General features: G+C 58.9%; 60 protein-coding genes (2 of these 60 running past the window's edge). 26 read left to right on the top strand and 34 right to left on the bottom strand.

Annotated elements, in window-relative coordinates; all coding sequences use genetic code 11:
- Positions 1-106: the 3' portion of a carbon-nitrogen hydrolase family protein gene (locus DES49_RS05245; protein ID WP_133735330.1), read on the top strand. It extends 734 nt beyond the left edge of the window; the window shows 106 of its 840 coding nt (coding positions 735-840); the start codon falls outside the window, past its left edge; it ends in the stop codon at positions 104-106.
- Here the strand turns inward: DES49_RS05245 and DES49_RS05240 are convergent.
- The 13 genes from DES49_RS05240 to DES49_RS05180 form a co-directional block, all read right to left on the bottom strand.
- On the bottom strand, positions 103-369 hold the full coding sequence (locus DES49_RS05240) for a ComEA family DNA-binding protein (RefSeq protein WP_243864900.1): 267 nt from the start codon (positions 367-369) through the stop codon (positions 103-105). The two genes, DES49_RS05245 and DES49_RS05240, sit on opposite strands and share 4 nt — an antisense overlap.
- Before the next feature lie 269 nt (positions 370-638).
- A complete protein-coding gene (gene yjgA, locus DES49_RS05235; protein ID WP_133735329.1) occupies positions 639-1,175 on the bottom strand; it encodes a ribosome biogenesis factor YjgA in 537 nt (178 codons plus the stop codon).
- 2 nt (positions 1,176-1,177) lie between these two features.
- On the bottom strand, positions 1,178-1,447 hold the full coding sequence (locus DES49_RS05230; protein WP_133735328.1) for an HPr family phosphocarrier protein: 270 nt from the start codon (positions 1,445-1,447) through the stop codon (positions 1,178-1,180).
- The gene (gene rapZ / locus DES49_RS05225) at positions 1,444-2,340 is read right to left on the bottom strand and encodes an RNase adapter RapZ (protein WP_133735327.1); all 897 of its coding nucleotides are present in this window, start codon (positions 2,338-2,340) and stop codon (positions 1,444-1,446) included. The genes DES49_RS05230 and rapZ overlap by 4 nt, the downstream gene beginning before the upstream one ends.
- Before the next feature lie 34 nt (positions 2,341-2,374).
- On the bottom strand, positions 2,375-2,854 hold the full coding sequence (gene ptsN, locus DES49_RS05220) for a PTS IIA-like nitrogen regulatory protein PtsN (protein WP_133735326.1): 480 nt from the start codon (positions 2,852-2,854) through the stop codon (positions 2,375-2,377).
- A 17-nt stretch (positions 2,855-2,871) separates the two neighbouring features.
- The gene (hpf, locus tag DES49_RS05215; protein WP_133735325.1) at positions 2,872-3,180 is read right to left on the bottom strand and encodes a ribosome hibernation-promoting factor, HPF/YfiA family; all 309 of its coding nucleotides are present in this window, start codon (positions 3,178-3,180) and stop codon (positions 2,872-2,874) included.
- Positions 3,181-3,246: 66 nt separating this feature from the next.
- Positions 3,247-4,764, bottom strand: coding sequence for an RNA polymerase factor sigma-54 (locus DES49_RS05210; RefSeq protein ID WP_133735689.1), 1,518 nt, complete (start codon positions 4,762-4,764; stop codon positions 3,247-3,249).
- A 147-nt stretch (positions 4,765-4,911) separates the two neighbouring features.
- Entirely contained in the window at positions 4,912-5,637 is a 726-nt protein-coding gene (gene lptB / locus DES49_RS05205; RefSeq protein ID WP_133735324.1) for an LPS export ABC transporter ATP-binding protein, read from the bottom strand.
- 13 nt (positions 5,638-5,650) lie between these two features.
- Positions 5,651-6,193, bottom strand: a complete 543-nt coding sequence (gene lptA, locus DES49_RS05200) for a lipopolysaccharide transport periplasmic protein LptA (protein ID WP_243864898.1) — start codon at positions 6,191-6,193, stop codon at positions 5,651-5,653.
- Between the two features lie 21 nt (positions 6,194-6,214).
- On the bottom strand, positions 6,215-6,820 hold the full coding sequence (gene lptC, locus DES49_RS05195; RefSeq protein ID WP_166645994.1) for an LPS export ABC transporter periplasmic protein LptC: 606 nt from the start codon (positions 6,818-6,820) through the stop codon (positions 6,215-6,217).
- Positions 6,820-7,350 (bottom strand): KdsC family phosphatase, encoded by a 531-nt coding sequence (locus DES49_RS05190; RefSeq protein ID WP_133735322.1) that lies wholly within the window; start codon positions 7,348-7,350, stop codon positions 6,820-6,822. Before DES49_RS05190 ends, lptC begins: the two co-directional genes overlap by 1 nt.
- Positions 7,351-7,360: 10 nt before the next feature.
- Positions 7,361-8,335: a KpsF/GutQ family sugar-phosphate isomerase gene (locus DES49_RS05185; protein ID WP_133735321.1), complete on the bottom strand. Its 975-nt coding sequence runs from the start codon at positions 8,333-8,335 to the stop codon at positions 7,361-7,363.
- Positions 8,336-8,343: 8 nt separating this feature from the next.
- Complete coding sequence (locus tag DES49_RS05180; RefSeq protein ID WP_133735320.1) at positions 8,344-9,312, bottom strand: calcium/sodium antiporter; 969 nt, start codon at positions 9,310-9,312, stop codon at positions 8,344-8,346.
- Positions 9,313-9,443: 131 nt separating this feature from the next.
- Between DES49_RS05180 and mlaD the strand changes: the two genes are divergently transcribed.
- The 8 genes from mlaD (at position 9,444) to DES49_RS05140 (ending at position 16,071) form a co-directional block, all read left to right on the top strand.
- Entirely contained in the window at positions 9,444-9,884 is a 441-nt protein-coding gene (mlaD, locus tag DES49_RS05175) for an outer membrane lipid asymmetry maintenance protein MlaD (protein ID WP_166645993.1), read from the top strand.
- A gap of 34 nt (positions 9,885-9,918) precedes the next feature.
- Positions 9,919-10,611, top strand: coding sequence for an MlaC/ttg2D family ABC transporter substrate-binding protein (locus DES49_RS05170; protein ID WP_133735318.1), 693 nt, complete (start codon positions 9,919-9,921; stop codon positions 10,609-10,611).
- Between the two features lie 87 nt (positions 10,612-10,698).
- Positions 10,699-10,941 carry a BolA family protein gene (locus tag DES49_RS05165; RefSeq protein WP_133735317.1) on the top strand — a complete coding sequence of 81 codons (243 nt, stop codon included), beginning with the start codon at positions 10,699-10,701 and terminating at the stop codon, positions 10,939-10,941.
- A 30-nt stretch (positions 10,942-10,971) separates the two neighbouring features.
- Complete coding sequence (gene murA, locus DES49_RS05160) at positions 10,972-12,234, top strand: UDP-N-acetylglucosamine 1-carboxyvinyltransferase (protein WP_133735316.1); 1,263 nt, start codon at positions 10,972-10,974, stop codon at positions 12,232-12,234.
- A gap of 25 nt (positions 12,235-12,259) precedes the next feature.
- Positions 12,260-12,907: an ATP phosphoribosyltransferase gene (gene hisG, locus DES49_RS05155; RefSeq protein WP_133735687.1), complete on the top strand. Its 648-nt coding sequence runs from the start codon at positions 12,260-12,262 to the stop codon at positions 12,905-12,907.
- A 4-nt stretch (positions 12,908-12,911) separates the two neighbouring features.
- Positions 12,912-14,219, top strand: a complete 1,308-nt coding sequence (gene hisD, locus DES49_RS05150; protein ID WP_133735315.1) for a histidinol dehydrogenase — start codon at positions 12,912-12,914, stop codon at positions 14,217-14,219.
- Positions 14,220-14,226: 7 nt separating this feature from the next.
- Positions 14,227-15,294 (top strand): histidinol-phosphate transaminase, encoded by a 1,068-nt coding sequence (gene hisC / locus DES49_RS05145; RefSeq protein ID WP_133735314.1) that lies wholly within the window; start codon positions 14,227-14,229, stop codon positions 15,292-15,294.
- 18 nt (positions 15,295-15,312) lie between these two features.
- A complete protein-coding gene (locus DES49_RS05140; protein ID WP_133735313.1) occupies positions 15,313-16,071 on the top strand; it encodes a Nif3-like dinuclear metal center hexameric protein in 759 nt (252 codons plus the stop codon).
- Between the two features lie 8 nt (positions 16,072-16,079).
- Here DES49_RS05140 and DES49_RS05135 read toward each other — a convergent pair whose 3' ends face one another.
- Entirely contained in the window at positions 16,080-16,538 is a 459-nt protein-coding gene (locus DES49_RS05135) for a Z-ring associated ZapG family protein (RefSeq protein ID WP_133735312.1), read from the bottom strand.
- Positions 16,539-16,704: 166 nt separating this feature from the next.
- Between DES49_RS05135 and zapE the strand changes: the two genes are divergently transcribed.
- Positions 16,705-17,838, top strand: a complete 1,134-nt coding sequence (gene zapE, locus DES49_RS05130; RefSeq protein ID WP_133735311.1) for a cell division protein ZapE — start codon at positions 16,705-16,707, stop codon at positions 17,836-17,838.
- Positions 17,839-17,861: 23 nt separating this feature from the next.
- On the opposite strand, the gene DES49_RS05125 is transcribed toward zapE, so the two are convergent.
- Positions 17,862-19,046, bottom strand: coding sequence for an acetyl-CoA C-acyltransferase (locus DES49_RS05125; RefSeq protein ID WP_133735310.1), 1,185 nt, complete (start codon positions 19,044-19,046; stop codon positions 17,862-17,864).
- Positions 19,047-19,200: 154 nt separating this feature from the next.
- Between DES49_RS05125 and DES49_RS05120 the strand changes: the two genes are divergently transcribed.
- Positions 19,201-21,024, top strand: a complete 1,824-nt coding sequence (locus DES49_RS05120) for a DUF1302 domain-containing protein (protein ID WP_133735309.1) — start codon at positions 19,201-19,203, stop codon at positions 21,022-21,024.
- Positions 21,025-21,094: 70 nt separating this feature from the next.
- Positions 21,095-22,456, top strand: a complete 1,362-nt coding sequence (locus DES49_RS05115) for a DUF1329 domain-containing protein (RefSeq protein ID WP_133735308.1) — start codon at positions 21,095-21,097, stop codon at positions 22,454-22,456.
- A 47-nt stretch (positions 22,457-22,503) separates the two neighbouring features.
- Here the strand turns inward: DES49_RS05115 and DES49_RS05110 are convergent, their stop codons facing one another.
- The 4 genes from DES49_RS05110 to DES49_RS05095 all read right to left on the bottom strand — a co-directional run bounded on the left by DES49_RS05110 (position 22,504) and on the right by DES49_RS05095 (position 27,404).
- Positions 22,504-23,403, bottom strand: coding sequence for an acyltransferase (locus DES49_RS05110; RefSeq protein WP_133735307.1), 900 nt, complete (start codon positions 23,401-23,403; stop codon positions 22,504-22,506).
- A gap of 101 nt (positions 23,404-23,504) precedes the next feature.
- Positions 23,505-24,386, bottom strand: coding sequence for a glucosaminidase domain-containing protein (locus tag DES49_RS05105; RefSeq protein WP_133735306.1), 882 nt, complete (start codon positions 24,384-24,386; stop codon positions 23,505-23,507).
- Positions 24,387-24,436: 50 nt separating this feature from the next.
- Positions 24,437-26,656, bottom strand: coding sequence for a hypothetical protein (locus DES49_RS05100; RefSeq protein ID WP_133735305.1), 2,220 nt, complete (start codon positions 26,654-26,656; stop codon positions 24,437-24,439).
- A 157-nt stretch (positions 26,657-26,813) separates the two neighbouring features.
- A complete protein-coding gene (locus DES49_RS05095) occupies positions 26,814-27,404 on the bottom strand; it encodes a YfaZ family outer membrane protein (RefSeq protein WP_208297018.1) in 591 nt (196 codons plus the stop codon).
- Positions 27,405-27,506: 102 nt separating this feature from the next.
- Between DES49_RS05095 and DES49_RS05090 the strand changes: the two genes are divergently transcribed.
- The gene (locus tag DES49_RS05090; protein ID WP_133735304.1) at positions 27,507-27,800 is read left to right on the top strand and encodes a YkgJ family cysteine cluster protein; all 294 of its coding nucleotides are present in this window, start codon (positions 27,507-27,509) and stop codon (positions 27,798-27,800) included.
- Here the strand turns inward: DES49_RS05090 and tsaA are convergent.
- Genes tsaA through pilB form a run of 10 tightly spaced genes read right to left on the bottom strand, consistent with a single transcriptional unit; the run spans position 27,791 to position 35,777 of the window.
- The gene (tsaA, locus tag DES49_RS05085; RefSeq protein WP_133735303.1) at positions 27,791-28,516 is read right to left on the bottom strand and encodes a tRNA (N6-threonylcarbamoyladenosine(37)-N6)-methyltransferase TrmO; all 726 of its coding nucleotides are present in this window, start codon (positions 28,514-28,516) and stop codon (positions 27,791-27,793) included. The genes DES49_RS05090 and tsaA overlap by 10 nt on opposite strands.
- A 27-nt stretch (positions 28,517-28,543) precedes the next feature.
- Entirely contained in the window at positions 28,544-29,623 is a 1,080-nt protein-coding gene (locus DES49_RS05080) for a hypothetical protein (protein ID WP_133735302.1), read from the bottom strand.
- A 17-nt stretch (positions 29,624-29,640) separates the two neighbouring features.
- Complete coding sequence (locus tag DES49_RS05075; RefSeq protein WP_166645992.1) at positions 29,641-30,327, bottom strand: LrgB family protein; 687 nt, start codon at positions 30,325-30,327, stop codon at positions 29,641-29,643.
- Positions 30,324-30,656, bottom strand: a complete 333-nt coding sequence (locus tag DES49_RS05070; RefSeq protein ID WP_133735300.1) for a CidA/LrgA family protein — start codon at positions 30,654-30,656, stop codon at positions 30,324-30,326. The genes DES49_RS05075 and DES49_RS05070 overlap by 4 nt, the downstream gene beginning before the upstream one ends.
- On the bottom strand, positions 30,641-31,108 hold the full coding sequence (locus tag DES49_RS05065; RefSeq protein ID WP_133735299.1) for an HIT family protein: 468 nt from the start codon (positions 31,106-31,108) through the stop codon (positions 30,641-30,643). Before DES49_RS05065 ends, DES49_RS05070 begins: the two co-directional genes overlap by 16 nt.
- 6 nt (positions 31,109-31,114) lie before the next feature.
- Positions 31,115-31,339: a DNA gyrase inhibitor YacG gene (locus tag DES49_RS05060; protein WP_133735298.1), complete on the bottom strand. Its 225-nt coding sequence runs from the start codon at positions 31,337-31,339 to the stop codon at positions 31,115-31,117.
- Positions 31,336-31,953, bottom strand: a complete 618-nt coding sequence (coaE, locus tag DES49_RS05055) for a dephospho-CoA kinase (protein WP_133735297.1) — start codon at positions 31,951-31,953, stop codon at positions 31,336-31,338. The genes DES49_RS05060 and coaE overlap by 4 nt, the downstream gene beginning before the upstream one ends.
- A gap of 1 nt (position 31,954) precedes the next feature.
- Positions 31,955-32,773 (bottom strand): prepilin peptidase, encoded by an 819-nt coding sequence (locus DES49_RS05050; RefSeq protein ID WP_133735685.1) that lies wholly within the window; start codon positions 32,771-32,773, stop codon positions 31,955-31,957.
- Positions 32,774-32,828: 55 nt separating this feature from the next.
- Positions 32,829-34,049 (bottom strand): type II secretion system F family protein, encoded by a 1,221-nt coding sequence (locus DES49_RS05045; protein WP_133735296.1) that lies wholly within the window; start codon positions 34,047-34,049, stop codon positions 32,829-32,831.
- A gap of 3 nt (positions 34,050-34,052) precedes the next feature.
- Complete coding sequence (gene pilB / locus DES49_RS05040) at positions 34,053-35,777, bottom strand: type IV-A pilus assembly ATPase PilB (protein ID WP_133735295.1); 1,725 nt, start codon at positions 35,775-35,777, stop codon at positions 34,053-34,055.
- A gap of 340 nt (positions 35,778-36,117) precedes the next feature.
- Between pilB and DES49_RS15710 the strand changes: the two genes are divergently transcribed.
- The 6 genes from DES49_RS15710 (at position 36,118) to DES49_RS15705 (ending at position 42,501) form a co-directional block, all read left to right on the top strand.
- Entirely contained in the window at positions 36,118-36,603 is a 486-nt protein-coding gene (locus DES49_RS15710) for a pilin (RefSeq protein ID WP_133735294.1), read from the top strand.
- A 438-nt stretch (positions 36,604-37,041) separates the two neighbouring features.
- Positions 37,042-38,520 (top strand): O-antigen ligase family protein, encoded by a 1,479-nt coding sequence (locus DES49_RS05030; RefSeq protein WP_166645991.1) that lies wholly within the window; start codon positions 37,042-37,044, stop codon positions 38,518-38,520.
- A gap of 95 nt (positions 38,521-38,615) precedes the next feature.
- Entirely contained in the window at positions 38,616-38,996 is a 381-nt protein-coding gene (locus tag DES49_RS05025; RefSeq protein ID WP_133735292.1) for a histone-like nucleoid-structuring protein, MvaT/MvaU family, read from the top strand.
- 91 nt (positions 38,997-39,087) lie between these two features.
- Positions 39,088-40,506, top strand: coding sequence for a mannose-1-phosphate guanylyltransferase/mannose-6-phosphate isomerase (locus DES49_RS05020; protein ID WP_133735291.1), 1,419 nt, complete (start codon positions 39,088-39,090; stop codon positions 40,504-40,506).
- Between the two features lie 50 nt (positions 40,507-40,556).
- Positions 40,557-42,026, top strand: coding sequence for a hypothetical protein (locus tag DES49_RS05015; protein WP_133735290.1), 1,470 nt, complete (start codon positions 40,557-40,559; stop codon positions 42,024-42,026).
- Positions 42,027-42,033: 7 nt separating this feature from the next.
- Positions 42,034-42,501, top strand: coding sequence for a cold-shock protein (locus DES49_RS15705; RefSeq protein WP_166645990.1), 468 nt, complete (start codon positions 42,034-42,036; stop codon positions 42,499-42,501).
- A 35-nt stretch (positions 42,502-42,536) separates the two neighbouring features.
- Here DES49_RS15705 and dapE read toward each other — a convergent pair whose 3' ends face one another.
- The 5 genes from dapE to map all read right to left on the bottom strand — a co-directional run bounded on the left by dapE (position 42,537) and on the right by map (position 49,529).
- Complete coding sequence (gene dapE / locus DES49_RS05005; RefSeq protein ID WP_133735289.1) at positions 42,537-43,676, bottom strand: succinyl-diaminopimelate desuccinylase; 1,140 nt, start codon at positions 43,674-43,676, stop codon at positions 42,537-42,539.
- Positions 43,677-43,682: 6 nt separating this feature from the next.
- The gene (dapD, locus tag DES49_RS05000) at positions 43,683-44,711 is read right to left on the bottom strand and encodes a 2,3,4,5-tetrahydropyridine-2,6-dicarboxylate N-succinyltransferase (protein ID WP_133735288.1); all 1,029 of its coding nucleotides are present in this window, start codon (positions 44,709-44,711) and stop codon (positions 43,683-43,685) included.
- Positions 44,712-44,761: 50 nt separating this feature from the next.
- A complete protein-coding gene (gene dapC / locus DES49_RS04995; protein ID WP_133735287.1) occupies positions 44,762-45,970 on the bottom strand; it encodes a succinyldiaminopimelate transaminase in 1,209 nt (402 codons plus the stop codon).
- On the bottom strand, positions 45,967-48,687 hold the full coding sequence (locus DES49_RS04990; RefSeq protein ID WP_133735286.1) for a [protein-PII] uridylyltransferase: 2,721 nt from the start codon (positions 48,685-48,687) through the stop codon (positions 45,967-45,969). Before DES49_RS04990 ends, dapC begins: the two co-directional genes overlap by 4 nt.
- A gap of 71 nt (positions 48,688-48,758) precedes the next feature.
- Positions 48,759-49,529: a type I methionyl aminopeptidase gene (map, locus tag DES49_RS04985; RefSeq protein ID WP_133735285.1), complete on the bottom strand. Its 771-nt coding sequence runs from the start codon at positions 49,527-49,529 to the stop codon at positions 48,759-48,761.
- 279 nt (positions 49,530-49,808) lie between these two features.
- Here map and rpsB point away from each other — a divergent pair, with 279 nt between their 5' ends.
- From rpsB to ispC, 7 genes are all read left to right on the top strand, one after another.
- Positions 49,809-50,561: a 30S ribosomal protein S2 gene (gene rpsB, locus DES49_RS04980; protein WP_133735284.1), complete on the top strand. Its 753-nt coding sequence runs from the start codon at positions 49,809-49,811 to the stop codon at positions 50,559-50,561.
- A 52-nt stretch (positions 50,562-50,613) separates the two neighbouring features.
- Positions 50,614-51,474 (top strand): translation elongation factor Ts, encoded by an 861-nt coding sequence (gene tsf, locus DES49_RS04975; protein ID WP_133735283.1) that lies wholly within the window; start codon positions 50,614-50,616, stop codon positions 51,472-51,474.
- A gap of 180 nt (positions 51,475-51,654) precedes the next feature.
- A complete protein-coding gene (gene pyrH, locus DES49_RS04970; RefSeq protein WP_133735282.1) occupies positions 51,655-52,395 on the top strand; it encodes a UMP kinase in 741 nt (246 codons plus the stop codon).
- A gap of 59 nt (positions 52,396-52,454) precedes the next feature.
- Positions 52,455-53,012, top strand: coding sequence for a ribosome recycling factor (frr, locus tag DES49_RS04965; RefSeq protein WP_133735281.1), 558 nt, complete (start codon positions 52,455-52,457; stop codon positions 53,010-53,012).
- Between the two features lie 43 nt (positions 53,013-53,055).
- A complete protein-coding gene (gene uppS / locus DES49_RS04960; RefSeq protein WP_133735280.1) occupies positions 53,056-53,835 on the top strand; it encodes a polyprenyl diphosphate synthase in 780 nt (259 codons plus the stop codon).
- 12 nt (positions 53,836-53,847) lie between these two features.
- Positions 53,848-54,675, top strand: coding sequence for a phosphatidate cytidylyltransferase (locus DES49_RS04955; protein WP_133735279.1), 828 nt, complete (start codon positions 53,848-53,850; stop codon positions 54,673-54,675).
- On the top strand, positions 54,672-55,851 hold the 5' portion of the coding sequence (gene ispC, locus DES49_RS04950; RefSeq protein WP_133735278.1) for a 1-deoxy-D-xylulose-5-phosphate reductoisomerase. Its footprint extends 26 nt past the window's final position; the window shows 1,180 of its 1,206 coding nt (coding positions 1-1,180); the start codon lies at positions 54,672-54,674; its stop codon lies off the right edge, out of view. Before DES49_RS04955 ends, ispC begins: the two co-directional genes overlap by 4 nt.

Genomic DNA, 55,851 nt, shown 5'->3' with positions numbered 1-55,851 from the left:
CACAGAGCTGGAAGAAGGTCCGGGCGTGGCCGAAGCGCAACTGGATGCGCAGATGCTCGCCAACACCCGGAGTGCGATCCCTGTTTGGGATCATCGGCGACTCTAGTCGACCCGGATACGCTCGCGGTTGCTGTCAAGTGTTGCCGTGCCGATGCCATTAACCTCTTCCAGGTGCTCGGGCGTTACGAATTCGCCCTCTTTTTTACGAAACTCGACGATCGCCTCGGCTTTAACCGGACCAACACCGTCCAGTTCGGCGGCCAGGGTCTGGCTGTCTGCTTCGTTGATGTTGACGGCTTCGGGCGCCTCTTCCGCCTGGGCGATGCCTGTCGCCAGCAGGAGAGCGAGTGCTGCGGATTTCATTTTCATGGTTCTGAATCCTCCTTGGGTCAATCAATGATCCAGGGATGCGTTGATGACCAGGAGAGGGGGCCGTGGTAGGAAAAGAAGAACAGACCGGTTGCGCGTCCATGCGCAGCCCGCCTGCTCTGTGCTCTGCCTGTTCCTTCAGGCCGGGTCGTCCCTGATCATGCGTCCCTGTATGTTGTTGCCTCCATGCTGTTGAGCATTTTAGCGATCTGGCGCGCAGGGAATAGAGGAAATTCGCGACATTCTATGTAAGTCATTTCCTACAATGATCACCGGTAGCGCTGGCGCTCGGCTTCGTCAATCTGTTCGCGGATGTATCGATAAAGGCGGCGTTTGGGGCTGTTGCGATCATTCGGGCTGCTCTCCTGTTTCGCTGCTTTCCCGACCAGTTGCCGCAGGTGCTGGCGATCCGTTTCGGGGAATGCCTCGATAAAGGCGGTGAGGGCGGGCTTGCCCTCGTCAAGCAGGCGTTCTCGCCAGCGCTCGGCCATGTGCAGGCGGCGCGCGTTCTCTGTGGTGCCGCTCTGCTGGCTGTCAAGCTCGCGTTGCAGGGCCTGCTCGTCTTCTTCAAGAAGTCGCCGACCGAGGTAGTGGATGTGACGCTTGCGGGGTTCCCCCTCCGCGAGCTGCTTCAGGCCCAGCAGGCCGTCACGGAATTCGGCGGAAGCAGGCAGGCTGTTGATCCGGTCGCTCGAGAGCTGGCCCAGGGCGGCCGCCATCTCACGCAATGCCTGCATTTCACGCTTGGCCTGACTCTTTGTGGGGAGCCCCTCGTCGTGCTCATGATGGTCCTGGTCGGACTGCATGGTCACTGATCCTCTCCGAAGCGGTCGTTGATGAGCGTGACCAGGGCGTCCCGTGCCTGGTTCTCGTCCTCGCCCTCGATGATGAGTTCGATGTCCGTGCCACAACTGGCAGCAAGCATCATCACGGACATGATGCTCTTGCCGTCAACTTCCCGGCCGTCCCGCGCCAGGCGGATGCGGCTCTGGAAGGCTTCGGAACAGGCCACCAGCTTGGCTGCGGCCCTGGCATGAAGGCCCAGCTGGTTGATAATGGTGATGGTCTCCCGGATCATGGTAAGGCCTCGTCTTCCCCAAGGCTGGTTTCACGATGTTCAGGCAGCTCAGTGTGGCGAACCTGGACGTTGTTGAAGCGGGTGACAAAGTGGGCAGCGAGCTGTTCCGCCATATAGACGGAACGATGTTGCCCGCCGGTACAGCCAATGGCGACGGTCATGTAGGAGCGGTTCACGTTGTGGAAACTGGGGAGCCAGCGGTCGAGAAAGTCCTGAAGGTCTCCCAGCATCCGGGCGGTATCCGGCTGCGCCTCCAGAAAGGTCTGTATCGGGGCGTCGATGCCCGTATAACCGCGCAGGCTGGTGTCCCAGTATGGATTGGGAAGGCAGCGGACATCGAACACGAAATCCGAATCCACGGGTACCCCATGCTTGTACCCGAAAGACTGGATCAGCAGGGCCATCTGCTGTACACCGCGCCCGGCAATCCGTTCACGCACCATCTCCCTCAGCTCGTACATGGACCGCTCGGTGGTGTCGATATGCAGGTCCGCGAGGCGGGCGATGGGCTCAAGTAGCGCCTTTTCATCCTTGATGGCCTCGGAGAGGGAACGTTCCGGCGTGCTGAGCGGGTGTTTGCGCCTTGTGGCGTGGAAACGCTGGATCAGCATCTGGTCCGCGGCGTCCAGGTAGATGATTTCCAGGCTGAGATCCGGGTGCTGAAGCTGATTGTACAGGGTTTCAAAATTTGCAATGTCGCCGGAGAGATTGCGCGCATCGATGCTGACGGCAATATGCTGGCGCGCTTCCGACGAATTCATGGCCTCGCGGGTCAGGGGGGATAGCAGCCCAATGGGGAGGTTATCAATGCAGTAGTAACCCAGGTCCTCCAGTACATGCAGCGCGGTACTTTTCCCCGAGCCGGAGCGCCCGCTCACGATGATCAGTTTCAATGGCAGACCTCCCGGATTCGGTTGCTGTGGTGTTCTATTGAGACTCCTGTTCGCTGCTCACGATCAGGTTATAGAGATCGTCCGAATCGTCGCACTGTCGCAGTTTCTTGCAGAGACTGCGGTCGTTGAATTTTTCGGCGAGCTGACTCAGCAGTTCAAGGTGTTCACTGGTCGCGTTCTGGGGCACCAGCAGCACAAAAAGCAGATCAACCGGTTCATTGTCGATCGCGTCGAAATTGATGGGCTCGCTCAGAGTCAGGAGGGCGCCGACAACCCGCTTGCAATCCTCCAGTCGACAGTGGGGTATGGCTATTCCCTGGCCGATGCCGGTGCTGCCTAGCCGCTCGCGGGCGACCAGATTATTGAAGATCTGGTTCTCGTCCAGTTCGGGATAGAACCGGGCGACTCGCTCGGCGATGGTCTCGAGAATGCGCTTTTTACTGGTTCCCGGAACGCCGCAGAGGGTCAGTTCCGGGGCCAGTATTGACTCTATGGACAGTGTTGAAGTGGGCATGAAAAACCGTGCCGGATTCAGCGGGCGGCCGCACCATGCATGCGGTCAACCTGCTTTTCCTTGTGTTTGAGAATTTGTCGGTCCAGCTTGTCCACAAGCTGATCGATCGCCGCGTACATATCGTCGTGCTGGGCTTTGGCGTTGATTTCGCCACCGGTTACATGGAGCGTTGCCTCGGCCGTCTGTCGTTGTTTCACCACTGACAGGGTGACCCGGGTGTTGCTGATCTGGTCGGTATGGCGCTCAAGCTTTTCCATCTTGGTGTTCACATAGTCCTTGAGCGCGTCGGTGAGCTCGATGTGATGACCCGAAATGTTGAGTTGCATAGTCCGCTCCTGTTTTCGGTTTTGCCCTGCCACCGAAAGGTGGCCATCATACAGGCGTGAAGCCTCCTAGACGAGACGTTTTCGCTCGTTTGAAGGCGGAATGTGCATCGCTTCGCGGTATTTCGCGACCGTCCGGCGTGCGACATTGATGCCCTGGTCGCTCAGTATAGCCGCTATGCGGTTATCACTGAGCGGTTTTTTGCTTTCTTCCTCGTTGATCAGCTTCTTGATCATGGCCCGAATGGCTGTGGAGGAGCACTCGCCGCCCTCGTCCGTGCTGACATGACTGGAGAAGAAATACTTGAGTTCGTAGATGCCACGGGGGGTGTGCATGTACTTCTGGGTTGTCACCCTTGAGATGGTTGATTCATGCATTTCCACAGCCTGGGCGATTTCGGAGAGGATCAGAGGTTTCATGGCCTCCTCGCCTTCCTCGAAGAATCTCTGTTGATGGTCGACGATCTGCGAGGCCACTTTCAACAGGGTTTCGTTACGGCTCTGCAGACTCTTGATGAACCATTTCGCCTCCTGCAGCTGATCCCGCAGGTAGGTGTTGTCCGCGCTGCTGTCCGAATGACGGATCATGGAGGCGTAAAGGCTGTTAACCTGCAGGCGTGGCGCAATATCAGGATTCAGCTCAATTTTCCAGCGCCCGTTCTGGCGCGTGACGATGACGTCCGGCACTACATATTCCGGCGTCGTGTTGTTGATGGCATCCCCGGGCCTTGGCTGCAGTGTCTGGATCAGCTCCAGCACTTCCCTGAGCTGCTGCTCGCTCAGCCGGCTTCGGCGCATCAGCTGGCGGTAGTCGCGATTACCCAGCAGCTGAATGTAATGGCTGATGACCAGGCGGGCCTGCTTCAGCCAGGGGGTGTCCGGAGGCAGCTGCTGCAGCTGGGCCAGCAGGCACTCCTGCAGGTTGCGGGCGGCGACGCCCGGTGGGTCGAAATGCTGGAGTCGATGCAGTACGGCTTCCACCTCGGAGGCCTCGACGGGGTCCTCGTCCTCCGGGCTCATCAGTCCCGGCAGCAGTTCCTCGATGCTCTGGGTGAGATAGCCCGTGGTGTCCACGGCGTCAATCAGGGTATGGGCAATGGCCCGGTCGCGCTCGGACATGGGCGTGAGGTTGAGCTGCCAGAGCAGGTGGTCCTGAAGGGTCTCGCCGGCGGAGTTGCGGCTCTCGAAGTCCGTGTCGCCGTCATCCTCGGGGCGGGGTGCTGCCGGGGCGGGCGCACTCTGGTACACATCGTCCCAGGCGGTGTCGACCGGCAGGTTGTCGGGGATTTCGCTGTTGTCCTGCCAGTTCTCGTTTTCCCAGCTTTCGGGCTCCGCAGTGGCATCCTCGCTGCTCTTGTCCTGGTCGCTTTCCTCTCCGGGGTCCGCGCTTTGTTCGTTTGAGTTGTGTTCTTCGCTGGTGGTTTCTTCCGCGTCTTCGGTGGTTTCCAGCATGGGGTTGGATTCGAGGGCCTGCTGGATCTCCTGCTGGAGATCCAGCGTGGAAAGCTGGAGTAACCGGATTGCCTGCTGAAGCTGGGGCGTCATGGTCAGCTGCGCGCCCATCTTCAACTGCAGTGAGGCTTTCATTACCATCGGTTGCGTTCCCGTCCTCTCGGCCTGTGTGCCGCCCCGGATCAGGAGCCGGCAGGAATTTTGCTTAGTTCCTCTTGGCCTGAGTGTACTAGCGATCTTCGTTCAGGAACAACGGTTCAGGTTGCGACTCTGTTTCAATTCTTAAAGATGGAATTCCTCGCCCAGATAGACCTGCTTGACCTGCTGGTTGGCGAGGATTTCGGCAGAGGTTCCCGAGGCGATGATATGCCCTTCGCTGACGATATAGGCGGTTTCACAGATGTCCAGCGTATCCCGCACGTTGTGATCAGTGATCAGTACGCCGATGCCTTTGTCACGGACCTGGCGCACGATCTGCTTGATATCGCTCACCGAGATCGGATCGACGCCTGCAAAGGGTTCGTCGAGCAGAATGAATGCGGGTTCCACGGCCAGCGCCCGCGCGATCTCGGCCCTGCGTCGCTCGCCGCCGGAGAGGCTCATGCCGAGGTTGTCCCGGATATGGGTAATGTGGAATTCCTTCAGCAGCTCCTCCATTTTCTCGTGGCGCTGGCTACGGCTCAGGTCCTTGCGGGTTTCCAGGATGGCCATCAGGTTCTGTGCCACGGTCAGGCGCCGGAAAACCGAGGCTTCCTGGGGCAGATAGCCGATGCCGGCCCGGGCGCGCCCGTGCATGGGGTAGCGCGTGATGTCCTGATCGTCAATCAGGATCTGGCCGCGGTCCTGGGGGATCAAGCCGACAATCATGTAGAAACAGGTGGTCTTACCGGCGCCGTTGGGGCCGAGCAGGCCGGCGATCTGGCCGCTCCGGATGGTCAGGGAGACGTCCAGGACCACCGGTTTTTTCTTGTAGCTCTTGGCAAGGTTGTGGGCTTCAAGGACTGCCATGGATTCGCTCCGGTCAGTTGTTATCCCGGTTCTTTCCCGGCTGTATGGTCATTTCCACCCGGTCCTCATCATCGTCATCCGCGCTGGTGGCGGTTACGACGCGTTTCTCAAGGTCGTAACTGATGCGATTACCACGAAAACGGTCACCGGCCTGTCGGATCAACGCATTCCGCTCAAACACGATCAGGCCTTCACCGGCGGCGTAATGGATGCGGTTCCCTTCCGCATACAGGGCGGGGGCGTCGGGGGTTTCCGGCTGTTCATAGGTGGCCGGCTCGCCCGTAGCATCAAGGCTGTCAAGTTCCCCTTCCTTGCGGGTCAGCACGATCCGTTGCGCTTCAAGGCGGGCTTCTCCCTGGGTAACGCGCACGTTACCTGTGTAGGTGGCGGTCCCGGCCTTGTCATCGAGCCTGGCGCTCTTGGACTCGATGCGAATGGGGTTGTCGGAGTCGAGGTCGAAAGCGAAGACAGGAACTGTTACCCCTGCGAGCAGCAGGCAGAGGGTCAGTCTGATCCATGGGGTGATGTTTGGCGGCGCAGGATTATGGATGGTCACGGTTTCCTCTCGATCGTTCGGTTACCGGCTGTAATAGTAACCGTCAACCTGGCTTTCCAGTTCCAGTACCCGTTCGTCGATCCAACCTTTCATTCCGGTTGTCCGCGTCAGGCTGGATTCGTTGATGATGGTGACGGGGGCATCAGTGTGCACAATGCGCTTGCGGTTATCCACAACCAGCCGTTCGGTTTTCAGGAGGGCTTCTCCGCGTTCACGGGTTTCATGGCGGATGCGGACGTTGCTGTTGAGGGTAAGGCGTTCCGCGTTCAGATAATACTCGCCGCGTTCGGCCGCCAGATGCCATGGGGCACGGCTGTCCTTTTCGAGGAGCAATCCGCGGGGCGACTCCATGGTCACGCGCTTATCGTCATCAAACTGTTCCCCCCGGGGGCTCGATATCCGTGCCGAGAGGCGTCCCTCACTATCAAAGGACCGGTAGGTGGCGTTGATGACGAATCCATCCGGCTTGTCGGGCCCCCTCAGTTCCTCCGCATCACGGGATGTTACGGGCTGCTCACTGCGCAGCAGCAGCAGCACCAGTGCCAGGGCCGTAAGCACGGCCGCGCCCCAGAGCCAGAGCGACCGGTCCTGCAGATCGGAGATGAAGGCCTGCAGCCAGTGACCCATCATGGCGCCCGATACCCGTCAATGGCACCCTGCAGCAGGCCCTTCGCCTGCAGCAGGCGCTCGCAGATTTCACGCACCGCGCCTGAACCACCGGCTATGGTGGTGCACCAGTCGGCCGCTTCCCGGACCGTGGCGCACCCGTTGGGAACACTGATGCCGAGCCCCGCGAGCTCGATGGCGGCCAAATCCGGGAGGTCGTCGCCCACATAGGCCATTTCGGAAACACCGATACCGGTTTTGTCGCTCAGCTCAAGCAGGGCCGCAGCTTTGTCTTCGCGGCCCTGGTAAAGATGGTCGATTCCCAGGTTGGTTGCCCGGGTTTCAGTGAGTGGCGATACGCGCCCCGTGATAAAGGCGGTCTGTATCCCCTCGCTGCGGAGCAGTTTCAGGCCCTGCCCATCCAGGATGTTGAATGCCTTCAGTTCGTCGCCGGAGGCGGCGAGGTAGATGGCTCCGTCCGTCAGGACCCCATCCACATCCATGGCAAGAAGGCGGATACCGGAGGCAAGCTGGTGGAATTCTGTGTCCATTCCGGACCTCCTAGACAACGCCCGCCCGCAGCAGGTCGTGCATGTTCATGGCGCCGACGAGGCGACCTTCAGTATCCGTGACCAGCAGTGCATTGATTCGGCTGTCTTCCATCACCTTCAGTGCCTCGGCCGCGAGAATATCCTCGCCCACACTGCGGCAGTGACTGGTCATGACTTCCTCAATACGCGTCTGGTGGATGTCCAGTCCCTGATCCAGGGTGCGGCGAAGGTCACCGTCCGTGAAGATACCGATGACCCTCCCATCGCCATCGGTAATGGCGGTCATGCCAAGCCCCTTGCGCGATATCTCCAGCAGGGCTTCGCTCATCAGCGTTTCGGGGTTTACCCGTGGCAGCTGATCGCCGGTATGCATCAGGTCGGAGACCTTCAGGAGCAGGCGGCGACCCAGGGTGCCGCCCGGGTGGTAGAACGCAAAGTCCTCGGCGCCGAAGCCGCGGGCCTCGAGCAGGGCAACCGCCAGCGCATCGCCCATGACGAGCGTGACGGTTGTGCTGGATGTGGGGGCCAGCCCCATGGGGCAGGCCTCCTGCTCAACGCCGATATCCAGGTTCGCGTGGGAGAGTTGGGCCAGTTGTGAGTCCTCTTTGCCCGTCATGCTGACCAGTGCTGCCCCGCGACGCTTGATCAGCGGCAGTATCGTGACCAGTTCGCCGGTATTGCCGGAGTTGGAAATGGCAATCACCACGTCGTCACCGGTTATCATGCCGAGGTCGCCGTGGCTGGCCTCGCCGGGGTGGACGAAGAAGGCCGGGGTGCCCGTGCTGGCCAGGGTTGCGGCGATTTTGCTGCCGATATGGCCCGACTTTCCCATGCCGGTCACCACCACGCGCCCCCGGCATTCGAGGATCAGCCGACAGGCGTGGGCAAAGCTGTCACCGATTCTCGGCAGCAGTGCGTCGATGGCATCACGCTCCATGGTGATGGTGCGACGGGCTGATTCCAGCATTGAGGCCGCGTTCTCCATAGAAATCCTCAAAGGGCCGAAGGCGGGGGTGGGTTTCCCGCCAGTATGAATACAACATAACCGATGTAGAAGGCCAACAGTATACCACCCGCCAGCCGTGGAAGATGACCCCTTCGCCCGCTGACAAGGGCCAGCCCGCCCACCAGCAGGGTAACCAGCACCATGGCGCCGTAATCGCGGGTCGCCGCATCCGGGTTCAGCGGGATGCCCGCCACCATTGCCGGGATAGCCAGTACCAGAAGCAGATTGAACAGGTTGGAGCCGATCAGGTTGCCCAGAACCATGTCGTGCCGGCCTTTCACGGCGCTCGCAATGCTGGTGGCGAGTTCCGGAAGGCTGGTTCCCACGGCCACGACGGTCAGACCCACGATGAGCTCGCTGACCCCCAGAATGAGCGCAAGCTCCACGGCGCCCCAGACGAGCAGCCGCGAACTCCCCAGAAGCAAGACCAGTCCGCCGACGATCTGCAGGGTTATGAGCGGTGTTGAGGTGGCATGGGGGTCCGGGACCTCCGAGGCCAGCACCGTGGCCGCCTGACCGTAACGAACCAGTATCGTGAAGGACACGGCCAGCACCAGCAGCATGGTCAGTCCATCCCCAAGGCCAAGGTGGTCGTCAATGAACAACAGCCAGGCCACCAGGGTGACCACAGCGAGCAGCGGCAGCTCCAGCCGTCTTGTGGGGAGTGCGACGACCAGGGGTGCGATCAGGGCTGTTACACCCAGTACCAGTCCAAGGTTGGCGATATTGGAACCGATGGCATTGCCGACGGCAATGTCGCCGGCCCCTGTTATAGCCGCCACAACGGAAACCAGCACTTCCGGCGCGGAGGTGCCGAAAGCCACCAGGGTCAGGCCGATGAGCATGGGGCTGAGGCCCAGCCGGCGTGCGCTGTCGATGGCGCCCGTAATGAACTGGTCTGCGCTCCATATGAGCAGTATCAGCCCAAGCAGCAGGGCGCCAAGCGCTGTAAGCATGCGTTGTCTCCGATACTCTTTGGTACAGGGGTGGATGCGGAACCGTACTTTATCGATCGCGTCCCGCTTCGTACAGCACGTTGGCGGTGGTATGATACCTGATGAGCAGGAATGGGGAGCAGCTACGGTTGGTGAAAGAACGTTTGGTATTCTTTGTGCTGGGGGTGGTTGTCACCCTTTCACTGCTGCTTCTGTCAGGCGTATTTCCGGAAATGGAAAGTGCCGACAGCGGCGGTACCTATCAGGTATTTGCTGAATTCTCAGACGTTGGTACCTTGAAGCCCGGTTCCCGCGTGGCAATGGCGGGGGTGACCATCGGGAAGGTGACCCGGGTTGAGCTTGACACTGATTCCTACCGTGCACGGGTGGCCATGGAGGTCCGTGAGGACGTGGACAGGATCGCGATTGACAGTTCGGCGGTCATCCGGACGGCGGGCCTGATGGGCGAGCATTACATCGAGATCTCACCCGGAGGTCATCCGGACTCCATCTCGGATAATGACTATATCGAGGATACACAGTCCGCGATCAGTATCGAAGCATTGATCCTGAGGCGCATTACAGGTGGCTGAGACAGGTCGTATTCACAGCAACAGGAGACTGCAGGTGACAAACCATTCATACCATAGGGCGGCCCATTTTCTGGCGTTGATCGCGCTGCTGGTGCTGCCGTTCCAGATAGTAGCAGCGTCTTCGGAGGAAGAAGCGCTCAGGGAATATGTGGAAGACAATACGTTAGATCTCGTTGACAGGCTCGGGAAGATCCAGGATCTGTACAGCGAGGATCGGGAGGCCTTCTACGAGGAAATGGATCAGGCACTCGGTGAGTTCGTTGCGTTCCGCCGGGTCGCGGCGCGCGTTATGGGCAAGTATGCGCGACAGGCTTCCGGGGAGCAGCGGGACCAGTTTGTCGAGGCCTTTCGGCGCAGTCTTTATGACGCCTACGGTGGTGCAGCGGTCAGTATCAACAGCAGCGACTTCGATCTTGCCGTGGAAAGTGTTGAGATCAACCCCCGCCATGATGACAGGGCTACCGTGAACCTGCGCATCACTACCGACACTGGTGAGCGTTATGGGGTTGCCTACTCCATGTACCGCCCCGAGGAGGGCAACTGGCAGATGGAGAACGTCATCGTCGAGGGCATCAATATCGGTCTGGCCTTCCGGGACCGGTTCGAGCAGCAGATGCAGGCCCAGGATGGTGACGTTGCCGCGGTCATTGACCAGTGGTCGGCCGAAGCAGCCGATATTGATGGCCTGGAAGACGCCGTCAAGGATGGGGAAGCTTCCGACCAGTAGTGCCTCCAGTGCGTCAGGCCGCATCTGTGATGAGTCGGCCTGGTAGGGTATAATGCTCAGCTTTCATACGGGCAGATTGGAGCTTCCATGCAGGCGGAGGATGTTCGCGAACGACTGGCAAGTGCGTTACCGGATTGCCAGATTGAGGTTCAGAATGATGGCAACAAGTTTCTCGTGATCGCGATCGGGGAGCGTTTCAATGACCTCAGCCGGGTCAGGCGGCAGCAGCTCATCTACGCGGAACTGAACGATCTGCTTGCCGAAGGCACCATTCACGCCCTGACCATCAGGGCCATGACACCGGAAGAATGGCAGGCGCGCCAGCAGTAACGGCCGCGCATTCCGTCAGGGGATAATCGATTGGACAAACTGCTGATTCAGGGCGGGCAGCCGCTCCACGGCGAAATACGGATTTCCGGAGCCAAGAACTCGGCGCTGCCGATCCTGGCCTCGACCCTGCTGGCTGACGGCAAGGTCAGTGTTGGTAACCTGCCGCATCTTCATGATGTCACCACCATGATTGAGCTTCTGGGCAACATGGGGGTGGAACTGCTCATTGATGAAAAGATGAGCGTGGAGGTGGATGCGAACAGCATCAAGAACCTGACGGCGCCCTATGAGCTGGTCAAGACCATGAGGGCCTCGATCCTGGTTCTGGGGCCGATGGTGGCCCACTTCGGTGAAGCCCACGTGTCGCTCCCCGGCGGCTGTGCGATCGGCACCCGCCCCGTCAACCTTCACCTGCAGGGGCTGGAGCAGATGGGGGCCGAAATCGAGGTGGACAGTGGTTACATCCACGCTTATGCCCCCAAAGGCCTGAAGGGCGCGCATATTTTCCTGGATACCGTGACCGTAACCGGCACGGAAAACCTGATGATGGCGGCAACGCTCGCCGAGGGTGTAACCATCCTTGAAAATGCGGCGCGGGAACCCGAGGTGGTTGATCTGGCTGAATGCCTGAATGCCATGGGCGCCGATGTCCGGGGTTACGGAACGGCCACCATTGAGATTCACGGCGTGCCCCGGCTTCAACCCTGTCATTACGATGTGCTGCCGGATCGCGTCGAGACCGGGACCTACCTGTGTGCAGCGGCTGCTACGGGTGGAAGTGTAATGCTCAAGGATACGCGCGAGGATATCCTCGAGGCGGTCCTGCTCAAGCTGGAAGAAGCAGGGGCGCACATCGCGACCGGCAGTGACTGGATTTCTCTGGATATGGCGGGGCGTCGTCCCCGGGCGGTTAATGTGCGCACCGCGCCCTATCCGGCCTTTCCCACGGATATGCAGGCGCAGTTCGTCGCGCTCAATGCCATTGCGGAAGGCACAGGGTGGGTGACGGAAACGGTGTTCGAGAATCGTTTCATGCACGTCCAGGAGATGATCCGCATGGGCGCGGACATTGGGCTTGAGGGCAATACCGCCATTGTGAAGGGCGTGGACCATCTGACGGGCGCGCCGGTTATGGCTACTGATCTCCGGGCCTCCGCGAGTCTCGTGATTGCCGGGCTTGTGGGACGGGGCGAAACCACTGTTGACCGGATTTATCACATTGATCGTGGCTACGAATGCATCGAGGAAAAGCTGCAGCTTCTCGGGGCGACGATCCGGCGGATACCAGCCTGAACACTGAAAGGCAGTTTGTAGAATGATGTCGGACCAATTGACCATTGCCCTGTCCAAGGGGCGTATTCTGGAAGAGACGCTGCCCCTTCTGGCGGCGGCGGGTATCGAGCCGGAGGAGGATCCGGAGAAGTCCCGCAAGCTGGTGTTTGAAACAACGGTCCCGGGGGTGCGCCTGCTTATTATCAGGGCCACAGACGTGCCCACCTATGTTCAGTATGGCGGCGCCGACATGGGCGTGGCTGGCAAGGACGTGTTGATGGAACATGGGGGCGAGGGCCTGTATGAGCCACTGGATCTGAGAATTGCAAAGTGCCGGCTGATGACGGCGGGTGTTGCCGGTCAGGCGCCGCCGGAGGGCCGGGTCAGGGTTGCCACCAAGTTTACCCGGCTGGCGCGCGAATACTACGCGGCGGAAGGCAAACAGGCGGATATCATCAAGCTCTACGGCGCCATGGAGTTGGCGCCCCTGCTGGGTCTGGCTGATGAGATTGTGGATATTGTAGACACCGGGAACACGCTGAAAGCCAATGGCCTGGAGCCCAGGGAAACCATTGCCTGGATCAGTTCGCGGGTGGTTGTCAGTCGCGCCGCCATGAAAATGAAACACGAGAGGCTTCAGCCCGTCCTTGATCAGATGGCTGAGGCCGTGTCCCGGAAAGAGACACCGGAGTAGTCCCATGAGCTCGCTTGATATTACCCGACTTGATACCGGTTCTGCTGAGTTCGATCAGAAGCTGCATCAGAAGATCGCCTGGGACGACAGCATTGACCCGAAAGTGCAGGAAACGGTTCGGGAGATCCTGGATGCGGTGCGTACCGAGGGCGATGCCGCCGTTCTGCGTTACACGGCCAGCCTTGACCGCCTTGATGCGGCCTCGGTTTCAGACCTGCAGGTTTCCCGGGAGCGTCTTGATCGTGCACTGGACGCGATTGGCGCTGATGAACGCGAGGCGCTTGAGCACGCTGCCAGCCGGATCCGGGCCTATCACGAAAAGCAGCGGCCCGAGTCCTGGCAGTATGAGGAGGCAGACGGGACCCGCCTGGGCCAGCGTGTCCTGCCCGTCGATCGGGCAGGCCTCTATGTGCCGGGTGGCAAGGCCGCGTACCCCTCGTCGGTCCTGATGAACGCGATCCCGGCCCGGGTGGCTGGTGTGTCAGAAGTGGTCATGGTGGTACCCGCACCCGACGGTGAACTCAGCGACCTGGTGCTGGCCGCGGCCGTTATTGCCGGTGTGGACCGGATCTACACGCTGGGAGGGGCGCAGGCCATCGCCGCGCTGGCCTATGGAACCGAGACGGTCCCCGCCGTGGACAAGATTGTTGGCCCCGGGAACATCTTTGTTGCCATGGCCAAGCGCGAGGTTTTCGGGATCGTTGGCATCGATATGGTGGCCGGTCCCTCCGAGATCCTGGTCGTTGGCGATGGCACCACCGATCCCGACTGGATTGCCATGGATCTCTTCTCCCAGGCAGAACATGACGAGCAGGCGCAGTCCATTCTGGTCTCCCCGGATGCGGACTACCTGGACCGGGTGCACCAGAGCATGGAAAAGCTGCTTCCGACCATGGAGCGGGCGGAGATCATCCGGCGCTCTCTCGAGGATCGGGGCATGCTCATCAAGGTAGCCTCTCTCTCGGAGGCAGCGGATGTGAGTAATCGCATTGCCCCCGAGCACCTTGAGCTTTCCGTTGCTGATCCGGATGGCCTGCTTGCGGAGATCCGCCACGCGGGCGCCATCTTCATGGGATCCTACACGGCGGAAGTTCTCGGTGATTATTGTGCGGGCCCCAACCACGTGCTCCCCACCGGCGGAACGGCGCGTTTCTCATCGCCCCTGGGGGTCTATGATTTCCAGAAGCGTTCCTCCGTGATCTACTTTACGGGCGAGGGTGCCTCGCAGGCGGGTCGTACCGCCTCCGTTCTGGCCCGGGGCGAAGGGCTTACCGCGCACGCGCGCTCCGCCGAATACCGCTTGCGGTCCTGAGGCTGCCATGAGTCGTTTCTGGAATGCCCGGGTGCATGAGCTCAAGCCCTATGTGCCCGGCGAGCAGCCAAAAGTGCCCAACCTGGTTAAGCTCAATACCAATGAGAGCCCCTTCGGCCCTTCTCCAAAGGTGATTGAAGCGATCCAGGCGGCAGCGGACGAGTCTTTGCGTCTTTATCCGGATCCGGAAGGTGAAAGGCTGCGGGACGTCATTGCCGGCTATCATGGCCTGGATGCCAGTCAGGTTTTCCTTGGCAACGGGTCGGACGAAGTGCTGGCTTTTATCTTCCAGGGGTTATTCCAGCCGGATGAACACGTTCTGTTTCCGGACATTACCTACAGCTTCTATCCGGTTTATTGCGGCCTTTACGGGTTGGAGGGCAAGACCTGTCCGCTGGATGAGGACTTCCGTATTGACCCGAATGGTTTCCAGCCGCCCAATGGTGGCGTTATCTTTCCGAACCCGAACGCGCCCACGGGGATCTTCCTGCCGCTCGAGTCGGTGGAGACGATCCTGGCAGCGAACCCGGAACGGGTCGTTGTGGTCGATGAGGCCTATGTGGATTTTGGGGGCGAAAGCGCCAGTCGCCTGATTAACCGGTACCCGAATCTTCTGGTCACCCAGACACTGTCAAAGTCCCGTTCGCTGGCAGGCTTGAGGGTCGGGTTCGCCCTCGGTCAAGCACACCTGATCGATGGGCTGAGCCGCATCAAGAACAGCTTCAATTCCTACCCACTGGATCGTCTCGCACAGGCTGGGGCCATTGCCGCCATTGAGGACGATCACTACTTTCAGCAGTGCCGGGATCTGGTGATCGATGGGCGGGCCTTTATGGTCGAGGCTCTGGAGGCACAGGGCTTTACGGTATTACCGTCAGCAGCCAACTTTGTCCTGTGTCGGCATCCGGCTGGTAGCGGCGATGTCCTGGCCTCGCATCTGCGTGATTATGGCATTATCGTTCGCCACTTTGATAAGCCGAGGATTCGGGATTTTCTTCGCATTACCGTAGGCACCCGGGAGCAGACCAATGCGCTGGTCAAGGCGCTGGGTGAGATTCTTGAACGGTTGCAGTGAATCGGGAGCGGAAGCGTCATGGGCACTGATCGCGATACCATACTAAAGACACTGAATGGGTGGCTGGAGCCGGACCGGTTCCAGGACTATTGCCCGAACGGGCTTCAGGTTGAGGGGCGCCACCCGGTCGCCCGGGTGATTTCCGGTGTTACCGCCAGTCAGCGTTTTCTGGAACAGGCCATCGAGGCCGGTGCGGATATGGTCCTGGTTCATCATGGCTACTTCTGGAAGGGGGAGGATCCCTGTATCCGCGGCATGAAGCAGCGCCGGATACGCACGCTACTGGCCAATGATGTTTCCCTGGTGGCCTATCATCTGCCACTGGACGCCCATCGAACCATGGGCAATAACGCCTGCCTGGGGGCGACCCTTGGCGTACGCAATCCCGAGCCGGTGACCGATGATCCCCGCGAACTGCTATGGCAAGGCGAGCTCGACGAGCCGGTTTCTGCCGAGGCATTGGGGAGGCGTATGGAGGACGGGCTGGCTCAGACGCCCCTCCATGTCGCCGGCGGTCCTGAAATCATAAAGCGTGTTGCATGGTGTACCGGTGGTGCCCAGGGAATGATCGACCGTGCAGCAGGGCTGAGCGTGGACGCCTATATCAGCGGTGAAATTTCCGAGCCAACGGTTCACAGTGCCCGGGAAAACGGCATCCACTTCTATGCCGCCGGGCATCATGCCACCGAGCGGCACGGAGTTCAGGCGCTCGGCGCAGCGCTCGAAAGCGCGCTTGGAATTGAGCATCACTTTATCGATGACCCCAGCCCGGCCTGAGGGCGGGCTCAGGTTCCGGAGCGTTCTTCCCGTTCCGCCTTCTCGGAAAGCCCGTAGTCCTCGGAGAGTGTGCCATTGTCAACATTGTCATTGCGTGGCGCGTAATCCCGGGGAGGTTCCACACCGTCGTCGTCTTCCTGGTTCTGATAGGCGAGCTGGTTGTCCTGTCGGGCCTGCTCAAGCTCCTGTCGGGCATCATTTTCGGTGCAGAGTTTGCTCGCGCCCTTGGCCAGATGCTGGTGGACATCCCGGTAGGAGTCATTGAGTCGGCGAATCAGTTCGGCGGTCTCCATGAAATGCTCGTTGACCTGCGCCTGGTAACGGGTGTGCTCTGTCTGCAGGGCGTCGAGCTGCTGGGCCAGTCGCCGTTGGCGCACATTACGGTTGCCGGTCGTTCGCGCGATGCCCCAGCCAAGGGCTAGGCCAATAGCCAGTGCCGCGATGCCGACCACAAGCATGGACTCCATATCATGATCCTTATATTGCCTGGTATCTACCGGATTCTACCGGGAGCGTGGTGTGAGCACCATGGTATGACAAAGCGTCTCCCGGCAACAGCCCCAGCTTAACGGGTTTGGAGACCGGCGCAAAAATCCGGATAATGAGCCCTCCCTGAACCGCATCGAGGAGTGCATGGAAAACAGCCAGGAAATGCCGTCCCAAAGGCCCGAAACACCATTGGAGCAATATCGGCGCGATCAGAATGAAGCGGGGTTCCAGCATGACTCGGCCCAGGAGCTTGCCATTCAGCACCTCGATGCGCTTTATCGGGAGCTGATCCGGGCCGAGGAGCAGCTCAACAAACCAATGAAGCGCCTGGGGCGCTGGCTGCACGGCGGGCGTGAGACGCCCGTAACCGGGCTTTATTTCTGGGGTGGGGTGGGGCGCGGCAAAACCTACCTCATGGATCTCTTTTACGAGTCGCTACCGTTCGAACGCAAGATGAGGATCCATTTTCACCGCTTTATGCAGCGGGTTCACCGCGAGCTTGCGGAAATGGAAGGTTACAGCAACCCGCTGGATGCGATTGCCGAGCGTTTCGCCCGGGAGACGCGGGTGATCTGCTTCGATGAGTTCTTTGTTTCCGATATCGGTGATGCCATGATTCTGGCCAATCTGCTCAAGGGACTCTTCTACCGGGGCGTTACCCTGGTATGCACCTCCAATATTGAACCGGATGGGCTCTACTGGAACGGTTTGCAGCGGGCTCGGTTCCTCCCCGCCATTGATCTTCTGAACCGTTACACCAGGGTTCTGAACATTGATGGCGGTGTCGATTACCGGTTGCGGACCCTGGAGCAGGCCCAGCTTTTCCATTGGCCGCTTGATGAGGTGGCGGAGACGGGACTGGAAAAGAGTTACCGCGACCTGGCCATAGAAGGGGGGGATCATGAACGGGATTTGGAGGTTAACGGCCGTTTCATACGGGCTCGTCGCCATGCGGACGATGTGGTCTGGTTCGAGTTCCAGGAATTGTGCGATGGACCCCGGAGCCAGAACGACTACATCGAGCTCGCCCGGGAATTCCACGCCGTGATCGTCAGTGGTGTACCGGTGATGGATGCGAACTCGGATGACCGTGCACGGCGCTTCATCAATATGGTCGATGAGTTCTATGACCGGTGCGTTAAACTGATTCTGTCAGCCGAGGCACCGATCCACGAATTGTATCGCGGCACCAACCTCGCGTTCGAGTTTGAACGGACGGAGTCGCGGCTGCTGGAAATGCAGTCGCGCGACTACCTGGAGTTGCCGCATAAAGCCTGAGGTTGGCTCTGTGATGGTTCGTTCTATAAGCACTCAATAGCCACGGCCGTGGCCTCGCCCCCGCCGATGCAGAGTGAGGCGATGCCCCGCTTGCCGCCGGTGCGTCGCAGCGCGTGAATCAGCGACACAATCAGCCTTGAACCGGTGGAGCCGATAGGATGCCCCTGGGCGCAGGCGCCGCCATGGATATTCACCTTATCGGCGGGCAGGCTGAGCTGGTCCATGGCGATCATGGTGACGACAGCAAAGGCCTCATTGATCTCGAAGAGGTCGACGTCCGAAGCGGCCCAGCCGGTTTTTTCAAGAAGCCGTTGGATGGCGCCAACCGGGGCCAGGGTGAATTCCGACGGATGCCGGGAGAAGGTCGCATGGCCGTGGATCCGCGCCAACGGCGTAACGCCCTCTGATGCGGCCCGGGACTCGGGCATCAGCATCAGGGCGGAGGCGCCGTCGGAAATGGAAGAAGCATTGGCCGCAGTGATGGTCCCATCCTTTGCAAAAGCCGGGCGCATTGAAGGGATGCGCTCCAGGTCGGCCTGGCCTGGCTGTTCGTCATCATTGACCTCAAGTGTTTCCTTTTTCCCGGGAACGCTCAGCGGTGTCATCTCCGGCGCCAGCCACCCCTGTTCAATGGCTTCCCGGGCACGCTGCAGGGAGCGGATGGCAAAATCGTCCATGGCCTCTCGGGAGTAACCCTCCCGGTCTGCTGTCTCCTGGGCAAAGGCCCCCATCAGGCGGTCGGTTTCCGCATCCTGGAGTCCATCCAGGAACATGTGGTCCTGGGGCGGCTGCCCCGGCCCCATCCGATAGCCCCTTCGCGCCCCCTGGAGCACATAGGGGGCATTGGACATGCTTTCCATGCCGCCCGCCATAACGATTCCGGCACTGCTGGCGCGCAGCAGGTCATGCCCGAACATGACTGCCTTCATGCCCGAGCCGCACAGTTTATTGATGGTTGTGGCACCGCATCCATCGGGAAGTCCGCCTTTTCTGGCGGCCTGACGTGCCGGCCCCTGACCCACGCCGGCCGGCAGGACGTTGCCCATGATGACTTCATCGACGGCTTCGGGTTGGATGCCTGCCTGGGATAGGGCACGGCGTATTGTTTCCGCACCAAGCTGTGGCGCACTCAGCGGTGAAAGACTGCCGAGAAAGCTTCCCATAGGGGTGCGTGTTGCTCCGGCAATGATAATGGGATCTGCACTCATATTCTATCTCCGGTTACAGCGGCTTCCGGTCACGGGCGCTAAAAAATCTGTGACCGAAAATTGGTTGATTCTGGATTTTGTGTCTATAGTGAAGGTCAATCTGTAGTAACCCACAATACCAGAGCAGCGATCCAGATAAACGGAGAAGCGTTCAATGATAAAAAGAACACAACAGTGGCAGAAATGGGTCAAGATGCCGCTGGCTGCCGCCATTGCCGCCGGCCTGGCCTCTCCGGTCAGTGCCTTCAATTTCAACGTTGGCGAGATGGAAGGCGCCTTCGACACCCAGCTGACCGCCGCCGCCGGCTGGCGGACCGAGAGCCGCGATAAGGACCTGATTGGCCAGGGCAACCTGGACGGGGTATCGGCTGGCGATACCACCGGTGCGTCCTCGACCAACTACGATGATGGCAACCTGAACTTCGATTCCGGCGACACCTATTCCGAAATCATCCGTGGCACCAGCGAACTCTACCTGAACCGCAACTACTATGGGGGCTCCCTTACCCGGGCAGGCGGTTTTGTGCGTGGTCGCTACTGGTATGACTTCCGCGTCAAGGATGACGACTTTACGCGTGATGGCCGACAGACCATCAGCGAAGACGGCAAGGATAATGCCTCCGGAGGTGAGCTTCTCGACGCGTACGTGTGGACTGACTGGAATGTTGGGGAAGTACCGGTGAGCCTGCGGTATGGCCGTCAGGTTTTTAACTGGGGTGAAAGCACGTTCATCCAGGGTGGCATCAATTCCACCAACCCGATTGATGTGGGTGCCATCCGCTCCCCGGGGTCCGAACTCAGGGAAGCGCTGCTTCCGATTGAGGCCTTCTATGCGTCTGCCGGTATTACGCAGTCGCTGACGGTTCAGGCTTACCTGCAGTTTGACTGGGAGCCTACCCAGATTGATGATTGTGGTACCTATTTCTCCACGAATGACTTTACCGCTGATGGCTGCGGGCCGGTTTACGGTCTTGGCCAGGTGAGTGAACGTGTGGCGGATGAGAACTTCGGTGCCGTGATTGAGCGCGAGGGGGACCGGCGTCCCGATGGTGATGATCAGTTTGGTGTCGCGCTCCAGTGGTATTCGCCGGAACTGGGTGAAACCGAGTTTGGGCTTTATCACGTTCGGTATCACAGCCGCCTGCCCTACGTCAGTGGGCGTGTGAGTGATCCCGCCAACGGTGAGACGCTGCCCAGCTACTTCATTGATTATCCGGAAGACATCAAGCTGTACGGCATCAGCATGAATACCAACATCCCGGGTGGCTGGTCTGTCGGGGCTGAATACAGCTTCCGTGAGAATATGCCGATTCAGTGGAACGCCTTTCAGCTGATCACCGGTGGCCAGCAGGAGCCATTCTCGAAGCTGTACCAGCAACGGACCGATGGTGGTGATCCAGCAAAGGTGGCGGAGCTTCAGGGTGCGCGGACAAAAGGTTATGACCGCTTCAAGACCTCACAGGCCCAGGCCACGTTCATCAAGTTCTTCGACCGCGTCTTTGGGGCAAGCCGTCTCAGCTTCATAGCTGAGGTGGGGATGACCTATGTTCATGACCTGCCTCCCAAGTCCGAGGCTCGCTATGGGCGTTCCGGTATCTACGGCCTGGGGGATTTCGATTCGAGCGGTTTCTCAACGACCTGTGAACAGGAGAACATTAACCCGAGCAATTGTACGACCGACGGATTCGTTACCGACTTTGCGTGGGGTTATCGGCTCGCGGGCAGCTTGATGTATAACAACGCCTTTATGGGCGCAAACCTCAAGCCAACGTTCTCTTTCTACCACGACGTTAACGGCAATTCGCTTGAGCCCGGTGGTGCGTTCAGCGAAGACCAGAAGTCTGCGTCCATCGGTCTGACCGCTGAGTACAAGAGCAATTACGAGGCGTCGATCAAGTATTCGAGCTTCTTTGGCGGAGACTACAATGCGATGGCCGATCGGGATAATGTGACTGCAAGCCTGAGCTATGCCTTCTGAGGGAGGCATCACAGGCCGGCACGCCGTAATATAATAAATTGAAACACGGTCTAATAAGGGTAGACGACTAATGACATTCAGAATGAAGGCTCTGGCGAGTGGGATTGTTGCAATGTCACTCGCTGCGGCGCCGGCAATTGCCAAGGTGTCGCCGGAAGAGGCAGAGCGGTTGGGCAAGGAACTGACGCCCATGGGCGCTGAGCGCGCAGGGAATGGTGACGAGATTCCGGCATGGGACGGCGGCCTGACGAAAGTGCCGGAAAGTTACGAGGAAGACGGCCATTACGTGAATCCGTTCCCAGAGGACGAACCGCTTTTTGTTATCGACCAGAGCAACGTGGACGAATATGAAGACCGGTTGTCCCCCGGCCAGATCAAGATGATCAAGAAATACGACGACTACAAGATGCCGGTCTACAAGACCCGTCGTACCGCGACCTATCCCCAGGAGGTTTTCGACACAGTCAAGAAAAATGCCGTGAATACGACGCTGGTGGAAAGCGGTAATGGTCTCAATGACTTTGAGGCTACCACACCATTCCCGATTCCGAGCAGCGGCCTCGAGATTATCTGGAATCACATTACGCGCTATCGTGGCGGTTCCGTTGCTCGGGAGATCCACCAGGTAACACCTCAGGAAGATGGCGACTACACACCGGTTCGTTTCGATGAGGAACTGGCGTGGCGGGCGTCGCTTCAGGATTATGAGCCGGGCCAGGACTCCAACGTCCTGTTCTATTTCCTGCAGAAGATAGTGGCTCCCTCACGCCTGGCCGGTAACGTACTGCTGGTGCACGAGACGATCAACCAGGTGAAGGAACCCCGTCGTGCCTGGGTGTATAACGCCGGCCAGCGTCGTGTTCGCCGCGCGCCCCAGGTTGCCTATGATGGGCCGGGCACGGCGTCAGACGGACTGCGGACCTCTGACAACTTCGATATGTTCAATGGCGCGCCGGATCGCTACAACTGGGAACTCGTCGGAAAGAAGGAGATGTACATACCGTACAATTCCTATCAGTTTGATGATCCCGAGTTGGGCTATGATGAGATTGTCCATGCGGGTCACGTCAACCAGGACCATGCCCGCTATGAGCTTCACCGGGTCTGGCATGTGCGGGCAACCCTGCAGGAAGGGGCGCGTCACATCTACGCCCAGCGCGATTTCTACATTGATGAGGATACCTGGACGGCATCGGTCATTGATCATTATGACGGACGTGGCGAACTCTGGCGTGTCTCCGAGGGGCACAACATGTTCCTCTATGACGTCAAGGTTCCCTGGTTTGCCTTTGAGGTCATCTATGACACGCTGTCAAACCGGTACCTCGCACTTGGCCTGACCAATGAAATAGAGGATCCCTACGAGTTCGGCATTGAGCGTCGTTCCAGAGACTTTACACCGTCGGCTCTGCGCCGGTCCGGTCGGCGCTGATCAGTTGTCGCTCCACAAAGAACCCCGCTTCGGCGGGGTTTTTTGTGTTATGAATAGCGGGCGTAAAGTGACTCGATCCGCTCGTCCTTTTCTTCCCAAAGGGCGGTCACCCATTTCTGGAAGTTGATTCGGAACTCGCGGTCCTCGTTGTAATTGCAGCCCAGGAATTCAGGTGGAATCGTTTTCTGGTCGATGTGAACGACCACTCGCCTTATGCGCCCACTGAGATAATCCCAGATCCCGCCAACCCCATCGGGGTAGACGATGGTGATGTCGAGCATGGTCTGCAGTTTGGTCCCCATGGCACCCAGAACAAAGCCAGTGCCTCCCGCACGGGGCTTGAGCAGATGACGATAGGGCGAGGACTGCTGGGCATGCTTTTCGGGTGTGAAGCGTGTGCCTTCCATGAAGTTGAAGACAGCGACGGGAGTGTACTCGAATTTCTCACAGGCACGCTTGGTGGTTTCGAGATCCTTGCCCCGGAGTTCGGGCTTCTTCATGAGTTTTTCACGGGAATAGCGCTTCATGAAGGGGAAGTCCAGGGCCCACCATGCGATCCCCAGAAGCGGTACCCACAGCAGTTCCTTCTTGAGGAAGAATTTCATCAGGGGGATGCGCTGATTGAGGACGTTCTGCACCACCATGATGTCTGCCCAGGACTGGTGATTGCAGGTGACGAAATACCAGCGTTCGCGACTGAGTTCTGCGTTGTTCTCGACGTGCCATTCAATCCGGTTGAACAACCGCATCAAGGTGCTGTTGTTTTCAATCCAGATCCGGGCAATCCCGTTCAGCCCTCGAGTGGCAAGGGTGCGCACCGGTCTCAGGGGGATCAGCAGCTTGATGAGTGCCAACAGCAGCAGCAAGGGATATAAGATCAGTGTGCTGATCAGGATAAGGAGGATGACCAGAGCACCCTTTAGGGGTGCGGGCAGAAAATCCAGCATAGCAGGGGCCGTATGTTGTCGATGAATGATCGTGAACTACAACGGCCTGCTATTATACATCTGTAGGGGTAAGTGCCAATTCCCGGCGTACAGTTGTTTTCCTAATTGGCGTAGCGCTGCCGGTAATCGCTGACCGTCTTTTCCAGCTCTGCAAGGGGGGCGTCGGCATCCATGAGTTGTTTGAGTCTGGCGTCATAGGCCTCCAGCTCATTGAAACTGATCATGGCCCTGATCTCACGGACGTACTCATTGCCACGTTCGGAGTAGCGTTCCAGACCGCCGGCCAGGTAGGTGCCATCCGTGAACTCGTTCCGCTGGCGCTTCCGGGCGCGAAGCTCCCGAAGGGGCGTATAGGCGTTATGACGATTCAGGTTGGTCAGATAGCTTCGTATTGAGGCGTAGGGGTGCTTGTAGGCCGCTACCTCGTGGCTTCTGCCTTGTGTGCGTTGGCCGGGCACAATGCCGCAGCCTGGGGTGAAGCACCATTGGCCGAAAAGGTTATTCCCCCGCGTTGCAAACCGGCTGGTTCCCCAGGCTGATTCGTTGGCCGCCTGGGCCATCACCAGAGAAGGCGGGACAATGTCCAGGCGATTCAGAAGCTTTTCAAAAAAGGCGTCGTCGTCCATGCGAACCCGCAGACGCAGGGCGTGGCTCTTGAGCCACTCTTTCTGCTTCTCTGACAGCGCATCCATGCGCCGCAGGGCCTTCACGCCTTCCCGTTGCCTCAGAATCTCAAGATTCGCCAAAGCGATGCGCGGGAAGAGAAATCCGAAAAAGGCTTCCTTGCGCTCAGTGCCCGCCGAGTACCGGGTGAAATCGGGGAGGGGAGCCGAGCGCCAGCCGGGAAGTTCCGGTTTTTCAACCATCTTCGGAACATCCACTGTCTTTTCAAGATCCAGGCTGGCGACGAGGGCGCCTGCGGCCAGGGCTGCGATGAGGATCGCGGCAATTAAAGCAAAGACAGCGGTGGTGCGAGACTCCATTGATTCCTCCGGGACGTTATGACATCACGAGCGCTGGGGTAATCCGGGTCTCAACTGCTCGGGCACCCCGCCGGCTCATCTTCCCGAAAGCCTAACATGATTCCCAGGCTTTGCTCGGTTTTCTTGAGCATAACTAGGGTGTTGCCCTCGTCGGCAATAAAACCCTTGATGACGGTGTTGGGATCAGTGTCCGAATCCGCGATTGTGAAACGACCTGCCTGTGGCTCAATGGAATCGAGCTCCAGATCAGGATTCTCAAATGCTTCGGGGGACGTGTAGCTACCAGTATTGGAGGGTGTGTGGGATACTCTCAGACCCCGCTCCACAAGTAAGGTATTACTACCCCCGGCCACAAGGCACGAGCCGTTCAATTGCTCAAGCTGCTCCTCGTCGTTATTGAGCGTAATGTCGTAACCGACCAGCCGATAAGCATCTCCGAATGTGATGCTGTCCTCGCCGTCATGGTGATGGGCAATACGGATGAAATCGCCGGTGTCCGTGCCACTGCCTGATCGAGCGGAGAAGGCCATCCAGCGGTGGTCCGGGGAGATGGATCCGTTGGGCTTGCCCAGGCCAGCTTCCTGAATCTCGACAGTATCGTGGTTGTAGAACACATGGCCCTTGAAGGCCGGGTCTCCATCAGAGCTGAATTGGATATCAATGGCGTTGATGTCAAAGCCTGCTTCATCATATGGGGCTGTGCCGGTATTTGTGCCCACCGGCGCATTGTTTGTCAGCTCCCAAACGACGCCATCGCTTACCGATGTGTCCTCATTAGCGGTGATCCGCTCATCATCCCCAAAGATACTATTCCATGCACCAAGCGTCGCACGGACCATTGCGGGTGAGCCGCCACCGTCTGCTGGAATCAGTTCAAAACCAATCAGATTGTAGTCGGGGTGAGGGTTGAGGCTGGTGCCATCGCTGTCGCCCCACTGGGGAAGGTTGATCTCAAGTGCCGAGGTGGCCTGCTCCTCCAGGGTTTTATCCCGATCAAACTGCTCGTCCCCGGTTGCCGTAAGCGAGAGCGTCTTGCCGGCATGGAAGTAGCTGGACAGCAGCGCTTCCGGGTCGTTCGTCTCGCCGAGAAGATACCCCGCCAGGTAATGGGGGTCTGGTGCCCAGCCCGTTGTCCGGTCACCCTGTCGCGTAATGGACTGGAATACCGGGCGGCTGGCAATCAGCGATTGCCCGTCGCGGATAAAGGCGGGGCCGGGGCTCGTCGAGTGGCTGTTCGTTATACCATCAAGATCGGAAAAACCGGCGCTGTTACGTATGTAGGGGACGTCCGAAGCCAGTGAGGTAATGTTGAGGTCCAGCAGTTCCACGGCAAAACTGGTCAGCGTAAGGCTTGGATAGGCGAAGCCCACGCCATTGTTACTGACGCTCTCGCCCCGGCTGATGGTTCTGGTGGCCCAGAAGGGAGTGTTTTCGGTGCGGTCCAGGTTCAGGCTGGTTCCGAAATACACGGTGTTGAAACTGGTCGTGCTGGTGGCAACACCTTCGAGGCTGCCGATGCGGTCCTGGTCCAGCGTCAGTGCCTGTGTTGCCTGGGCCACGAAGTCGGCAAAGTCGGCACGCTCATCCAGAAAACTCCTGGCCTGACCGGCGGAGCTGTTGCTGGGAATGTCGATCTCGAAGTTCTGTACCTGGTCCACCAGTGGTGACCAGACCAGGGCCTGCGGGCACAGGTTCTCCGAGCAGGTCTTCAGGTTGTTGATATCGGTTTGACTGAGCTCATCGTCAATAACGCGATGTACCAGGTAATCGGTGAAGGGGTTAAGGCGTACATGGCGGCTACCGGCGGCCAGTGGCGCCTGGTAGGTATTGCTGCCGACCGTTGCGGTAACAATCAGGTCGATGTCCGAGGGGACCTGGCTTCGGTCTCGGAACGTGATGATGAAGGCATTATCCTCGGTTTTGATCCGAGGGTTAAGGTCATCGACGGTCTGCAGGTTCTCGTCGACACGGGTCACGCTCAGGTCGGCATTGGTCGTGGTCAACAGATTCCGTCGGCCTCCCTCCCCATCAGCGATGCCTTCCGGAACCTGGACGCTGACACGCACCTGGTTCCGGTCCAGGTTGCTCTCATTGGTGACGCTCCCGGTGGTGGACTCCGAGAATCCCGAGCCGGTGCCGTCGCCCTGGGGAAAAGAGTTCACATTGCTCGCGGACTCACTGGCGCTCTCCAGGCAGCCCGTCAGAAGGGCTGAAGCAGTGATCACAGCCATAAGCGCCGTGTGCGGAAGAAGCTTCGTCAGCAGATACATACCATGCCTCGTTCAGGGCGGTCCGGGAAAAGGGAAGGGGTATCAGGTACGGCAAAGGGGGCTACTGCAGGGAGGCCCGAACCCCAACTCTATCCATGAGTATAGAGGAAATTCGAGCCCTTTAGCGTGAAACAATTCGTGCTGCTTTGCTTCTCTTCTAGAAGAGGATGCGCATGCCGCCAATCAATCCTTCCTCGAGGCGGAAATCGTCGCGTGAGTTCTCCAGGTCGGCTCCCACGTAGCGATAGCCCACCAGTAGCTCCGCGTTACGGATCAGGCGGTAGCTTACAGAGGTTTCAACATGCCTCATGCCGTCGGCATCGCCGAAGGAGAGTATGGACGGGGACATGTAAAGTTCCGCGTTGAATGAGAGCCCGGGCGCTTCCGGAATGTTGGCCCTGACGTAGCCCCCTGGCGCGGTTGCGCCACCCTCAATGGGGCTGTCGCGGAAATAGATGTTTCTCAGGCCCAGACCCACGGTCATAGGCAGGTTGTTGATGGCTGTGCGGCCCTGGGCGTGAAAATCCACATTGGCAATGTGGCGGCTGCCCGTGTGGTAGGTATAACCGGCCCCGACAGCCAGCTGGTCACTGGGTTGGCTGAAGCGGAAATAACCACGAGCTGAATCGTTCGTGAGGCTGAGCGTGAAGTCATCGGCACTGGCTGCCAATGGTGCCACCATCAGAAACAGCAGAAGCGTGTGGTGAAGTGCTCGACGGGGAGGGTGAATAGCTGGCGTTCGGCGCATAATGTGTCCGCGACCCTCTTGTTGTGTGGGGATTTCATCGCCATCGGCGACGTCCGTATAATACCGGCCTGTACCAGCCCAGGCAATTAAAGGTGTGTCATTGTGAACAGCAGTACGCGAACGGACGCAGAGGCCTTTGAGTGCCGGGCTGGATGCGGTGCCTGCTGCATCGCGCCTTCCATATCATCGCCCATACCGGGCATGCCTGACGGGAAGCCGGCTGGTGTTCCCTGTGTCCAGCTGGATGATGACTACCAGTGCAAGTTGTTTGGGCTGCCCGAGCGCCCCAGGGTCTGTGGCGGTTTCCAGGCTGAGCCTGCCATCTGTGGTGATACCCGTGAGGAGGCCATTCGTATCCTGTCCGGGCTCGAGGCCGCGGGGGCGCATCAGGCTTGAGGCGTGCGCGGCGTAATCGCGCAGACCTCGCAGACGGTGCCCACCACGCGCCAGTGAATATCCAGATCGAAGAGTGACAGGGCATAGGTGCGCGTGTCGTCATTATCGGCATGGTAGGCAGGCCTCGGGTCCTGTCCAAGCACCTCCTCAATCAGTGCGGCCAGATCCGGATAGGCCGGTGCCAGCGATTCAAGGTGCTGTTGAGCGCTCTCCGAGCAGATAACCGTCAGGCTGTGTCCTGGGGGTGCGCCGGCCCATGCGCCCGTTGCATCGGCACGGCTGTCACACCACGGCACATAGGGTTTGATGTCGAGGATTGGGGTCCCGTCAACAAGGTCGATCTCGGAGATGCCCAGGCAGAGGTTCCCCTCATTCCGGAACAGCCCATCCTGCCGGACCAGTGAGAGGCCAAGCCGGTTGGGCCGGAAGGGCGAGCGGCTGGCAAAGACGCCAACCCGGGTGTTGCCCCCGAGTCGTGGTGGCCGGACCAGGGGGCGTGCCTCCCTGCTGGCGGGAACCTCGTGAAAGATAAAGGTCACCCAGATATGCGAAAACGTCTCCAGGCCCCGGAAGCAGTCCGGGTCATTCCAGGGTGGATTGAGCACGATCGACCCTCTTGCACTGGGGCAGAGGCCGGGCTGGCGTGGTACCCCGAATTTATCCGGAAAGCAGGAATGGACGGTTCCAATCGGTGTCAGTTCATGGGTTGAGGTCATGCGGCAGATCCATGGCAGAAGAGGGGGTCAGTTCAGGGAACCGCTGCTTGAGAAAAACATTTCGATCCGGAATGTCAGTGAGGCTTCCGGCTTGAAGTCTTCCGCGCGTCGAAAACGCATTGACGGGATGATTTCTCCGTAGAGCCAGGTGTCGTGCAGCCGTTTGCGGTACAGGAAATCCGAGAAATATTCCGTCTTGCGCCAGGTGTTAAAGGTCTCCCCCAGGGCCCCAATCCGGTATCGGACGAAGCGACGGCTGCCATAGTAGCGCTGGAACCGGAAGATCTGGGCGAGCTCAAACCCCCGGTTGCGGTGGACCCAGCGCGCCTCCGAGGCGGCACGGAAGTCCCAGTGCTCGCCGAGGTCATGATGGAAACCCAGCCAGCTCCGGGAGATCCACCCCTCATGGTTATACCAGAAAATACGCTGGTCAACCCGCAGGCGCCAGTCAGCCAGTTGCCAGTCCGACCAGGTTCGCGCCCGCATGAAAATCTGGGGCGGGAAGCGCAGGCGCGCACCAATGTCGGCACTGGCATCCCATTTTTCCGAGATGGGGTTAAGCCAGCGCAGCGCCCCTGAGGTGAAGCCCGCTTCATCCTGTTCGGCCGGAGTCAGTGTTCCGCGCTGCTCCTGTTCGGACAGTGGAGCCAGGTCATCGGAATCACTTTCGACAATCAGGCGGAACTTTTCTTCCACCGTAGGCAGGTCCAGCCGGAACCGGATCTCGGGCTCAAAGCCCATCCGGCCGTCCTCGGTGTACTGGTTATAGGCACCGATTCTGAGGTAGGTATCATTGCTCTGATCGATATAGGTTTCGCCGGACAGGGTCCGGTCAAGGCCCAGCCCCAGCGCTTCAATCTGACGCGAATGGTACCGTCGGCGCTGGATGACCCAGCTATTGAACCTGTCGAGGGTGCTGTCTTTGGGGTCCAGGTAGCGTGGTTCGTCGTCCCAGACAAAAAAGTCGGGCGGCAGGGCGTTGAGATGAAATGTCTCGGCTTCCTCAAGTCTGAGGGCTTCCGAGGATTCTCCCGCCATTAACGGCGAGGCGATCGTTACCGCAAAAACGCTTGTAAAGAACAGGCCGGTCCGGGGATGGGATTGCAACTGACTGCCTCCCGTTATCACGGCATGATTAACCCGAGTACCACAGCAGTATAGAGGCCCATCAGGCCGATCGACAGCGCGGAGAAGGCGCCGGTTTCGGGGCCCATTTCAAACGCCCGTGCCGTGGCAACCCCATGGCCGGTCATGCCCATGGCACAACCCCGGGCCGCCGGGTGGGTGACCCCCGTAATCCGCAATATGGGCCCGCCGAAGGCAGCCACCAGTATCCCGGTGACCATCACGAAAGCGGCCGCCAGCGGCGGATAGCCGCCAATCGTCTCGGTTACTGAAATGGCGAAGGGGGTGGTGATGGATTTGGTGGCCATGGACAGCAGCATGCCACGGTCCGCGCCAGTCAGCCACAGGATCCCAACGGCTGTTCCGGAGGCGACAATGCCGCTGACGGCAAGGGTGATGGCCAGCGGCTTCAGGTGGGTGCGGATGAGCTTCAGGTTCTGGTACAGCGGCAGGGCCAGCGCCACGGTGACGGTTCCCAGCATGAAATGGATGATGGCGGCGCCATCCATGTAGCGCTCGTAATCCAGGCCCAGAACATAGAGGGCAAGGCACACCAGAGCGATCCCGGATACCACCGGCTGCAGGAAGCTTGGCTTGCCGGTGAGCCGGTAGATCCAGTGGCCGGCTAGATAGGCCGCCAGGGTCAGTGTTATGGCGAAGTGGGGTGAGTTGATCAGCGCCGTCATCGGATTAACCATTGCATCAGGAGGCCCGTGACGACGAATGCCACCAGGGTGCCAAGGGTCAGTGCAAGGGTAATGCCCAGCGCCTGCTCCTGAAGGAGCGACCCCAGCGTAATGATGCCGGCCCCCGCCGGAATAAAGAAGAGTGGCATGTGATTCAGGAGCTTGCGTGCGGTTTCGCGCTCCGGGTCAAAGCCACCATCGGTTACCAGCAGGTACAGGAAGAACAGGATCATGCCGGTAATCGGCCCCGGTAGCGGCATACCCGGGATCTGCTCCAGCGCCAGACCGGCAAGCTGGAAGGCGAGGATGAGGGTCAGCCCGCGGAGCATGGCGAGGACTCCGCAAGCTGGTGTTGTAGGGCGCGGGCCTGGTCCTCAAGGCGTTCGCGCTTCTCCGCCCGCCCGAAAAGGCCGGTAACATGGAGGCCGAGTCGCCCCAGCATTCCCAGGCCGTCGCGCTTTTCGCGGGGGGTGATGTGGACGTGGGCATGAGGCACCATCTGGTTGGCGCGCGGTCCGTCATTGAGCAGGATGTGAGAGCCCTCCAGGCCCCATCCCAGGGCACGCTGCGCACCGAGAATACGATGTGCGACTGTGAACAGGTGTTGTACCGTCGGCTCCGGGAGCTCTGTAATCTGCATCGCGTGTTCCCGGGGAATGATCAGTACATGCCCCCGGCTCAGGGGATGGATATCCATAAAGGCAAGGCAGGTGTCATCCCTGTGCACTATGGAAGCCGGCAGGCTTCCCTCCAGGATTGCGCAGAAGATGCAGTCACTCATCGGTGCCTACTGTAGACGGAAATCGTCATCGTCCGGCGTCCCGGTTTCGTCATCCTCCTCGTCAATCCAGGCGGGCTCACCGGGAATGCGATAGCTCTCGTTCGCCCAGGCCCCGAAATCAAGGTCCCGGCAGCGACGGGAGCAGAAGGGCCGCTCCGGCCAGTTTTCGTTCCAGTTGATTACCCGGCTGCAGCCTGGACAGCTTACCTCCGGGCCAGTGTTCTGGTTCATGGTGCTGCGTCTCCGCTGAATTCGGCGGCCATCTCAAGATAATGCCGGTGGAGCTCGTCCACCTGTTGGCGAACCCTCGCCACGGGCTGATCATTGTCAATCACATCGCCCGCCGCAGCAAGACGCTTGTCCCTTGGCATCTGCGAGGCAATGATCCGTTCGATCTGCTCCCGGTCATTGTCATCCCGGGCCATGGTGCGATCGATCTGTGTGTCTTGGTGGACATCGACCACCAGCACATGCTGGCAGAGGCGGTACTGCTCGGTCTCCAGGAGCAGGGGAGAGACCAGGAGCTGATAGGGAGAATCCGCTTCCTCCAGGTAATGCTTCAGGCGTTCATTGATGCTGGGGTGGAGGAGTGCTTCCAGCCACTGCCGTTCCGTATCATCCTCGAAGACGCGTTTGCGCAGGGCAGCCCGGTCCAGGGTGCCGTCCTCGTTCAGGATGGCCTTCCCGAAGTGTTCCGCAATAGATTCGAGCGCCGGTTCTCCCGGCATCACCACTTCCCGTGCGACGTCATCCGCATCAATGGCGAATACGCCCAGCTCCCGGAACAGATCCGCCACGGTACTCTTGCCACTGCCAATGCCGCCCGTGAGGCCAATCACAAACATATCAGGCTCCCAGCCATCGCAGCCACAGGCCCTGTATCTCCGGTCCCCACCAGAGGCAGAGTAGGCCGGCTGCGGCCAGGTAGGGGCCGAACGGAATGGGGATGTTGCGGTCGTGCTGCTGGAACACCATCATCGCAATTCCGACAATGGCACCGACAAGACTCGACAGAAGGACAATGGCGGGGAGCATGGTCCAGCCAAGCCAGGCGCCAAGGGCGGCCAAAAGCTTGAAATCGCCATAGCCCATGCCTTCCTTGCCGGTGAGGACCCGGAAAAGCTGGTAGATGCTCCATAGACTGAGATAGCCGGCCACCGCCCCCCAGAATGCTGCCTCAAGACTGACATAACCACCCGTCGCGTTGACGATGAGCCCCAGCCAGAGCAGGGGCAGGGTGATGCTGTCGGGCAGCAGCTGGGTGTCCAGGTCGATAACGGTAAGCGCAATCAGTGGCCAGACCAGCAGGAGCGCAATCAGGCTGTCGACTGAGACGCCCAGTACAAGAACGGTAATGATCGACAGTGCCGCGGTGATGGCCTCGATGATGGGGTAACGTGCGGAGATTCCCGTGCCGCACTGGCGGCAGCGGCCGCGCAGCAGCAGGTAACTGATGACCGGGATGTTATCCAGGGCCCCAATGGTGGCGCCGCAGGACGGGCAGTGGGAGCGTGGCATTGCCAGGCCCAGGTCGGGCTCGGTGCTGGCTTCACCCTCGGTATTGCCCTGGAGTGCCTCGCACTCGCGGCGCCATGCCTGCTCCATCATTCTCGGGAGGCGGAGTATGACCACGTTGAGGAAGCTGCCCACGCAGAGTGAAAACATCACCAACGCCGGCCAGAAGATCCATGGCGTTTCAGCGATTGCCTGAAGTGTGGAATTAGCCAACGGCAGAACCCATCTGGAAGATTGGCAGATACATGGCGATGATCAGACCACCAACCAGAACACCCAGTACAGCCATGATCATAGGCTCCATGAGGGCCGTCAGGTTATCTACTAGATCATCAACCTCTGCTTCATACTGATCCGCTACTTTTGACAGCATCTCATCCAGGTTGCCGGACTCCTCACCGATCGAAGTCAGCTGGACAGCCAGGACAGGGAACACGCCGGTTTGTCTCATGGCAGTTTGAAGTTGTGTGCCAGAGGAAACTTCGGTTTTTATAAAGACGATGGCGTCACGGTAGACGGCGTTACCCGTTGCCCGGGAAACCGAGTCAAGTGCGTCGACCAGCGGCACGCCTGAAGCAAAGGTAGTGGAGAGTACGCGTGCAAACTTGGCAACGGCTGAGCGATCCAGAATGAGTCCTACGACGGGTAGCTTTAGAATGTACTTATCAACAATATCGGAAAATTTCTGGGATTTTCTTTTTGCTGCTTTGAAACCAGTGAAAAACAGGATGATCCCGATAAGTGCAACAATCCACCATTTCTGGAGCCATTCGGAAATCCCAATGACAAACTGGGTAAAGGCCGGGAGGTCAGCGCCGAAGCCCTGGAAAAGGGCTTCAAACTGCGGGACAACCTTCACCAGAAGAATTGAAGTAACGATGATGGCCACGATGATCACTGAGATTGGATAGGTCATGGCTTTTTTGACCTTTCGTTTCAGGTTCTCTGTCTTCTCCAGATAGGTTGCTACCCGGTCCAGCATGCCTTCCAATGCACCTGCGCTTTCTCCGGACTCAACCAGGTTGCAGTAAAGATCATCGAAATGCTTTGGATGCTGCTTGAGCGCAGCAGCAAAACTGTTTCCAGCCGATACGTCATCCCTCAGGGCAATGACCAGCTCCTGAAGCCCTTTGTTCTCAAGACCGTCAGCGACAATGTCAAAGGACTGAACCAGCGGGACGCCCGCCTTCATCATGGTGGCCATCTGGCGCGTAAATGTCGCGATGTCAAAAGGCGTAATTTTTTTGTTGCCACCGAACAGCGGCTTGCTTTTCTTCTTGATCTTTTTGGGGGTGATGCCCTGTTTGCGAAGCTGGGCTTTAAGCAGTGCCTGGGAAGCACTGCTTGTCTCGCCGCTGGTCTTGTTCCCCTTGCGGTCTTTGCCCTCCCAGGTAAAGGTATCCAATTTCTGTTCTTTTGCTGCCATGAATTAGTCCTTCGTGACCCGGTTAGCTTCTTCCAGGCTGGTAGCGCCCTGGATGACTTTCTTGAGCGCGGACTGCCTCAGGTTGTCAAAACCTTCAGCACGCGCCTGCTTGCCCAGCTCAATGGAGCTGGCCTCGTTCATGATCATGGACTCCATCTCCTCGGTAACCTTGACGACTTCAAGGATGCCGACGCGCCCCTTATACCCTTTATTACATTTATCACAGCCCTTGGGTCTGTAAAGTGTAAACCCTGTATCAATCTGTTCCTCTGTGAAACCTTCCTTCAGGAGAGCCTCCCTGGGCACATCATAGGCTTCCTTGCAATTACTGCAGAGACGCCGCCCCAAGCGCTGCGCAATGATGAGGCTGACGGAAGTGGCGAGGTTGAACGAGGCCACCCCCATGTTCATCATCCGCGTCAGGGTTTCCGCCGCGCTGTTGGTGTGCAGGGTTGAAAGGACCATGTGACCGGTTTGAGCCGCCTTGATAGCGATGTTGGCGGTTTCGAGGTCCCGGATCTCGCCCACCATGATGATGTCCGGGTCCTGACGCAGGAAGGAACGCAGTGCCTCGGCAAAGGTCAGGCCCACCTTGTTGTTTACATTGACCTGGTTGACGCCTTCCAGGTTGATTTCGGCCGGATCCTCTGCCGTGGAGATATTCACTTCCGTCGTGTTGAGGATGTTCAGCCCGGTGTAGAGGGAAACCGTTTTCCCTGAGCCGGTTGGCCCAGTCACGAGGATCATGCCCTGTGGCTGGTGCAGGGCCTCCATATAGAGCTCTTTCTGGTCCTCCTCGTAACCAAGCTGATCGATGCCCATCTGGGCCGCTGTCGGATCCAGTATCCGAAGTACAATTTTCTCGCCCCAGAGCGTGGGCAGGGTGTTGACCCGGAAATCGATCGCCTTGGTCTTCGAAAGCTTAAGCTTGATCCGGCCGTCCTGCGGGACGCGCCGTTCAGAAATGTCCATCTGGGACATGATCTTCACACGGGCGGCGAGCTTATGGGACAGCTTGATCGAGGGCTTGGCTATCTCCTCCAGAATGCCGTCCGTCCGGTACCGCACGCGGTACATTTTCTCATAGGGCTCGAAGTGAATATCCGAGGCCCCTTTCTTGATCGCGTCCAACAGTATTTTGTTGACGTACTTGACGATAGGCGCATCTTCAACCTCTCTCGCATCAACGGCGTTCTTATCCTGGCCTTCCTCATCCTCGCCCGCTTCGAAATCGACATCACCCAGGTCCGAATCATCCATATCCTGCATGGACGTATCCTGGGATTCCAGATAGCGATCAATAGCCTGTCGCAGACTGCTTTCTTCGACCAGTACCGCTTCGGTGCTCAGGCCGGTGTGAAACTTGATCTCATCAAGGGCCTGAAGGTTTGTGGGGTCCGCCATAGCAACGAAAAGCCGATTTCCGCGCCGGATCAGTGGAAGCGCACTGTGGGAACGGATCAGCTTCTGGTCGACCAGGTTCTCGGGCATCATTTCCGGCGCGAAGGCGTTCAGGTCCATTACGGGGACCCCGAACTCCATCCCGGCCGAATAGGCCAGGGCCTGCCCTTGAGCCAGTTCGTTCTGGATCAGGTAGGTGATCAGTGGGATCCGGTCCCGGTTGGCTTGAACAAAGGCATCTCGAGCGACGCTATCGTCAAGTATGCCATCGTCAACAAAACGCCGGGCCAAACCAGTTAAAGTGACATTGGATGGATCAGAAGCCATGATTATCCGTTGATGATTGTTCGTAAGTGTGTCAACGCCTTGAGATCAGTAAAGCGCCAGTTGTGAGTCGTGAGTTTAGTCTCTGTAAAGCGGGTCAGCCAGTCATGAACGTCTGGGCAGGATGACGTTTTGCGTCACCCCGGCTGACCTTGAATGTCGCTTTTGGCGGTTTGTAGGGGCGGGGTGGCTGTTCTTGGTTCGTGTAGTACTCTGATTTTGCATGATAAATATTTAATAATCGGAGTTGGCACAAAACCTGCTACCATTAACTCAAGGCAATTCTTGTGAGGTTCAAGATGCCGTTAAACGAAATAATGACAACACCTTGGAGGTGCGCTTTATGCAATCCGTAACGACTAGTAAGCAGCAGGGCTTCACGCTTATCGAACTGATGATCGTGGTCGCGATCATCGGCATTCTTGCAGCAATCGCTGTGCCGCAGTATCAGAGCTACATTGCCCGGTCGCAGTTTTCTGAAGCACCGACACTAATGACTGCAGCCAAGACAACCATTGAAGAGCGTTATCTTTCTACTGGGTCCATAAAGGAGGCTTCTACCGAGACTGAGATTTCAGACCTGGGTATTAAACCAGTGGGTAAATACGGCTCAATCACAGAGATTTCGAATCCCGGTGGCAATGCTGGTGAGGCAGAGATTGACTTCGAGTTCGGCGCCGATGGTCAGGCTGTGAACGCTGACCTTAAAGGTGGCGTGGTAACCTTTGTGCGAGCTGCCGACGGTACATGGTCATGCACGACCGATGCATCCTCCGCTGGTGCCGACAGTCTTGATCCGTTTGCTACTGGCGAGTGTGCTCCCACCTAAACCGTGGTTGTAGATCCAGAAAAATAAATATATATCGATTAGAGGGGGTGGAGACCCCCTCTTTTTTACGTATGGCTCTCGGGAATACGGCCTAGACTATCCTTCCTGGGATTAAGCAATAACTAAGTGCCAGTATTCAGGGCGCCTTCGCAATCTATCAGAATATCTCCGCCGAATTGCTATAATAAGCTTGTGGGCTGTCCTTGCCGATCATTGTGGTGGTCCAAGCTACTGGGGGCAGGTCACCTTGGCGGCGGTGGATGGGGGATGCACTGGTGCTGCAACCGGCCTCAGTCTGGTATCTTTGTCGCTATCGCTGGCCTGTTGTCGGCATCCCATCCGCAGTTCATTTGGCTAGTAAAGGTGCGGAAGAGCCTCTTTCTTATTCCGGTCTGCATCAAAGTACTGCCGTTACTAACTGGATTCAGGTTTAAATTCATGGCGCACAAATACAGTCTGATTTTTCTTGTCGGTATAGTTAGTGTTGCTGCGCTATGTTTCGATCTTTATCCGTCCTTATTGGGCAGCTATGCCGATCGACGATTTGTGCTGACGTTTGTGATATTACTGACAGCGCCTTTGAGCGTTTTCGCAGGCTTCGGGCGGATGCGGGGAGTCGTTTACGGTTATTGGGTTTTCGTGGCGTCAGTGGTTTTTTCAGGCTTATTGGGTACCTCCGGTTCAGAATTTCTATATGTTGAGTCGGTCTTTTACCCGGCGCTTCTGTTATCCGTTGTGGGTATTGGGTATCTGATCAGTCAGCAGTCCCTCGCCGTCGCTGGTCTGTATGTAAACGCGGTGGTGGCAGGCGCTGTAGTCTATTCCCTTTTAACGCCGGCTGTGTATTTATTCGCAATCACGGATGGGGTAGGCCGCTTGGATCAATTTCTGCCCTGGGGGTTCTGGAATATCCGGTACTGGAGTCAGGTCGCTTCCTGGATGCTTCCAGTTCTGCCTTTGGCAGTTATGGTTGGCCCTCTGCGGGACAACCGGCTTTGGCGTTTGGGGGTCGCTATTACGGCCGGCATCTGGTGGTGGTTGGTATTGGTGTCTTCTGCTCGCGGCTGCGCGGTCGGGCTCATTGCTGCGTCGGTTTTGACGACTCTGCTCTTCGGAAAACCTGCTTGGCGTTGGCTTAGGGTGTTTGGAATACATCTCGGCTATGGATTGATTGTTTGGAGCCTGTTTTCTCTGGCAATCCCTTGGCTTCTTTTTGATCATCCGGAGATGCGAACTATTGGTTCTGACGCGTCTGGTCGTATACCACTGTGGTACGAAGCATGGAGAATGAGCTTACAGCATTTCCCTTTTGGTATGGGGTCGCAGTCATGGCTGACTCATGATGTGATTACGTCAGCCTATGAGGGAGGCAAAAAATTTGGGCATCCCCATAACATGTATCTGATGTGGGCAGCCGAGTACGGGTGGCTAGCGGTTGGGGGGCTGGCAGTTATTGGGTGCTCTGTTGTGCGGCGTCTATTCGTAGTGCGTCACCAAATGCAGTCTCAAAGGTTGGCGCCAGAGCATTCGGTATTAATCGTTGGTATAACTGCTTCGGTGATTGCTGCAATGGTTCATGCAGGAGTATCGGCTGTCTTGTTAGCGCCTTCTTCGTTGTTGATCGGCTTACTTATCGCAGGACTTTTCTGGGCATTGTTAACTCGTGATATTGAGTTGGGTCGCGATCAAGGTTGTGATCATCTTTACGGCCAAGTTGGGTGGGGGCGCTATAGCTTGTGCGTTATTGTAGTTGCGATCCTCGTTGTATGGCAGTTTGAGGTAATTAGGTACTATCAAGCAATGCGCGATGATGAGCCCTTGTACCTAGAGAATGTACCTCAGTCTAAAATGCCCAGATTCTGGATTCACGGTAATTTCCCGCGTAATGAGGAGTGGAGTTGGGGTGGTGATGATTAGGGCTTGTAAACAATAATAAACCATTTAAAATAACTGATCAGGGATTTTGAGGCGTCCAAAATCTGGGATTTAGCGTTAATTAAAAAGGTATTTCAATGGGAAAAATATCCACATACTATAAAAAGAAACAAATGGCCGAACAGCTCCAACAGGAAATCCAGAAAATGGAGGAAGACAAGGAGCTTCGGGAAGAGCTGGATTTCAAGGAAGACCTGAACCAGTTGATGCAGAAGTACGACAAGTCCGCCAAGGATATGCTGGAAGTTCTGGCTACCATGGATTCCGGTGTTCGAAATAGAATCGAGCAGGGCGGCAGCGGCGGTAACAGCGATGGCCGCAAGAAGCGTCCGCTGAAGACCTATCGCAACCCGCACACCGGTGAAGTGGTTCAGACCCGTGGCGGCAACCACAAGACGCTGAACGCCTGGCGCAAACAGCACGGCAAGGAAGAAGTGGCGCGCTGGCAGGAAGACTGACTCCGGGTCTTTGTGACTACTGCGGGCCGGGTGCTTCACGCTGGCGCCGGCCTGCGGTACCCTAGCGTTTTTCACCATCCAGGGATGAGCTATGCACGCTGTGATTCTATCCGGAGGATCCGGTACCCGTTTGTGGCCGCTATCCCGCGAGGCCTATCCGAAACAGTTTCTTGCACTTAACAGCAACGATTCCCTGCTTGAGGAGACGCTTCAGCGCGCCCGTGCAGTGCCGGCGTGTTCTGGTCTGCTGGCAATCACCAACGAAGCCCATCGTTTTATTGTAGCGGCGCATCTGCAGCGGCACGAGACGCCGGCAAGTGGCAGCCGTATCCTGCTTGAACCGGACGGGCGCAATACAGCCCCCGCGATTGCCCTTGCAGCCATGCAGATCCAGGCTGAAGAGCCGGCGGCGGTCATGCTGGTGCTCCCTTCCGATCATGTGATCCAGAATACGGATGCCTTTGTTGCGGCCGTCGAGGAGGGCATCAAGGCGGCGGAATCCGGGAAGCTGGTGACCTTTGGCGTCATGCCCTCGACGGCGCATACCGGCTATGGCTATATCCGCGCCGGTCAGCCCCAGCAGGGCGATGCGGCGTGGCTTCCGGTCCGCGAGTTCGTGGAGAAGCCGGATTCGCCAACAGCGGAGTCCTACCTGGCGGATGGTCATTACTACTGGAACAGCGGCATGTTCATGTTCCGTGCGGACCGTTATCTGGAAGAGCTTGAGCGCTTCCGGCCAGATATTCTCGAGGCCTGCCAGAAGGCCTGGGCGCAGCGCCAGGACGACCTTGATTTCGTGCGCGTGGGGGAAGAGGCGTTTGCTGCCTGCCCGGAGGATTCCATTGACTATGCGGTCATGGAGCGTACCGAAGAGGCCGTGGTTCTGCCGCTCGATGCTGGCTGGAGCGATGTGGGATCCTGGAGTTCGCTGTGGGAGCTGCACGACCAGGACGATGACGGCAATGTGGTTCGCGGCGATGTCCTGACGGAGGAAGTCACCCAGTCCTATCTCCACTCCGAGGGGCGCCTGATCGCTGCGATCGGTGTGGATAACCATGTCATCGTGGAAACGGACGACGTGGTCCTGGTGGCGGACAAGAACCGGGTCCAGGATGTGAAACGGCTGGTTTCACGGCTTCGGGAGGCCGGGCGTGACGAGTACCGGCTCCACCGCAAGGTGCACCGTCCCTGGGGCAGTTATGAGGGAATTGCACGCAGTGACCGCTTCCAGGTCAAGCGCATCACGGTCAATCCAGGGGCGACCCTGTCCCTGCAGAAGCACCATCACCGCTCGGAGCACTGGGTGGTGGTGAAGGGCTCGGCCGTTGTGACGCGCAGCGGCGAGGAAACGCTGCTGACTGAGGACCAGTCCACCTACATCCCCCTGGGCGTGGTTCACCGTCTGTCCAATCCGGGCGTTATCCCCCTGGAAGTTATTGAAGTCCAGACAGGGAGTTACCTTGGCGAGGATGATATTGTACGATTTGAGGATACGTACAACAGAGTCTGAATGAATGCGGGCCGGACGCCCGCTCACACAAGCAACCAAAGGGAGTTGGTATGGAAGACTGGTTACAGGAGTTCGATCCACTCGTTCAGGGTGCCCTCAGCAAGGCATTCCGCCTTATCGAACAGAGGGGCGGCGATGCACTCTCCATTGAAGACCTCCTTCTCGTGCTTCTGGAATCCCATTACCCGCTGGCAGCGTTCCTTCAAGGCCGGGGGGTGGACATCGATGAACTCGTGCGCGCCATCCAGTGTGAGCAGCCGATTGTGTCAGTGCCTTCCGAACAGGATGGATTTTCCCAGGATATGATTGCCTGGTTTGCACGGGCGCGGGAAAACAGCCGTGGGATTCGGGGCTTGGCACAACTGATGCGGACGCTTGTTCATGAGTGTGAGTGGTTGAGCCAGCGGGCCTATATTGCTGTTCTTGAACAGGTGGGGGAGCGGCAGTGGGGCGGGATTGATGACCACGGGGCAGCCCGGATCTCCGGGGTAGAGTCCGTGGCGCGCTCTCTGGCGCCGCTTGAATCAGGGGCCTGGCCGGCCTCGGACGAGGGATTTGCTCAGGCACGCAGGATCGCGGCACTTTCGGCTTCCGAAACATCCCCACTGCTGCAGATGCCCACTCGCTCCATCGTCCAGGCCAAGGGAATCATGACCTGTGCCGCGTCTGTTTATGCGGATTGTTTCGGTCAGTCGGTAGCTGCCTGGCACGTTCCGGTTGCTGCTCTTTCCCGTAACGGGAGGCGGATCAGTCAGGCGCTGAGCGAGGTTGCCCGGGGCTCTGAAGCCGCGAATCACTGGTTTTTCCTGGATGGTGTGCATCCGGAGCTCCTTGCCGCTGTCGTTGAGCGGGAAGGCATTCGGCCATGGGCGGAATTGGCAGCGGATCCGTCCACGGTCCTGGTCCTTGCTCACCCACCCGATGAGGCTGATTCCGGGACAACCACACGACTCTGCGCCCAACTCGGCCTTTCCTGGTCGGTCCTCTGGCAGCCGCGGGTCTCCGGAGCTGATGTTCTGAGGTATTGCCAGGACAATCAGCCGCGGCTGGAGGCATCAATTGGCATGACCGTGGAGATAGCGGCACTGAGACTCGCAGTGGCGGCCTCGACCGGCCAGGAACCAGCGATGGCGGTAGAGAATGGGCTCTGGCTGGACGCGGCGGCTGACTATGATCGCGCCGAGTCCATTCTTCGAGCTGCGGGGGCTCTCGTTCAATCCGAGTGGGCGCTTGGGCCTGTCCGGCTTGCGACACTCAGGAGCAGGGAGAGAATGGATGAACAGGCTGAATTACTGACCCTCGCCAGGGAGGATGCCACCGCTGCAAACCTGGTTGATGAGGCGGCGGCGCTTGAGAAGGTCGCTACCGAGGTGGACTGGCTGGAGCAGGTAAGAGCTGGTACGCCGGCCCTTGATAAGGCCGCTGTACTGCGTTGGCTGGAAAGCAGTGATTCGGCTTCGTCATCGCCCGACGGGTTCTGGTATGATGCGCGCTGCGTGAGTGTTGCCACAAGAGAGTAAGAGGATCATGCCAATAAATCTTAAAGCACTTTATGCGTCGTTACTGGCGGCACTGCCCGCGCCCTTTATCCTGGCGCTGGTGTTGATGGGAACCGACGCGGAACTGAATCTTGGTTCCATGCCACCCGTGGTCGCCTATCTGATCGCTTTTGTTGTTTTCGCGGTCGTTGCGTTTATTGCTACACGTCTGGCTACGCTTGGACAGGGTAGTGGTGCCGGAAAAGCCAGCAAGCCCAGAAAGAAAGCCCGTGGCGCAGACAGCAACGCCGAAGAAGGCACGGTGAAGTGGTTCAACGTCAAGAAGGGCTTCGGTTTTATCACCCGTGATAGCGGTGGCGATGTATTTGTCCATTTCCGGGCGATCGAAGGTGAGGGTCGCCGCGCCCTGCGTCAGGGCCAGCGTGTGCGCTACAGCGTGGTGGAGGCTGAGAAAGGCCTCCAGGCCAACGATGTCGTGACCCTGGACGACGAATAACCTTCAGTATATGGAACGGGCTCCGCTGGAGCCCGTTACCCCAGAAGCTTCTCCAGAATTCCCTCATAGATCCCGGACAGTGCTTCCAGATCCTCCGTTTTTACGCATTCATTTACCTTGTGAATGGTGGCGTTCACTGGTCCGAGCTCCACGACCTGGGCCCCTGTGGGGGCAATAAAACGTCCGTCCGATGTGCCGCCCGCCGTTGACAGGTGGGGGCTGATGCCCACCCGATCCCGGATGACCTCTGTTGCCGCGTCAATGAGGTTGCCTTCATCCGTCAGAAAGGGCGTACCACTCAGGTGCCACTCGATGTCGTAGTCGAGCCGGTGGCGTTCAAGCAGAAGAGCAACGCGCTCCTTAAGGGCGTCGGCACTGGTCTCCGTGGAATAGCGGAAATTGAATGCCACCTCCACGCTTCCGGGGACCACGTTGTTGGCGCCTTCGCCGGCACGCAGGTTGGTGATCTGGAAGCTTGTTGGCGGGAAATAGGTGTTGCCGGTATCCCATTCCGTATTCACCAGGTCCGTCAGCGCCGGAGCAGCACGATGGACGGGGTTATCCGCGAACTGGGGATAAGCCACATGCCCCTGTGTCCCCTTGATGGTGAGCGTGGCGGACAGCGACCCCCGGCGTCCATTCTTGATCGTATCGCCCACCTGGTTGGTGCTTGAGGGCTCGCCAACCAAGCACCAGTCGGGCTGGATGCCCTTCTCGGTCAGGGCCTCGACCACCCGTTTTGTTCCATCCTGGGCTGGCCCCTCCTCGTCGCTGGTGAGCAGCAGGGCAATGGATCCCTGGTGATCCGGGTTGGCTGCCACGAACCGTTCAACAGCACAGACGAAGGCGGCCACGCTCCCTTTCATATCGGCGGCGCCACGCCCATAGAGGTAGCCGTCACGGTCGGTTGGCTCAAAGGGCGGTGTCTGCCACTGATCTTCCGGTCCGGGAGGGACCACATCGGTGTGTCCGGCAAAGACAAACAGCGGCTGGCCCTCTCCCCGGCGCAGCCACAGGTTGTCCACATCGCCATAGCGGTAGCGTTCCGCCAGGAACCCCAGGGGCTCAAGGCGTTCGGTCAGCAGGGGCTGGCAACCCGCATCGTCGGGTGTTACCGATCGTCGGCTGATCAGCTCCCGCGCCAGTGCAAGCGTAGGGGCGTCCTGTTCCGTCATGGGGCCTCAGTTGTTCGCATGCAGTTCTTCGTTCAGCGCGATGGCGCTCTTGTTGGTACGGCACTCAACCGCCCCGGTCTCGGAGTTCCGGCGGAAGAGCAGGTCTGACTGTCCCGCGAGATCCCGGGCCTTCACGGTACGAACCTGCTCGTTGTTGTCGTCCAGCACTTGGACCTTGGTGCCCGCCGTTACATAAAGACCGGCTTCCACCGTGCAACGGTCCCCCAGCGGAATGCCGATCCCGGCATTGGCGCCAAGCAGGCACTCCCGGCCAAGAGAGATGACGATCTTGTTGCCGCCGGACAGGGTTCCCATTGTCGAGGAGCCGCCGCCCAGGTCGGAGCCTTCCCCAACCATGACGCCAGCCGAGATACGGCCCTCGATCATGGACTTGCCCTCGGTTCCGGCGTTGAAGTTGATGAACCCCTCGTGCATGACGGTGGTGCCCTCGCCAACAAAGGCGCCAAGGCGAACCCGCGCGGTATCCGCAATGCGGACCCCGCTGGGTACCACGTAATCGGTCATGGGCGGGAACTTGTCGACGGCCTTTACTTCCAGAATGCGCCCGGCGGCCCGCGCCTGGAGTTGGCGCTGGGAGAGTTCCTCCAGGTCGATGGCGCCTTCATTGGTCCACGCCAGGTTGGGCAGCAATGGGAAGATACCATCGAGGTTGACCCCATGGGGTTTGACCAGTCGATGGGACAGCAGATGGAGCTTGAGGTAGACCTCTGGCGTGGTGCTCGCCTTCTCATCCGTATCCAGAAGTGTGACCACGACCGGCAGGGAGCTTTCGCTGCTCTGGTCGGCAAGCTGGGCCTGATCCTCGTAACCGGCCTCTTCGAAGGCGTCCGCCAGGGTCTGGAGTTGGTTGGCATCCGCTTTAACGGCTGCGTTGCCTTCCAATCCATCCACGTTCTCGCGAACCAGCCGGGCGAGTTCCGCATCCGGCTGGTAGACGGGATGCTGGTAGTAGACCTCAAGCCATTCCTGTTTCTGGTTGCGGCTGCCAATGCCGATGCCAAATGCAAAACTCATGGTGGTCTGTTTCTCCTGGTGCTTGGATGACTATGGGTTATCTATAGGACTCATGATACACCGAACTGGTGTTTTTCCATGAATCGCGCAATACGTTTGGCTGCCTCGAGGCACTGGGCCTCCTCGGCTACCAGCGCCATTCGGACGCGGTTGCTGCCCGGGTTGATGCCGGCGCTCGTTCGGGAGAGATAGCTTCCGGGCAGCACCGTTACGTTTTCCTCGGCGAAAAGCTGCCTGGCAAAGGTCTCATCGTCCATGGGCGTCCTGGGCCAGAGGTAGAATCCCGCTTCCGGCATGCTAACGTCCAGCCAGGGCTCAAGGATTGGCAGCACGGCTTCAAATTTGCGTCTGTAGGCGTCGCGGTTCGCCACCACGTGGGTTTCGTCATTCCAGGCGTCGATGCTGGCCAGTTGGTGATGGATTGGCATGGCACATCCGTGGTAGGTCCGGTAGCGCAGGAATGCCGACAGCCTGTCCGCATCACCGGCAACAAAGCCCGAGCGCAGACCGGGGAGGTTGCTGCGTTTGGACAGGCTGTGAAAGGCGATGCAGCGGTTGAAATCCCTGCGGCCCATTGCTTTACAGGCTTCAAGGAGCCCGGTCGGTGGGTGTTCCTCGTGCGGATAGATCTCGGAGTAGCATTCGTCGGCGGCGATCACGAAATCATGTTGGTCCGCTTTGCTGATCAGGTATTCGTAGTCCGACTGGCCCATAACCGCGCCGTTGGGATTGCCCGGCGAGCAGACATAGAGCAGCTGGCAATGGTCCCAGGTCTCGTCGCTGATGCTCTCAAAGTCCGGAAGGCCGCCGCCGTCCAGGGTGGCGTTGATGAATAACGGCGTAGCCCCGGCAAGCAGGGCCGCCCCTTCGTAGATCTGGTAGAAGGGGTTGGGGCTCAGCACCACAGGGTTGTCCCCTGGCGCCAGGGCGGCCTGGGCAAAGGCAAAAAGTGCTTCCCGGGTACCATTGACGGGCAACACCTGGGTTTCCGGATCGAGGCCGCCATCACCAAGCCCAAAGCGACGGCTGGCCCAGGCGGCAATAGCCTCCCGCAACTCCGGCAGGCCCTTGGTGCCGGGGTATTGCGCAACCCGGTTCAGGCTCTTCGCCAGGGTTTCAAGAACAAAATCCGGCGCCGGGTGGCGGGGTTCGCCAATGGACAGGGGAATGGGCTCGACCGCCGGCGGTTCGACGCCGTCAAACAACGCGGCGAGTTTCTGGAACGGGTAGGGATGAAGTCGGGCAATATCGGGGTTCATGCGGAGGCGTCGCTTTCCTGGTGGCCGTTGAGTCCGGTGACCTCATCCAGCTGCTGGCAGAGGGAGTTGCGCACGGTTTCGCACAGTTGCGGGTCCTCCAGTGGGTTACCCTGCTCGTCGGTGACGAAGAAGATGTCCTCAACCCGTTCACCCAGTGTGGCAATCTTGGCGCTGACAAGCCGGATATGCTGTTCCAGCAGGATCCGACCGATTCGGGCGAGCAGTCCGGGCCGGTCGGGAGTGACCACTTCAAGGATTGTGCGCTGATTGGCCGTGTCCGTGGAGATCGTAACCTCGGTCGGGAAGGCAAAATGCTTGAGCTTGCGCGGTACCCGCCGCTCAATGATGGCCGGGTAGTCGTCCGGGTGGCTCAACTCCTCTACCAGCCGGTGCTGGATGTGATCGCGTCGTTCCGGGTCCTTGCCCAGGGGCTGGCCCTGCTCATCCACCACGATGTAGCTGCTCAGATTGTGCGCACCCTCTCCCGAGAGAATCCGGGCATCGACGATATTGAGATGGACCTGCTCAAGCACGGCAGTGGTCGCCGCAAAAAGTGCCCGGCGGTCCCTCACATAGATGATGATGTGGGTGTAGCCATCGGTGGGCCCACCCGTGGTGTCGCGGATCATCACCAGGGGTTTGGGGTCGGAGCCGTGCCGGATAATGGCGGCAGTCTGCCAGACGATATCGATGGTGGCGTCCTGCAGAAAGAAGTCATCATCCAGCGTGTTCCAGACCTCGTCGATGCTTTCGTTGCTGTAGCCCTGGGCGCGGAGCATATCCCGGGCCTCCTCGCAGGTGGCGCGGATCCAGTCGTTGCGGTCGAAGGGGCTGTCGATGCCGCGTCTCAGCACCCGGCGTGTCTCAATATAGAGCTGCCTGAGCAGCGAGTCACGCCAGGTATTCCAGAGGGTCGGATTGGTGGCGGCGATGTCGCAGACCGTCAATATGTACAGGTAGACCAGGTGGACGCGGCTCGGAATCTTGCGCGCGAACTCACGGATGATGGCCGGGTCCGAGATGTCACACTTCTGCGCTGTGAGTGACATGAGCAGGTGGTTCTCGATGAGCCAGGCAACCAGCTTGGTATCCCGATCGCTGAGGTAGTGCTGTTCACAGAAGCGGGTCGCATCAATGGCCCCAAGCTCGGAGTGATCACCGCCGCGCCCCTTGGCAACATCATGGAAAAGGCCGGCCACGTACAGCAGTTCCAGCTTGGGAAGCTGATGAACCAGTCGCGAGGCCAGCGGGAACTGGTCGCGCCCCTCCTCAGTCTGCATGAGCACCATGTTGCTGATCACCCGGATGGTATGGGCATCAACTGTATAGACATGGAAGAGATCATGCTGCATCTGGCCGATAATCCGCCCGAATTCCGGGAGATAGCGACCCAGAACATTGTAGCGCTTCATGTAGGACAGGGTGGTGTCCAGTTCATGGGGCGTGCGCAGCAGTTCCATGAAAAGAGAGTTACAGGCCAGGTTCTGCCGGAAGGCATCGTCAATCAGGTGGCGGTGCGCGCGTATGGCGCGGATGGTTGGTGCGCGGATTCCCTCGACTTCCGGGTGCTGCGCGAGCAGTACAAAGATCTCCAGCAGCGAGTAGGGCGCATAGGCGAACACCTGGGTGTTGGTGGCTTCCAGGTAATTGTTGCGGATCTGGAACCGGCGGTTCAGTGGCCGGATGTCCTCGGGATCTTCCGCCCTGAGTATCACCTCGTCCAGGTGTTGAAGGATGGCGTCCGCCAGCTCAGCGAGACCCAGAACGCAGCGGTAATACGCCTGCATCATCAGTTCAACGCCCAGCTGGTCGTCCTTGTCCTCGAATCCCAGCATGCGGGCCAGATCAAGCTGGTAGTCGAAGAGCAGCCGGTTCTCGTTACGCCCCGCCAGCAGTTGGAGCCCGTAACGCAGCTGCCAGAGAAAGGTCTCGCCTTCACGCAGGAGGGTGAACTCTTCGTCCGAGAGGATGCTGAAACGGACCAGGTCCGAGGGGTCGGCAAGCCCGAAATGGCGCCGGGCGATCCACATGATGGTCTGTATGTCGCGCAATGCCCCCGGCGCGCCCTTGATGTTGGGCTCCAGGTTGTACTCGGTAGCGCCGTACTTGCGATGCCGCGCCTGTTGCTCACGGCGTTTTGCCGCAAAATAGTCCCGGTCGGACAGGGTTTCCGTGGAGTACGCCCGTTCCCGAAGTGTTTCGGGGAGGGTCGTATTTCCGGCGATATGGCGTGTTTCCAGAAGGTTGGTCAGTATGGTCGCGTCTTCCCGGGCGGCGCTGACGCACTCCTCGATGCTGCGCACGCTGTGGCCGATATCCAGGCCCAGGTCCCAGAGCAGGGTGAGGAAGTTCGAGAGCGCGTCCTGCCAGCTGTCCGCATTGTCCTCGCCGGTCAGTATCAACAGGTCAATGTCGGAGTAGGGATGGAGTTCACCGCGCCCATAGCCGCCGACGGCGATCAGTGACAGGTTCTGTGCCTCGCTCAGGGGGGATTGGTTCCAGAGCAGGTGGAGGATCGCATCCATGATGCGGCTGCGACCGAACACCAGTGAGCGCACATCGGTTCCGGCACGGAATGCCTCTGCCATGGCCTGCTGGACCTGCGCGAGATGCTCGCGTACTGGCACCACCGGCGATTTCGCCGTGGCAATGTCGCCGGCGAGCCTGTCCAGGTCGAGGTGGTCCTGCGGATCAAAGTTGACCGCTGGTTGGTCCATTGTCAGCCGTACCCCCGGGCCGCCCGCATTGGTTTCCAGGCGGGAATTGACTGCTTTTGGGTGGCGGTCTGTCAGGCCGGTTCTTCGTCGCTTCTCAGCGTCAGAATCTCGTGCCCGTCCGCCGTCACCAGTATCGTGTGTTCCCACTGTGCTGACAGTTTGCGGTCGCGCGTCACCACTGTCCAGCCGTCGGGGAGTACCTTACTGTGGCGCTTGCCCTGGTTCACCATTGGCTCAATGGTGAAAGTCATGCCTTCCTGCAGCTCCAGGCCGGTTCCGGGCTTGCCAAAGTGCATGACCTGGGGCTCCTCATGGAAACCCTTGCCAATGCCGTGCCCGCAATACTCACGCACAATGCTGTAGTGATTGGATTCCGCGTGTTTCTGGATGGCGTCGCCAATGTCACCCAGTCGCGCGCCGGGCCGGACCAGCTCAATGCCCTTGAAAAGGCATTCCCGGGTAATGCGGATGAGCCGTTCGGCGGCGGGATTGGCGTTGCCGGCAATAAACATCCTGCTGGTATCGCCGTGGTAGCCGTCCTTGATGACGGTGACATCAATATTGAGGATGTCGCCGTTCTTCAGCAGCTTCTTCTCATTCGGGATGCCATGGCAGATCACCTGGTTGACCGAGATGCACACCGACTTGGGAAAACCCTTGTAGTTCAGTGGCGCGGGCACGGCGCCATGGTCAGTAATGAACTGGTGGCAGATTGTATCGAGCTCCTCCGTCGACACGCCGGGGCGCACGTGCTCCTCAATCATTTCCAGCACCTGCGCGGCCAGCCGCCCGGCGGCACGCATTTTCTCGATTTCATCCGGTGTTTTGATCTGAACGCTCATGCCACTCCCGAAACTGCCTTTTCAGAAAGCGGCATTCTAGCGATTTGCGCTCTGGATTGAAACGCCGTGGGTCGTCCTGAAGGTTCCGAGCTTCCGTTTTCGCCTGAATTATGGTAAAAAACGCGCGCCAAACGGGGAATCTCCAAAGGAGTGACCCGGGCAATTCAAAAATACACACACACATCGGCACATTATCCCGGGTGCCCCGCCGCAGGACGGTCAGGGGTTGGGTAATGGGATGTGTGGAGGCGTAACCCGATACTAAAAGGTGAAACTAAAATGGTACAGGTAAGCATGCGCGACCTGCTCAAGGCGGGCGCACACTTCGGACACCAGACGCGTTACTGGAACCCGAAAATGGGCAAGTACATTTTCGGCGCACGCAACAAGATCCATATCATCAATCTTGAACACACTGTTCCCGCTCTGAATCAGGCGCTCAGCCAGGTCCAGCAGATGGCGGAGAACAAGAACAAGATCCTGTTCGTCGGAACCAAGCGCTCCGCGAGCAAGATCGTCAAGGAAGAAGCACTGCGCTGCGGCATGCCCTATGTGGACCACCGCTGGCTCGGTGGGATGCTCACCAACTACAAGACCCTGCGTCAGTCCATTCGTCGTTACCGCGATCTGGAACAGCAGGATCAGGACGGCACCCTCGACAAGCTGACCAAGAAGGAAGCCCTTGACCGCCGTCGTGAAATGGCCAAGCTGGAACGCAGCATTGGTGGCATCAAGGACATGGGTGGTCTTCCCGACGCGCTCTTCGTTGTGGATGTTGACCACGAAGACATCGCGATCAAGGAAGCCAACAAGCTCGGCATTCCGGTGATCGGCATTGTTGACACCAACAGCGATCCCAAGGGTGTCGATATCGTGATTCCCGGGAACGATGATGCCATCCGTGCCGTACAGATCTATGTGCAGGCCGTTGCCGATGCTGTCATCGAAGGCACCCAGGCGGGTGGTGGTGCGGCCGACGAATTCGTCGAGGTCAGCGAAAACGAGGAAACCCAGACTCCGACGGCTGAATAAGCCGTCGCGGACTCTGGACTGGAACGAATCCAAATTTTAGTGGGGAAAAATCATGGCTGCGATTTCTGCCGCACAGGTTAAAGAACTTCGCGAGCGCACCGGCCTTGGCATGATGGAATGCAAGAAAGCGCTGGTCGCCGCTGACGGTGATGTGGATGCCGCGATTGAGGAGCTGCGCAAGTCCTCTGGTCTGAAAGCTGCCAAGAAGGCTGGCCGTACCGCCGCGGAAGGCGTGGTTATGCTGCACGTGGCTGACGATGGCAAGAGTGGCATGCTGCTTGAGGTGAATTCGGAAACTGACTTTGTCGCCCGCGACGATGCGTTTATGAAGTTCGCCAACAACGTCCTTAACGCCGCTGTTGAGGGCAAGCAGACCGACGTTGAAGCGCTGATGCAGGGTGAGCTGGAGAAGGAACGTGAAGAGCTCGTGCAGAAGATTGGCGAGAACATCACGGTCCGTCGGGCGGTGCACCTCGAAGGTGAGAACGTGGGTGGCTACGTTCACTCCAATAACAGCATGGGCGCGCTCGTCGCCCTGAAGGGCGGTGACGCTGAGCTGGCTCGCGATCTGGCCATGCACGTAACCGCGGTAAACCCCCGTGTCGGCCGTCCGGACGAAATGCCCGAGGAAGAAGTCGAAAAGGAACGTGCTGTTATCCGTGCCCAGCCTGATATGGAAGGCAAGAAGCCCGAGATTGTCGAGAAGATGATGGAAGGCCGGATCAACAAGTACCTCAAGGAAATCAGCCTGGTGAAGCAAGGGTTTGTGAAGAACCCGGATCAGGCCGTCGAGGATCTCCTGAAGGAGAAGGGTGCGGACCTGGATACGTTCGTGCGCTATGAAGTCGGCGAGGGCATTCAGAAGGAAGAGACTGATTTTGCCTCGGAAGTTGCCGCGCAGCTCAAATCCTGATTGCTGCATACAGGGTGATGGGTAACATCACCAGGGTGGATGGTCACTGTGATCACCCACCCAGTCCAGGCCGCACCGTTCCTGCTTTGATGGGCTTGAACGGATGCGGCCGGTTTGTATACAGGGTGGTAGTCTTTCGGGACTGCCAGCCAGCCACCGACGGTTACGAGGTCAGCAGCCATGCCCAAACCCACGCAGAGTACCGCTCAAACCCGATACAATCGCGTCCTTCTCAAACTCAGTGGCGAGGCCCTGATCGGGGAGCATGAGTTCGGGATTGATCCCAAGGTTCTGGATCGTATGGCTGTTGAGATTGATGCCCTGGTGGGGATCGGCGTCCAGGTGGGTATTGTGATCGGCGGCGGGAACCTTTTCCGGGGTGCCGCGCTGAGCGAGGCGGGCATGGACCGGGTCACCGGCGACCATATGGGGATGCTGGCAACCATGATGAATGGCCTGGCCATGCGCGATGCCCTGGAGCGCTCCAATATCCAGAGCCGGGTGATGTCGGCAATCCCAATGAGTGGCATCGTTGAGCATTACGACCGTCGCGAGGCGATGCGGGATCTAAAGGGAGGCGATGTCGTGGTGTTCTGTGCAGGCACCGGCAACCCTTTCTTTACGACCGACTCCGCGGCCTGTCTGCGAGGAATCGAGATCGATGCCGATGTGGTGCTCAAGGCAACCAAGGTGGATGGTGTCTACTCGGATGATCCGGTTACCAATCCGGATGCGTTCAAGTATGAGCGCCTGACGTATGATGAAGTACTGGAGCGGCGCCTTGGGGTTATGGACCTGACGGCCATCTGTCTTTGCCGTGATCATAACCTTCCGGTTAGGGTTTTCAACATGAACAAGCCCGGCGTACTCAAGCAGATCGCCCTTGGCGGCGATGAAGGAACATTGATCGAGGAAGCCTGAACCTGTTGGCATTGAAAGAAACCAATGGAAAGCGGCCAGATTCAATAGAGGGTGGATAAGTGATAGATGATCTGAAGAAAGACGCTGACGAGCGCATGAAAAAAGCCGTTGACTCGGTGACCAAGGCCTTTAAGCGGATCCGCACGGGGCGGGCTCATCCCAGCATTCTGGATGAGGTGAAGGTGGACTATTATGGCCAGATGACGCCTTTGCAGCAGGTGGCCAATGTGGCCGTGGAGGACGCGCGCACATTGACCGTCTCGCCCTGGGAAAAAAGCATGGTTCCCAAGATTGAGAAGGCCATCATGACCTCGGATCTCGGGCTGAACCCCGCAACGTCCGGTGAAGTTATCCGTATTCCGATGCCGGCGCTGACCGAGGACAGCCGCAAGGAATACGTCCGCCACGCCCGTAATGAGGCGGAATCGGGTCGTGTTGCCGTGCGCAATGTCCGCCGGGACGTCAATAGTGATCTCAAGGAGCTTCTCAAGGACAAGGACATCACCGAGGACGAGGAGAAGCGGGCGATGGATGACATCCAGAAGCTGACCGATAAGCACAACGCCCGCATTGACGAGATGCTGAAGGAAAAGGAAAACGACCTGATGTCCATGTAAGGGCGTGCGGTGGAAGACTCCGGCCCTGGCACCCGAGGCGAGAATGACAGATACGGAACGCGAAACACGGATATCGCCACTGCAGGGCTGCCCAAGGCATGTGGCGGTGATCATGGATGGCAATAACCGCTGGGCCCGGGCCAGGGGCCTCAGGGGGGTGGCCGGCCATAGAGCCGGGGTGAGTGCCGTGCGGGCGGCTGTTGAGACCTGCGGTAAGTCGGGCGTTGAGATACTCACGCTTTTTGCGTTCAGCAGTGAAAACTGGCGTCGGCCCGAGGAGGAAGTGGGTGCCCTGATGACCCTGTTCCTGAGGGCGCTGACCCGGGAGGTGCGCAAGCTCCGGGAAAACAACATCCGTTTGAGTTTTATCGGCAATCGCAACCGGTTCAGCAAGACCCTGCAGTCGCATATGGACGAAGCAGAGGCGAGCACGGCCCACTGTACGGACATGGAGCTTGTTGTCGCCGCCGATTACGGGGGCCGGTGGGACATAACCCAGGCCACTCGGCGGATTGGTGCGGAAATTGAAGCGGGTCGACTTCGCCCGGATGATGTCACGGAAGACCTGTTCCAGCGCTATCTGTGTCTGGGTGATCGACCCATGCCGGACCTGCTTATCCGCACCGGGGGCGAGCAGCGCATCAGCAACTTCCTGCTCTGGCAGTTTGCCTATACGGAATTCTACTTTGCGCCCGAGTATTGGCCGGATTTCCGTCATCAGCAGATGCGGGCCGCGCTTGAGGATTACTCCTCCCGCCAGCGCCGGTTTGGCCGGACTGCGGAGCAGGTATCCGCCAGGACCGCGACCACTGATTCCCACTAGAGAGAGACCTTCGTGCTCAGACAGCGAGTGATTACCGCCCTGGTTCTGGCCCCCATCATCGTTGGTGGCCTGTTTTTCCTGCCCCCCGTAGGCTTCGCGCTCTTTACGGCGCTTGTGCTCGCGATTGCGGGCTGGGAATGGGCCAACATAGCGGGCATCGAAACCCAGCCCGGCCGCTGGGGTTATGCGCTGGTGATCCTTCTGGTGATGGGGCTGAGCTATGCGGCGCCGGTAATTCCGATCCTGGGTGCCCTGATGGTTTTCTGGGTTCTGGTGGCCATTGCCGTGGTCCGTTACCCCGCCATGGAACAGGTCTGGGCACCGGTTCCCGTCAGGCTTGCCATGGGGGTTGCTGTCCTCGCGGGTGCCTGGTTGGCACTCAACCATCTGCGGGTCGGTGCCCTGCAGTTGGGCGGCGCCACCAGCAATCTCCTGCTGATTCTCTATACATTCCTGGTTGTGTGGGCCGCCGATATCGGCGCCTATTTTGCCGGGCGGGCACTGGGCAAGCGTAAGCTGGCGCCGGCCGTGAGCCCGGGGAAAACCCTTGCCGGCGTCTGGGGTGGGCTTCTGGTGGTCGCGCTTCTTGCCACCGGGGTGGGGCTGTGGTTTGAGTTGCCGCCGATGGTGTTTATCCAGTTCCTGCTCGTCTCCCTGATTACGGCGGTCGCCTCAGTATTCGGCGATCTTTTTGAAAGCATGCTCAAGCGCCACAGGGGTATCAAGGACAGCAGCCAGTTGCTGCCGGGGCACGGCGGCCTGCTGGACCGCCTGGACAGCCTGGTGGTTGCGATACCGGTTCTGGCGTTGTGCTTTACGGCGCTTGGATGGCTGAAATGACACCACAGAATGTCACTGTCCTGGGAGCGACCGGTTCCATCGGGACCAGCACACTGGATGTGATTGCCCGTCACCCGGAGCGGTTTCAGGTCTTTGCGCTCAGCGCTCACAGCCAGGTTGAAGCACTTGGCCGCCTTTGCCAGCGGTTCCGGCCGCGCTATGCGGTCATCAGCGAGCCTTCCCGCCTTTCCGAGCTTCGGGATGCGCTGGCAGGAACCGGAACCGAGGCGCTCTCGGGGGAGCAGGGGCTCTGTGAGGTGGCAGCAAGCTCCGAAGTCGACATGGTTATGGCTGCCATTGTTGGAGCCGCCGGGCTTGTGCCTACCCTGTCAGCCATCGAGCAGGGCAAAAAGGTGCTGCTTGCCAACAAGGAAGCGCTGGTCATGTCCGGTGGGCTGTTTATGGAGGCGGTGACGCGTTACGGAGCCACCCTTTTACCCATAGATTCCGAGCATAACGCGATCTTTCAGTGTCTGCCCCAATCACACCCGGTTGCCATGGGTGATGCTGGCGTTACCCGCATCCTCCTTACCGCCTCGGGGGGGCCTTTCCGGAATGCCTCCCGGGAAGAACTGGCACAGGTCAGGCCGGATCAGGCGTGCGCCCATCCCAACTGGTCCATGGGCCGGAAAATATCGGTGGATTCGGCAACCCTGATGAACAAGGGACTGGAGCTCATAGAGGCGTGCTGGCTGTTCCAGACAACGCCCGAGCACATCGAGGTGCACGTGCACCCGGAGAGCATCATCCATTCGATGGTGGAGTATCGGGACGGGTCCGTTCTGGCGCAGCTTGGGAGCCCCGACATGCGCACGCCGATTGCCAATGCCCTGGGCTGGCCTGAGCGCATCGACGCCGGCGTAGCCTCCCTTGATCTGTTCGAGCTCGCCTCCTTTCACTTTGAAAAACCGGACCTGGAGCGCTTCCCGAGCCTGCGGCTTGCCGCCGAAGCATTCCGCGCCGGCGGAACAGCGCCAGCCGTGCTCAATGCGGCCAATGAGGTCGCTGTGCAGGCGTTTCTGGAGGAGCGGATTGCCTTTACCCGGATTGCCGGTGTGGTGGAAGAGACGCTGGCCCATATTACCCCGGTCCCCGTGGATTCCATTGAGGTGGTGATGACGCAGGACGAGCGTGCGCGCGAGTACGCGGCACAGTGCATTGAATCCCGCCCCGTCA

Source organism: Halospina denitrificans (assembly GCF_004364635.1).
GTDB lineage: Bacteria > Pseudomonadota > Gammaproteobacteria > Pseudomonadales > Oleiphilaceae > Halospina > Halospina denitrificans.
This window is presented reverse-complemented; position numbering and strand designations above follow the sequence as displayed.

Coding starts and splice junctions, on each gene's coding strand:
- DES49_RS05240 (WP_243864900.1), bottom strand. CDS start 369: ATGAAAATGAAATCCGCAGCACTCGCTCTCCTGCTGGCGACAGGCATC.
- yjgA (WP_133735329.1), bottom strand. CDS start 1,175: ATGCAGTCCGACCAGGACCATCATGAGCACGACGAGGGGCTCCCCACA.
- DES49_RS05230 (WP_133735328.1), bottom strand. CDS start 1,447: ATGATCCGGGAGACCATCACCATTATCAACCAGCTGGGCCTTCATGCC.
- ptsN (WP_133735326.1), bottom strand. CDS start 2,854: ATGCCCACTTCAACACTGTCCATAGAGTCAATACTGGCCCCGGAACTG.
- hpf (WP_133735325.1), bottom strand. CDS start 3,180: ATGCAACTCAACATTTCGGGTCATCACATCGAGCTCACCGACGCGCTC.
- DES49_RS05210 (WP_133735689.1), bottom strand. CDS start 4,764: ATGAAAGCCTCACTGCAGTTGAAGATGGGCGCGCAGCTGACCATGACG.
- lptB (WP_133735324.1), bottom strand. CDS start 5,637: ATGGCAGTCCTTGAAGCCCACAACCTTGCCAAGAGCTACAAGAAAAAA.
- lptC (WP_166645994.1), bottom strand. CDS start 6,820: ATGGGTCACTGGCTGCAGGCCTTCATCTCCGATCTGCAGGACCGGTCG.
- DES49_RS05190 (WP_133735322.1), bottom strand. CDS start 7,350: ATGGACACAGAATTCCACCAGCTTGCCTCCGGTATCCGCCTTCTTGCC.
- DES49_RS05185 (WP_133735321.1), bottom strand. CDS start 8,335: ATGGAGAACGCGGCCTCAATGCTGGAATCAGCCCGTCGCACCATCACC.
- DES49_RS05180 (WP_133735320.1), bottom strand. CDS start 9,312: ATGCTTACAGCGCTTGGCGCCCTGCTGCTTGGGCTGATACTGCTCATA.
- DES49_RS05165 (WP_133735317.1), top strand. CDS start 10,699: ATGCAGGCGGAGGATGTTCGCGAACGACTGGCAAGTGCGTTACCGGAT.
- hisG (WP_133735687.1), top strand. CDS start 12,260: ATGTCGGACCAATTGACCATTGCCCTGTCCAAGGGGCGTATTCTGGAA.
- hisD (WP_133735315.1), top strand. CDS start 12,912: ATGAGCTCGCTTGATATTACCCGACTTGATACCGGTTCTGCTGAGTTC.
- hisC (WP_133735314.1), top strand. CDS start 14,227: ATGAGTCGTTTCTGGAATGCCCGGGTGCATGAGCTCAAGCCCTATGTG.
- DES49_RS05140 (WP_133735313.1), top strand. CDS start 15,313: ATGGGCACTGATCGCGATACCATACTAAAGACACTGAATGGGTGGCTG.
- DES49_RS05135 (WP_133735312.1), bottom strand. CDS start 16,538: ATGGAGTCCATGCTTGTGGTCGGCATCGCGGCACTGGCTATTGGCCTA.
- zapE (WP_133735311.1), top strand. CDS start 16,705: ATGGAAAACAGCCAGGAAATGCCGTCCCAAAGGCCCGAAACACCATTG.
- DES49_RS05125 (WP_133735310.1), bottom strand. CDS start 19,046: ATGAGTGCAGATCCCATTATCATTGCCGGAGCAACACGCACCCCTATG.
- DES49_RS05120 (WP_133735309.1), top strand. CDS start 19,201: ATGATAAAAAGAACACAACAGTGGCAGAAATGGGTCAAGATGCCGCTG.
- DES49_RS05115 (WP_133735308.1), top strand. CDS start 21,095: ATGACATTCAGAATGAAGGCTCTGGCGAGTGGGATTGTTGCAATGTCA.
- DES49_RS05110 (WP_133735307.1), bottom strand. CDS start 23,403: ATGCTGGATTTTCTGCCCGCACCCCTAAAGGGTGCTCTGGTCATCCTC.
- DES49_RS05105 (WP_133735306.1), bottom strand. CDS start 24,386: ATGGAGTCTCGCACCACCGCTGTCTTTGCTTTAATTGCCGCGATCCTC.
- DES49_RS05100 (WP_133735305.1), bottom strand. CDS start 26,656: ATGTATCTGCTGACGAAGCTTCTTCCGCACACGGCGCTTATGGCTGTG.
- DES49_RS05095 (WP_208297018.1), bottom strand. CDS start 27,404: ATGCGCCGAACGCCAGCTATTCACCCTCCCCGTCGAGCACTTCACCAC.
- tsaA (WP_133735303.1), bottom strand. CDS start 28,516: ATGACCTCAACCCATGAACTGACACCGATTGGAACCGTCCATTCCTGC.
- DES49_RS05075 (WP_166645992.1), bottom strand. CDS start 30,327: ATGACGGCGCTGATCAACTCACCCCACTTCGCCATAACACTGACCCTG.
- DES49_RS05070 (WP_133735300.1), bottom strand. CDS start 30,656: ATGCTCCGCGGGCTGACCCTCATCCTCGCCTTCCAGCTTGCCGGTCTG.
- DES49_RS05065 (WP_133735299.1), bottom strand. CDS start 31,108: ATGAGTGACTGCATCTTCTGCGCAATCCTGGAGGGAAGCCTGCCGGCT.
- DES49_RS05060 (WP_133735298.1), bottom strand. CDS start 31,339: ATGAACCAGAACACTGGCCCGGAGGTAAGCTGTCCAGGCTGCAGCCGG.
- coaE (WP_133735297.1), bottom strand. CDS start 31,953: ATGTTTGTGATTGGCCTCACGGGCGGCATTGGCAGTGGCAAGAGTACC.
- DES49_RS05050 (WP_133735685.1), bottom strand. CDS start 32,773: ATGTTTTCACTCTGCGTGGGCAGCTTCCTCAACGTGGTCATACTCCGC.
- DES49_RS05045 (WP_133735296.1), bottom strand. CDS start 34,049: ATGGCAGCAAAAGAACAGAAATTGGATACCTTTACCTGGGAGGGCAAA.
- pilB (WP_133735295.1), bottom strand. CDS start 35,777: ATGGCTTCTGATCCATCCAATGTCACTTTAACTGGTTTGGCCCGGCGT.
- DES49_RS15710 (WP_133735294.1), top strand. CDS start 36,118: ATGCAATCCGTAACGACTAGTAAGCAGCAGGGCTTCACGCTTATCGAA.
- DES49_RS05030 (WP_166645991.1), top strand. CDS start 37,042: ATGGCGCACAAATACAGTCTGATTTTTCTTGTCGGTATAGTTAGTGTT.
- DES49_RS05025 (WP_133735292.1), top strand. CDS start 38,616: ATGGGAAAAATATCCACATACTATAAAAAGAAACAAATGGCCGAACAG.
- DES49_RS05020 (WP_133735291.1), top strand. CDS start 39,088: ATGCACGCTGTGATTCTATCCGGAGGATCCGGTACCCGTTTGTGGCCG.
- DES49_RS05015 (WP_133735290.1), top strand. CDS start 40,557: ATGGAAGACTGGTTACAGGAGTTCGATCCACTCGTTCAGGGTGCCCTC.
- DES49_RS15705 (WP_166645990.1), top strand. CDS start 42,034: ATGCCAATAAATCTTAAAGCACTTTATGCGTCGTTACTGGCGGCACTG.
- dapE (WP_133735289.1), bottom strand. CDS start 43,676: ATGACGGAACAGGACGCCCCTACGCTTGCACTGGCGCGGGAGCTGATC.
- dapD (WP_133735288.1), bottom strand. CDS start 44,711: ATGAGTTTTGCATTTGGCATCGGCATTGGCAGCCGCAACCAGAAACAG.
- dapC (WP_133735287.1), bottom strand. CDS start 45,970: ATGAACCCCGATATTGCCCGACTTCATCCCTACCCGTTCCAGAAACTC.
- DES49_RS04990 (WP_133735286.1), bottom strand. CDS start 48,687: ATGGACCAACCAGCGGTCAACTTTGATCCGCAGGACCACCTCGACCTG.
- map (WP_133735285.1), bottom strand. CDS start 49,529: ATGAGCGTTCAGATCAAAACACCGGATGAAATCGAGAAAATGCGTGCC.
- rpsB (WP_133735284.1), top strand. CDS start 49,809: ATGGTACAGGTAAGCATGCGCGACCTGCTCAAGGCGGGCGCACACTTC.
- tsf (WP_133735283.1), top strand. CDS start 50,614: ATGGCTGCGATTTCTGCCGCACAGGTTAAAGAACTTCGCGAGCGCACC.
- pyrH (WP_133735282.1), top strand. CDS start 51,655: ATGCCCAAACCCACGCAGAGTACCGCTCAAACCCGATACAATCGCGTC.
- uppS (WP_133735280.1), top strand. CDS start 53,056: ATGACAGATACGGAACGCGAAACACGGATATCGCCACTGCAGGGCTGC.